We start from the raw sequence: 57671 nt of genomic DNA, 5'->3' as shown, positions 1-57671 counted from the left end.
TGGAATTGGAACAGGCTGCACTTATGGTGGGACGTGGTGAAACGCCGCCACAACTTCCTGAGCAAGGTGCCTCTGAAATTCGCTCAGTCACCAAAGCCTTCAATCAGATGTCACAGGGCATTAAACAGCTAGAAGACGATCGCGCACTGTTAATGGCAGGCGTCAGCCACGACTTACGTACACCATTAACCCGTATTCGTCTGGCTACAGAAATGATGTCACCTGAAGATAGTTATTTAGCGGAATCGATGATCACTGATACCGAAGAGTGTAACGCGATCATTAGTCAGTTTATGGATTATCTAAAATCGACCAAGAAGCAGGAAGAAGAAGATCTTGATCTGAATACCTTGTTGATTGATGTTGCGCATACTGAAGGCAGTTACGGTAAAACAATTGATCAGCAACTCGGTGAGATCCCAGGTTCGGTGTCAGCAAACGCAGTTGCGCTTAAACGTGCGGTAGCCAATCTTGTGGTGAACGCGCAGCGCTATGGTAAGGGTTGGGTGAAGATCTCGAGTGGGGCTTCTGCTGATCGTAAATCGGTATGGTTCTGTGTTGAAGACGATGGGCCGGGTATTGCGCCTGATCAGGTCACTAAGATGTTCCAACCCCTTACGCGTGGTGATTCCGCTCGCGGTAGTGAAGCGGAAGGGACAGGATTAGGACTTGCGATTGTAAAGCGTATTGTTGATCAGCATGATGGTGTTATTTTAGTGCGTAACCGCAGCGAAGGTGGTTTACGCGTTGAAGTGACGTTACCACTACATAAAATGAAGTAAGTCAGCAAATGAAAAGCCCACATTACCGCGCGGTAATGTGGGCTTTGTTGTATTTGTACTTAACCAATAACTAAGCGTTTGAGTAGTTTTCTCGTTGTCCTAGCCAACGATCAATGATGGCTTTGGCGTTATCGGGGTAACTGTCATGAATATAGCGAGCCAGCTTTTGCACTTGTGGGATCATGTATTGGTCACGGATCAGATCGGCGACCTTAAATTCAGCAATACCGGTTTGTTTGGTACCTAATAATTCACCTGGGCCACGAATTTCTAAATCTCGTTGGGCGATCACAAAACCATCACTACTTTGACGTAATACCCCTAAACGCTTTTGTGCGGTTTTAGACAGGGGGGCGTGATAAAGCAATACACAGTGACTCGCAACTTTTCCTCGACCGACACGTCCACGTAGCTGGTGGAGCTGCGCTAAGCCTAATCGTTCAGGGTTTTCAATCACCATTAAACTGGCATTGGGTACATCCACTCCGACTTCAATCACGGTTGTGGCAACTAACAAATTCAGCTCACCAGCTTTGAAACTTGCCATCACCGCTTGTTTTTCTGCGGCTTTCATTCGTCCGTGTACTAAACCAATTTTTAAATCAGGCAGTAAACCCGTCAGTTCATCGGCAGTATCTGAGGCGGCTTGGGCTTCCAACACTTCTGATTCATCAATCAAGGTACATACCCAATAGGCTTGGCGTCCTTCATTAATGCAAGCTGATCGAATACGCTCGATAATTTCAGGGCGACGGGCATCGGGTAAGGCAACAGTTTGGATCGGTGTTCGGCCGGGGGGCAGTTCATCAATGACCGAGGTATCCATATCGGCATAAGCTGTCATGGCAAGAGTACGTGGAATCGGGGTTGCCGTCATGACTAACTGATGTGGGTAGCGACCCTCATTGGCCCCTTTTTCTCGTAGCTCTAAACGCTGATGGACACCAAATCGGTGTTGTTCATCGATGATAACGAGTGCTAAATTTTCAAATTTAACGTGGTCTTGGAATAAGGCATGCGTGCCGACCACCATCTTCACTTCACCACTCGCAATACGGGCAAGTTCCGTTTCGCGCGCTTTGCCTTTCAACTTACCTGCCATCCAGCCAACCTGAATACCCATAGGATTAAGCCAGTTGGCAAAGTTGATGGCATGTTGCTCTGCCAGTAATTCCGTTGGTGCCATTAAGGCGACTTGAAAGCCATGTTCGATGGCGCGTAGGGCGGCAAGAGCGGCAACTAAGGTTTTACCTGAGCCAACATCCCCTTGAACTAAACGCATCATTGGTTGCGGCTTAATAAGATCGGTTTCAATGTCAGCGACAACACGTTGCTGCGCACCTGTTGGAGTGAACGGCAGACTATCGAGCAGTTGCTGCTTTAATGAATCTTTCGCGGCAAGTGGCCAAGCACTATGTTGTTGTCCTTTGCTGCGCAATGCCAACATCGATAAATTTTGCGCCAACAATTCTTCTAAAATTAACCGGTGTTGAGCAGGATGCTTACCTGCTTCTAATTGATCTAGTGAGATATCAGGTGTTGGACGATGCATCGCACGTAATGCCTGTGCAAGCGTCATTTGACGGTCGTATAAACCTTCCGGCAGTAGTTCTGTCACCGCGGCCTTATCGAGCAAGTTGAGCGCTTGGTCGGTTAGGTTACGCAGGGTCAGTTGACGTAAGCCATCAGTGGTTGGATATACTGGTGTTAAGGTTTCTTCAACACTAAGCTCGGTCGGCTCTGAGAAAATACGGTAATCCGGATGAATGATCTCAAGACCGAATTTACTGCCTTTGATTTCGCCGTAAGCCTTAACTTGTTTACCTTCAGCAAAGCTATTTTTCATTGCTGCATTGAAATTAAAAAAGCGCAGCGTAACAGAGCCTGTGCCGTCTCCAATTTTTACTGCCAGCATTTTACGTTTACCAAAAGTAATACTGGTATGGTGGACTTCACCTTGAACGGTCAAGTGTTGCCCTGGCATGGCTCGATTGATAGGCCAAATACGAGTGCGATCCTCATAGCGCAATGGTAAGTGAAACAGTAAATCTTGGACATTATGGAGCCCAATCTTTTCCAGTTTCTCTGCCATTTTTGCTCCAACGCCAGAGAGTTCAGCTAGCGAAATAGCATTGAGGAGTTGTCCGCTCATTACTCGTTATTCTCCATTGCGGGTTGGCGTTTTTTCATTTTCTTCGCTTGCATGGCTGCCCACCATGCTTCATCAGCAACAATCTGACCTTGATCATCGAGTTGTGGGTAAGGTAAGCCCTTTTGTTGTGCGACTTTAGCAAGAACAGGATGCCCGCGTTCAAATAGGATTCGGTTAACGACATCATCTGGCAGTAAGGTTTTTTCACGCTCATACATACCAGCATTTTGACGTTGGCGTTGTGCTTCGTACAAAATCAACGCGCTTGCGACTGACACATTTAATGACTGCACCATGCCGACCATTGGAATGATGATATCTTGATCGGCCATCGCTAGCGCTTCAGCTGTGATGCCGTTTTTCTCTCCGCCTAAAATAATCGCTGTTGGTTTGGTGTAATCAACATCACGAAAATCAATCGCAGTATCAGATAGGTTGGTAGCCAGTACCTGCATGCCTTGATCTTTTAATGCTTGTACGGCTTCAACCATAGAATCATGGGTATCTAATTCAACCCAGTTACGCGCACCAGCCGAAGTATGGCTTAATACTTTCATCCCTTCTTTGGGCCAAACGGCATGCACTTTATGTACACCGACAGCATCAGCTGTGCGGATTATCGCTGAGACATTATTTGGTTTGTGGACTTCTTCCATACATACCGTCAGATCGGGCTGACGCGTTGCCAATACTTGGTGGATACGTTGAAAACGATCTGGGGTCATGGAGGTTACCTAATGAAAACAAATGAGATAGGTTAATGATAATAAGGCTTTATTGCCAAATACACAAAACGCCCAATAAAGGGCGTTTTTATGATGAAAACTGTGCGTATCTTAACGCTTAGTTTTTCTGGCGCGCGACACGTACGACATTTGGCATAATACGAATTCGACGCATAATGTTGGCTAAATGAATGCGGCTACGTGTGGTTAACTTAACGGTGATGGTGTATAAACGGCCATCTTTTTCTTCCGTCGCTAAGCCTTGAATATTCGAGCCTGTCGCAGCAATAGTGTTAGTGAGATCGGCTAATGCACCTTGGTGGTTTTGCATATCAACTTTCAAGCTGGTAACAAATTCTTGATCGAAGTCTTCACTCCATTCTACCGCCATGTACTTATCCGGCTCTTTACGATAACCACGGACATTGGCACATTCTTCACGGTGGATCACTAAACCTTTCCCTGGACTAACATGGGCAATGATCGGATCGCCATGGATCGGATGACAGCAGTTAGCAAAGGTTAATAAAATGCCATCAGCGCCTTGAATTGGTAAGCGACGATCATTTTCTTTTGGCGTGAGCTCATCGACATTGCCTAACAAACGACGAGCAATGACCACACTCATCACTTCACCTAAGCCGATTTCAGCGAGAAGATCATCCATTGAGCTGAGTTTGAGATCAGACAATACCTTGGTAATATTTTCGTTAGCAATATTATCAATATTAGTGCCACCAAGAGCATGGTTTAGCAAGCGACGACCTAAAGTAATCGACTCGTCACGACGCATGGTTTTCAGCACTTGGCGGATCTTCGTGCGGGCACGGGATGTCACCACGTAGTTAAGCCATGCAGCGTTAGGTCTAGCGCCAGGAGCACTAATGATATCAACGGTTTGACCGTTTTTAAGTGGTTTGCTTAGTGGATAAGGTTGGCGATCAACGCGAGAGCCAACACAAGCATTACCGACATCAGTATGCACGGCGTAAGCAAAATCTACCGCGGTTGCGCCAACAGGTAATTCAACAATACGGCCTTTCGGGGTAAAAACGTAAATCTCATCAGGGAAAAGATCGGATTTTACGTTCTCAATAAATTCAAATGAGCTACCTGCACTTTGTTGAAGTTCAAGTAAGCTTTGCATCCAACGCTGGGCTTTAACTTGCGCTGTAGTACCTGAGCTTTCGCCATCTTTGTAGGTCCAGTGCGCAGCAACGCCTTTGTCTGCCATTTGATCCATGTCTTCGGTACGAATCTGTACTTCAACGGGAACACCATGAGGGCCAACAAGCGAGGTATGCAGCGATTGATAGCCATTGGCTTTCGGGATCGCAATGTAGTCTTTCATGCGGCTAGGACGGGGTTTGTACAGGTTATGTACTTGTCCTAATACGCGGTAGCAGGTATCTAAATCACTCACAAGTACACGGAAAGCATAGATATCCATGATGGAGTGGAAACGCTGCTCTTTGTTCTTCATCTTGTTATAGATAGAGAACAAGTTTTTCTCACGGCCTAATACGGTAGCGTGAATTCCCGCATCACTGAGGCGACCCTCAATTTCAGCGTGAATTTTATTGATCATCTCTTTACGGTTACCACGCGCCGCAGCTACCACTTGCTTTAATACACGGTAGCGATTTGGGTATAACGCTTCAAAGCCAAGCTCTTCAAGTTCAGATTTGATGTTATGGATACCCAGACGGTGGGCTAGAGGAGAGAATATTTCAAGAGTTTCGCGGGCAATACGACGACGTTTATCGGGGCGAAGGGCACCGAGTGTTCGCATATTGTGGGTACGGTCAGCCAGCTTAATCAAAATTACGCGAATATCATGCGCCATTGCCATGATCATTTTGCGGAAGTTTTCAGCTTGTGCTTCTTTTCGATCTCGAAACTTTAATTTATCGAGTTTCGATACGCCATCGACCAATTCTGCGACAGTGTCGCCAAAACGGCTGGCGAGATCTTCTTTAGTGACCTCGGTATCTTCGATAACGTCATGAAGCAATGCCGCCATGAGCGTTTCAATATCGAGACGCATTTCCGCCAAGATGCGAGCAACCGCAACGGGGTGGATAATATAAGGCTCGCCAGTGGAGCGAGTTTGCCCTTCGTGTGCGTCGCGAGCAACGAGAAAAGCCTGCCTAAGAGCCTCTAGCTGAGGCTCTGGCAGGTACTCGATTGCGACTTCTTTCAGGCTATCAAAAAGATACAATTCGCCCGGTTCCCTGATTAACGGTGGTCGCCAGCAATAGCACTAACTGCTGCTAATTCAGCAGCTTCTTGCTCTTGCAGTTCCTGACGCTCACGAGCATCAAGGATATCTTTAGTAATTAGGCCTTCTTCGATTTCACGAAGTGCAATTACTGTGTACTTGTCGTTTTCTTCAGGAACCAATGGATCCTTACCGCCGGTTTGCATTTGACGTGCGCGGCGAGCAGCAATTTGGATCAGATCGAAACGGTTGCCAATTTTATCAACAGCGTCTTGAACGGTTACGCGTGCCATGGAGGACTCCAGTGGTTATTAAATTAGGAATAGAAAATTGTACAAAATAACTTACTGATCTGCTAGTAGTGCAGACAACATGCTCTTATATTTAGCAGCTTGTTTGTCTTGCTTCAATCGTTCAGCACGAATAATTGCTTTAAAGTCGATTAAAGCAACATCAAAATCATCATTTACGATAACATAATCATACTCATCGTAGTGTGAGATTTCTGAACGAGCTTCTTGCATACGACGTTCAATAACAGCTTCGCTATCTTGACCGCGCGCATTTAGACGACGCTCTAATTCCTCTTTTGAAGGAGGAAGGATGAATAAGCTCTTAGCCGCTGGCATTTGTGTGCGAATTTGACGCGCACCTTGCCAGTCGATATCAAGGAATACATCAATTCCTTTATTTAATTGCTCTTCGATCCATGGGCGTGAAGTGCCATAGTAGTTGCCGAATACTTCTGCATGTTCAAGGAATGCACCTTGTTCTACCAAGTCAGTAAATTCTTCTACGCTAACGAAATTGTAATGAACACCGTGTTCTTCACCCGGGCGCATACCACGAGTTGTGTGGGACACGGATACTTTCATGTCATAGGTCGGGTTTGTTTCAAGAAGGGCATTAATCAGACTTGATTTACCAGCACCGCTTGGGGCCGACACGATGTATAGAGTACCTTTGCTCATTGCCTATTTTCACTCAGTGATAGAAGGGCGCGAAGATTATCATGATCTGCGCATAATTGAAATTAGCTAGTTGCTGGAAAATTCATCTTTTTGTGCGATATAGCTTAAGCCTAGTTGGCTTTAATGCGTTTTTCATAATTGCAGCAGCTAATCAACCACAACCAAGGAAGCAATGGCTTCCTTGATTGAGCGATTATCGAGTTATTCGATATTCTGGATTTGTTCGCGCATTTGTTCAATCAAGACTTTAAGTTCAACTGCAGAAGCTGTGACTTCAGTGTTGATTGATTTTGATGCGAGGGTGTTAGATTCACGATTGAACTCTTGCATCATGAAGTCTAAACGACGGCCACATGCGCCACCTTTTGCGATGATTTTTTGGGTTTCTTTCACGTGAGAATCAAGGCGATCAAGCTCTTCTGCGACATCACTCTTTTGCGCGAGCATGATCAGCTCTTGTTCAATGCGGTTCGCATCAAGATCAACTTTTGCCTCTTCAAGGCGAGACATAATGCGCTCACGCTGCCAGTTGATGATTTCTGGCATCATAGTGCGTACCTTGGTTGCTTCAACCGAAATAGCATCCAGACGTTGGTCGATAAGCTGCTTCATGTTATCGCCTTCGCTTGCACGTGCGGCAATGAAGTCATCCATAGCGAGTTCAAAACCCGTCAGTAGATCTTTGTTAATCGCATCTAAGTCTTGCTCTGGCGCTTCCATCACCCCCGGCCAATTAAGGACTTGGAATGGGCCGATATTACCTTCACCCGCGGTTTCTTTTACCCATTTAGCAGCAGTAATAACTTGTTTTGCTAACGCTTCATTGATGGTTAGTGCTGTGTTTGCGGCAATATTGGCTTCAAAACGTAGATTACATTCCACTTTACCGCGAGCAAGACGTTTACGGAAACGCTCACGTAATACTGGCTCTAAGCTACGGAATTGCTCAGGCATACGAATGTAGGTTTCAAGATAACGTTGATTTACTGAGCGGATCTCCCACACAGCAGTGCCCCAATCGCCTTTAATTTCGCGACGGGCATAAGCAGTCATACTATGGATCATGGCTTTTGGCCTTTTAGTTGAGAATGGTGCGACGACTAACTTACCGTTACCCACGATAAGTCTTAATTATTCATAACAGGTGCGTCGTTACCGGGTGTTGAGATTATATGCGATATTGGCCTCAAGGGGCTACTGTTTGTCAGCTTACGTTATCGTTTTCTCGTGCACTGAGATTGAGTTATCGCTATAATCGCCGGTTAATATCATCCAGCCAAAGGGAAATCCCGATGCGTCCAAGCGGAAGAAGTGCGACTCAAGTTCGTCCAATCACTATTACTCGCCAATATACAGCCCATGCTGAAGGTTCAGTACTGGTTGAGTTTGGTAATACCAAGGTTATTTGTACCGCGAGTGTAGAAGAAAATGTTCCGCGCTGGTTAAAAGGCAAAGGCCAAGGTTGGGTGACGGCTGAATATGGCATGTTACCTCGTGCTACGCATACGCGTAACCGTCGAGAAGCTGCGAGTGGCAAGCAAGGTGGACGTACGATGGAAATCCAACGTCTTATTGCACGTAGCTTGCGTGCTGCGGTTGATTTAAAAGTATTAGGCGAGCAGATGATCACCGTTGACTGTGATGTTATTCAGGCTGATGGTGGCACACGTACCGCATCTATTACCGGTGCGATGGTGGCACTGGTTGATGCAATTAATTACATGCTAGAAAAAGGCATGATTAAGAAAAGCCCACTGAAAGGTATGGTCGCTGCGGTATCTGTGGGTATCTATAAAGGCGAACCTATTTGCGATTTGGAATATCTTGAAGATTCAGCGGCTGAAACCGACATGAATGTGGTGATGACAGAAGAAGGCAAGATGATTGAAATCCAAGGTACTGCCGAGGGTGAAGCCTTTAGCCATGAAGAATTACTGGCAATGCTGGCTCTGGCGAAAGACGGTATAACCGATATTATTTCGATGCAGAAGCAAGCGTTAGCAAATTGATATTAAGCGGTTCCTATTGGGAGCCGCTTTTTTTTAGCTAAAACTGAATATCAAGTGGAGTACTTGTTGGTTTTAGTTGTTACCTGATGAGTGTTAGGTAACAGGTACATTGTTAAAACACAGAGAAGTAGTTTAAGGAGACACAATGAAAGCATATCAGCGTCAGTTTATTGAATTTGCCCTAGAGAAAGGTGTATTAAAATTTGGTGAGTTCACATTGAAGTCAGGTCGTAAGAGTCCGTACTTCTTTAATGCTGGCTTATTTAATACCGGTCGTGATTTAGCACGTCTTGGTCGTTTTTATGCTGAAGCTTTGGTTGATGCCAAGATTGAATTTGATGTGTTGTTTGGCCCAGCGTATAAAGGGATCCCGATTGCAACCACAACGGCAGTTGCCCTTGCTGATCACCATGATGTTGATACGCCATATTGCTTTAACCGTAAAGAAGCAAAAAATCATGGTGAAGGTGGCAATTTAGTCGGCAGCGCACTAGACGGTCGTATTATGTTAGTTGATGATGTGATCACGGCAGGTACGGCGATTCGTGAGTCAATGGAAATCATTAAAGCGAATGGCGCAGATTTAGCTGGCGTTTTAGTGGCGATTGATCGTCAAGAAAAAGGCCAAGGTGAATTATCTGCGATTCAAGAAGTTGAACGTGACTTTGGTTGTGCGGTTATTTCAATTGTCTCGCTAGGCGATGTGGTGACCTACCTTTCTGAGCAAGCAGGCATGGAACAACATCTTGAAGCGGTAAAAGCGTACCGTGCCGAGTATGGTGTATAAGTACGGCTTAAGAAAAAAGAGATAATAAAAAAGCGAGGGCTGAGGCTCTCGCTTTTTTGTGTCCGTCAACTAAGTATTAGCCTAATTGCGCACTTAATAGCTCCCAGTATTCATCAAAGTTTGCCGTTGGCTTGTATTTGAAGTTAGAGCGAACATAGCGGTTTAAACTGCCTTCTACTTGACCTAGAAGTTGTGCTGCTAAAACTGACTCATCAACAGGAAAGCCTTTACCCTCACGAATTTTACGCTCTTTTAAGATCTGGCGAAGTTGCGATTCAACACGTTCGAACAGTTGATTAATACGAGATTGAAGACGATCTTGTTCAAACATCAGAGCATGGCCAGTCATGATACGAGTTAAACCTGGGTTACGCTCAGCAAACATGAGGATGAACTGCATCACCATACGTAAACGGTTCAGTGTATCTTTTTCATCATCTAAAATGCGGTTAATACGCGTGGTAATTGAATCTTCAATAAATTCAATTAACCCTTCAAACATACGCGCTTTGCTTGGGAAGTGGCGGTAGAGTGCAGCTTCTGAAACTCCAACATTCGCGGCTAGCATTTTGGTCGTGATGCGTTGACTGCCTTGGTTGGACTCCAGCATATGCGCTAAGCACTGAAGTATTTCCTCGCGGCGATTGTTCTTTTTGGTGCCTGCCATGAATTATCGTTCCTTTACAAAATGAGACTGTCCATGGACAGTATGAAACCCGCCTATCTTAGCGATGCCTTGGCGTTGTGAAAAGTAGCGCAATCGAAATGTACGTATTTTTATTCGCAAAAAAAGCGCAAGCTGAAGAGGTTGCGCTTTGCTTTAATATGTTGCCTTTATTTTATCATCAAAATTGATAATACATGGCTAATTAGATCACGCTTTTTTAACATCAATAGCGATTAGCTACGGCCTGAATGACCAAAACCACCTTCGCCACGATCTGTGCTATTAAAATTTTCAACGATATTAAACTGCGCTTGTACCACAGGTAAGAAAACCAATTGAGCAATACGATCACCTGGTTCAATAGTAAATGTGGTTTCACCTCGGTTCCACACCGACACCATTAATTGACCTTGGTAATCAGAGTCGATAAGGCCAACAAGATTTCCCAAAACAATGCCGTGCTTATGGCCAAGGCCTGAGCGAGGCAGGATGGTTGCCGCAAGATTTGAATCGCCAATATGGATCGCAAGACCTGTTGGTACAAGATGGGTCTCACCCGGTGCGACGGTTAATGCTTCATCTAAACAAGCGCGTAAATCTAAACCAGCAGAACCTTCGGTTGCATACGCTGGGAGTGGGAATTCATTGCCAACTCGTGGGTCAAGAATCTTCAGATCAATACTATTCATATTTTGCTCTATTGTTTCGCTTGTTGGTAAAGGTTAATAATTTCATTGACTAATTGCAGCCCAAGCTCTGATTTGGCAGCAAGAGGTAGTGCTTTATCACCGTTAGACCAGTAAAGGTGTAGCGCGTTGTTATCACTATTAAAGCCTTGGTCTTGTACCGACACATCGTTGGCGCAAATCATATCAAGGTTTTTCTTTGCCAGTTTACCACGTGCATATTGCTCAACATCTTGTGTCTCTGCTGCAAACCCGACCGTAAATGGGCGGTTTTCTGTTAAGGCCGCTACGCTGGCAACAATATCAGGGTTTTTCACTAACTGAATCACCATCTCATCATTGCCGTCTTGTTTTTTCATCTTTTGAGTTGCGAGATGAGCTGGACGGAAATCTGCAACGGCAGCACAAGCAATAAAAATGTGGTGATTAACGGCATGTTCAAGTGCCGCTTGGTGCATCTCTTGGGCACTACTGACATTAATACGCGTTACACCATCAGGTGTGGTTAAATTTACTGGGCCACTGATTAGGGTGACGTTTGCACCACGCTTTGCTGCTGCTTGAGCAATGGCGTAGCCCATTTTTCCTGAGCTGTAGTTACTTAGATAACGTACTGGATCAATAGCTTCTCGTGTAGGACCTGCCGTTACCACAATATTTAGACCACTAAGGTCTTGTGGCTGAAAAAAGTCTTCGCAGCAATGTACCAGTTGCATGGGTTCTAGCATACGACCAGGGCCTACATCACCACAGGCTTGCTCACCACTTGCAGGTCCCCAAATACGGCAGCCGCGACGTTGTAAGGTGGCAATATTCTCTTGTGTTGCGATATTGCGGTACATTTGCTGATTCATCGCAGGGCTAACAGCGATTGGTGCATCGGTTGCGAGACACAGTGTTGTCAGTAAGTCATTGCCCATCCCCGCACTCATTCGAGCAATCAGATCCGCGGTCGCAGGTGCTAAGAGGACTAAATCTGCCCATTTAGCTAATTCAATATGACCCATGGACGCTTCTGCGGAAGGATCTAGCAAGCTATCTGAAATGGGGTGGCCTGACACGGCTTGCATGGTGAGTGGGGTTATAAACTCTTTTGCAGCTGTGGTCATGACAATGCGCACTTGCGCCCCACGTTCAATAAGTCGTCGGGTGAGCTCTGCACATTTGTAAGCAGCGATACCGCCGCTAATGCCGAGAAGAATTTTTTTTCCTGCCAGTGTTTGCATTCGTCTGCCTGTGTCTTGGGCTTATAAATTGGCAACAAGATACCACCAAAGTAATTTTTGATCATCGATTCGGATCAACTCTGAATTGAATGGGAAGTTGTATGCCTCGCATTTTGAGTACTGAATATTTTATTGATTACTTTTTCGCTGTGACTGTTTTCTAAAAAAGCGTCTTGTTAGGTTGTGATAATGGTGTCGGCTGTTTTGCTAGTGGCATATCAATGGGAGGGATTATGTCATTAAAGCAATTACCAGCCGCATCGCGACCGCGAGAAAAATTATTATCTCATGGCTCTGATGCATTAACCGATGCTGAATTATTAGCCATTTTTTTACGCACCGGTACTCAAGGAATGAATGCACTGGAATTAGCGACCCATTTACTGGATGAGTTTGGATCTCTTCGAGCACTGCTTGGTGCTGAAAAACAGATATTTTGTCAGGTTAAAGGTTTGGGACCGGCAAAATTTGCACAATTGCAGGCAGTTTTAGCACTGAATGAGCGGTATCTAGAAGAAACTTTAAAAAAAGATGATGTCCTCACAAGCCCGCAAAATACCCGTCGATATTTAGCGAGAAAATTACGTGATAAACAGCGTGAAGCCTTTTATATCCTGTTTTTAGATAACCAGCACCGAGTGATCACAGGAGAGGTTTTATTTGAAGGAACGATCGATTGTGCGAGCGTTTATCCACGTGAAGTTGTAAAAAGATCACTAGAACTTAATGCAGCAGCGCTCATTTTAGCGCATAATCACCCATCAGGCGTCGCTGAACCTAGTCAGGCTGACCGTCGAATAACGCGCAAAATCAGTGATTCGCTGGCTTTGGTCGATATTCGTGTTCTGGATCATTTTGTTGTTGGTGATGGAGAGATTGTTTCTTTCACCGAGCGTGGTTGGCTATAAAATAGCCGATTTTTCGATAAAAAAGTGAGAAAGGATCTGCTCGGGACTTGAGCAACTGGTTTTGACTTAGTATAATGCGCGACCTTTGATAGCTGTGGTTATCTGTGAAAATTATTTTTACAGTGAATTTCTACAGTAGATATCGAGCTGAAACGATTTGGAGAAGACAGTAATGTCCCGAGTATGCCAAGTAACTGGTAAGCGTCCTGTAACGGGTAACAACCGTTCACACGCACGTAATGCCACCAAGCGTCGTTTTCTGCCGAACCTGCAAACTCATCGTTTCTGGGTAGAAAGCGAAAAACGCTTCGTTAAACTACGCCTTTCTGCGAAAGGCATGCGTATCATCGATAAGAAAGGCATTGATGTCGTTCTTGGTGAAATGCGTGCTCGCGGCGAGAACGTTTAAGAGGATTTAAAGAATGGCTAAAGGCATTCGTGAGAAGATCCGTCTAGTATCATCTGCTGGTACAGGCCACTTCTACACTACCGACAAGAACAAGCGCAACATGCCAGGCAAATTTGAGATCAAGAAATTTGATCCAGTAGTTCGCCAGCACGTGCTTTACAAAGAAGCTAAAATCAAGTAATTGGTTTTATCAATCTTTGATAAAAACCCAGCCTAGCTGGGTTTTTTTATATCTATTACTTTTCTATTTAACACCGCTGACTTCCTTTCTGTTACTTATTTATCTGCCAATGGTGCAATGACCTTACCAGTGTTATCTTTATTCTCATTAAGATAAGACAGGAATGGATGAATGCGCTTAACTCGACGTGGCTGGAATAACATTATCATCATTGGTGTGCTGTGCTTTATCGCGATAATTAAATTGCCCGATTTACTTCGCGAACGATTTACCCCCAAAGAAGCGGTGACAAAAACTGTAACCGAGCAAGTAAATAATATTCCCAATACTGTTTTTGTCCTCTCGCCAGATCTTTTGATTCAGCGGGTTGTTTTTCCACATTTTACGCTTAAGCAAAGTAACGGGCAGTGGCAAAGCTCGTCTAAGTTATCGATTTCAGCCAGTGAGTTAATACAACGTTGGCAACATCTACAAGGCACTGTGGTGGATGAAGCAACAATATCAAAGTTAAGTTTACAGTTACCGCCTCCACAGACGATAGAAGTTTTGGGGGAGCAACAAGTAGAACCGATTCGATTAACGGTTTATGCCTTACCTAAATTTTGGTTGTTCAATAATGGTCAACAATGGGTTGCTGTGTCTGTTGCTGCGGATTATCTGTTTCCGACGTCTGTATCAAATAACCAATAAAAACGAGATTGAGTCATGCCTGAATTACCAGAAGTAGAAGTGAGTCGAATGGGGATATCTCCTCATGTCATCGATCAAACGGTAAAACAAATTATTATCCGTAATCCTCGATTGCGGTGGCCTATTCCTGAAGCGATTAAAGCGATAGAAGGGCAAGTGATTCGTGGGGTGACACGTCGCGCTAAATACTTGTTACTAGAAACGGATGTCGGTTATGCGATTGTGCATCTAGGGATGTCAGGCAGCTTACGCGTTTTACCCGTCGGAACCCCGGTTGAAAAACACGATCACGTTGATTTGGTTCTGACTAGTGGTGAAGTGCTACGCTATAACGATCCTAGGCGCTTTGGCGCGTGGTTATGGGAAGAGAAAGGGGTAACACACCCTGTGCTCGATAAAATGGGTCCAGAGCCGCTGAGCGACGATTTTAACGTAGAATATCTACATGAAAAAGCACAGGGAAAACGGACAGCAATAAAACAATTTATTATGGATAATCATGTGGTTGTTGGTGTGGGTAATATTTATGCCAATGAATCTCTGTTTGCGGCTGGTATTCACCCTAAACGTGCGGCTGGCAAAATCTCACTTGCTCGTATGACGAAGCTGGTGGCAGAGATCAAATCGGTATTAGCCTTTGCCATTCAACAGGGCGGTACGACATTAAAAGATTTTAAAAACGCAGACGGAAAACCGGGATATTTTGCACAGGAGCTGCAGGTGTATGGTAAAGCAGGTAAACCTTGCCCTAAATGCGGTAAGGCTTTAAGTGAAGCCAAAATAGGTCAACGCGCGACAGTGTTCTGCAGTGATTGCCAGAAGTAGGTTCGATAATAATTAACCTAGGTATCATTATTATTGAGTCAGTTGGTTTGGGATTAACCTTTGTTGATTGTTCTAAAATGGTATTATGCCCACAGTATTTAGGTTGAGTAGCGCATAATGAAGCGTTATTGAGGATAGAAAAATGAAATATCTCATCACTGGTGTTGCTGGTTTTATTGGTAGTGCAATCACCGAACGTTTATGTGCTCAAGGCCATCAAGTCATTGGTATCGATAATCTTAATGATTACTACGATGTATCACTTAAACAAGCGCGTTTAGCTCGTATTGCTCATCCAAGTTTTACTTTTATCGAATTAGATTTAGCGGATCGTGAGGGTATTGCTAACTTATTTGCAGAGCAGCAATTTAACCGCGTTATCCACTTAGCGGCACAAGCAGGCGTACGTTACTCGATTGATAATCCATTGGCCTATGCTGATAGTAACTTGGTGGGACATCTCACGATTTTAGAAGGTTGTCGTCATAATAAGGTTGAGCATCTGGTTTATGCGTCTTCAAGCTCAGTGTATGGCTTAAATCATAAGACACCGTTTAATACGGCAGATAGCGTTGACCATCCCATTTCACTTTATGCTGCAACTAAAAAATCTAATGAGTTGATGGCACATACCTATTCGCATCTTTACGGTGTTCCAACGACGGGCTTACGCTTCTTTACTGTTTATGGCCCATGGGGGCGTCCAGATATGGCATTGTTTAAATTCACCAATGCGATAATGGAAGGTAAAGAGATCGATGTGTATAACCATGGCGATATGCGCCGCGATTTCACTTATATCGATGATATCGTTGAAGGTGTGATGCGTATTCAGGATGTGATCCCACAGCCCAATGCTGATTGGACAGTAGAAACTGGCTCACCAGCAACCAGCTCTGCCCCATACCGCGTGTATAACATCGGTCACGGCAGCCCTGTAAAACTGATGGATTATATTGAAGCGTTGGAAGAGGCATTGGGCATTGAAGCGAAGAAAAACTTCATGGACATGCAACCGGGTGATGTTTACATGACGTACGCAGATACAGACGATTTATTTAAAGCGACGGGCTATAAGCCTGAAGTGAAAGTCAAAGAAGGTGTAAAAGCCTTTGTTGATTGGTATCGCGAGTTTTACAAAAAATAAGGAAAGGCGCATAAAGCGCCTTTTTTAATGTCTATTTTACAAACTTTTCTAATAATGCTTCAGTAATGAGTGGATCAACAAACTGACTGACATCCCCTTTGTGTAATGCGACTTCTTTAACAATGGTTGAAGAAATGAAGGAATTTTCTTCTGCTGGGGTTAAGAAGACAGTTTCTAGTTCTGGCATCAAACGACGATTCATATTGGCGAGCTGAAATTCATACTCGAAATCGGATACTGCACGCAGACCACGGACTAGAATGGTGGCGTTGCGCTCTTTAGCAAAATCAACCAACAGCCCTGAAAAACCAACAATATCTACATTATCTAGGTGTTTGGTAATTTTACTTGCTAGTTCTACGCGTTCATTAAGATCAAACAGTGGCTTTTTACTTGGGTTAAAAGCAACGCCAACAATCACATGATCAAACATTGCAGCTGCACGCTCAATTAAGTCTAAATGACCGTTGGTAATAGGATCGAAAGTGCCAGGATAAATTACTCGAGTTGTCATAATTGTCGTTACTTCTTGTGCTTTAGGTGAAGACCTAAGTATTTATTTAGGACGTATTGGGCGTTTATGCAAGCAATAATAAACCCATGCTTACCGTCTAGAAAACCAGCTTTAAGAATGTAAGTTCGAATAAAGCTAAACATAGAGTGGATAACAGCAGAGGCAATAGATGATTTTTTGCCTTTTAAAAACTTTTCTTCAGCCCAAAGCTCTGCATACTTTTGTTGTTTGCGCTGAAACTCAAAGAAATCTTCAAAAGTGTAATGTTCTAAATTACCCGTTAGTTTTTCGACTTTGCCATTAGCAGGGATCACAAGAGACTCATGTACTTTGACGTCATTATATTGGGTTTCATTGCGACGATGTAAACGCGAGATCCAATCTGGATGCCAACCAGAATGATGAATAAATTTACCAAATGCTGTGCTGAGTCTATTAACTTGATAAACCGTATTGATGTGATTGCTTGCGACAGCTTGTTGAATCGATAGACGTAGCTCTGGCGTTACTCGTTCGTCAGCATCAAGCCATAAAATATAATCGCTCTCAACATATTGTTGAGCACGTTGACGTTGCATACCAAAACCAGGCCAATCATGACTGACAAAAAATTTGTCAGTATATTGGCGTGCAATGGCTTCTGTTGTATCGCTACTGCCAGAATCAAGGATCACGATCTCATCAACCCAATCTTTTACTGAGTTTAAACATGCCGCCAGATGCTTGGCTTCATTTTTTACAATCAGTGCAACAGCAAGGCTTGGTTGGGTGTTTTGCTGGTTCATTGTTTTCTCACTGTGATTGGGTCAAAGTTAAGGGGTCGATGATGGTATCAAGTTGGGTGATAACATCCTCAACAGAAATTGCAACCATAATATCACTGCCTTTCACTCGTGCTCCCCAAGGAAGTTCTGAGACAGGTTTGCCATAATGCTTTTCTGCAAATTGTTGATACACACTGACGACATATTGTTGGCTAAGATAAGGGCCTGTGCGTGTTGGATTACTATGCCCGTACAAACCGATCACTGGAGTGCCCTGTGTGGTTGCTAAATGGGCTGGACCTGAGTCGGGAGCGATAACAACCGTTGCATATTTTAGTAATGCGGTTAACTGGATCAGGCTTGTTTTACCAATAAGGTTAGTAATAGGGTGATGACAATGTTGTATGATCTTCTCACCTAACGTTTGTTCACGTTGTGTCGGTGAACCACATAGGATGACATTTAATCCTTTGCTAACGGCATGATCTGCAACGGCAGCATAGCGCTCTATAAGCCAGTTACGCTCATCTTTACTAGCAGCCGGTGAGATGATCAATGTTGGTCTGTTGGTATATTGCTGAGCAAAGGCCATATCTTCACTTGATAATGGGATCTGCCAATCTGGAGTTGTAAAAGGTACGCCTATGTAGCGAGCAAACTCAGCAAAGTTATCAAGTACATGAGAAGCATTTGTTTGTGGCAGCTTTCTATTCGTAAAGAGCCATTGTCCCTCTTTGGCTCTTTGGCGTGAAAAGCCAACTTTATAACGTGCTTTAATTCCTAAAGATAATAGGCTTGCGCGTAGCGCTACTTGCATGTCGAGTAAGGCATCAAACTTTTGATCTTTCAAGGTATTCCAAACTTCCTTGATCCCTTGCCAGCCTGCTTTTTTATCAAAAATAACCACCTTGACATTAGGCAGTGTACCCACAAGCTGAGCTTCTGTTTTGCCCACTACCCATGTAATACTGGTTTCTGGCCAATGTTTTTGGATGGCTTGTACTACAGCGATCGCATGACACACATCACCAATAGCGGATAGCCGTAAAATACAGATAGATTGAGGCGCAGTGGTAAACAAAGCCATAGTGGTACCTAATAAAAAGTGGTTAGCGAATTATGCAGTTAGCGCTGGTAATTGTAAAATAAACCAAAATAAACAGGAGAAAGACAACAGTGCAGAAAATTAGCCATGAACAGCAAATGATATGGTTTGATGACAATTATTTAACTGTCGATCCGCATTGTTGCTTTGAGATTGATTTTTGGCGTCAACAAAATGCAATTGTCGGCTCGGCGCAAGGACGGGGCACGACTTGGTTCGTTGCTGGCGATAAAATGGAAATGGCATTGCGTCATTATCGTCGTGGTGGCTTATTTGGTAAGTTGGTGAGTGACAGTTATTGGTTTACTGGTTGGGATAAGACCCGGAGTTATGCTGAATTGATGCTGCTAAAAGTCTTACGAGAAGGTGGGGTAAATGTTCCTCGCCCTGTGGCCGCAAAAGCGGAAAAGAAGGGCTGTGTTTATCGCGCAGATATTTTGGTTGAGAAAATTCCTCATAGCCGTGATCTCGTTGCGCTACTTATCAAGTCATCTTTGCCAAGTTCGGTTTGGCGTCAAATTGGTATTATGATCCGTAAGATGCATGATCTGCAGGTTTGCCACACCGACTTAAATGCCCACAACATCTTGCTTGATATGAAGCAGCAAGTTTGGTTGATTGACTTTGATAAATGCTATCAGCAACAGGGTGAAAGTTGGAAAAAAGATAACTTAGCCCGTTTAGAGCGCTCATTTATCAAAGAAGTGAAGAAGCGTAATATTCAATGGCAAGCTCAAGATTGGCAAGCGTTATGCGATGGCTATCAACAAGGTTAGGGATGAAGTAGCGATGAGTGTGGGCTCTCATCGCTACGAATTTAATGCAGGTAGTTAGTTATATTATCAATGGTGCGTTGCACTGCGCCCTGATTTTGCTCTACCACTTTTTTAGCGTTTTCTCCCATCACATGCTGACGTTCTGGGTTATCAAATAACTCAATCACTTGCTGTGCTAGCTCGGTGCTATCTTGACAGACTTCTATCGCGTTAGCTTGCAGTAGTTGCTCTGTAATATCGATAAAGTTGTAGTAGCTAGGGCCTGTGATAGCAGGTTTTCCTACTGCGGCAGGTTCGAGTAGGTTATGTCCACCGACTTTATCACCGATCAAACTTCCCCCGATAAACGCCACATCACTACTAGCAAGAAGTAATAGCATCTCACCCATGGTATCGGCTAAATACACTTGGGTTTGTGACGTAAATTTAGCGTTATTAGTACGGCGATGAACGGACAATTGAAATTGCTGTTTTGCCAATATTTCAACATCATTGAAGCGTTCAGGGTGACGAGGAACGATGATGAGTAATGCATTTTCGTTGTGCTGCAATATCGTCTTAAAAGCCGTAAATACCTGCTCATCTTCACCTTTGTGAGTACTCGCAGCAATGAACACAGGGCGATCTTGACCCAGTTGTGAACGTAATTGTGCTGCGTGCTCAAGGACCGTTGGCGTAATAGTAAGATCGTATTTAATCGAGCCTGTTACCGTAACCTTCTCTTTGGCCGCTCCAATATCGATAAAGCGTTTTGCATCGTCTTGATGAAGACAAAGAATGCTATCGACATTATTGAGTAGTGGTTGGGTAAAAAACGCTGCCGATTGATAACGTTGAGCAGAGCGTTCTGATAAGCGAGCATTAGCTATTACAATTGGAATCTGCTGTTTTTTAACAGTTGCTAGCGTATTGAGCCAGAGTTCTTTTTCAACAATCAACATTAGTTTAGGTTGCACCGTTTTGAGAAAGCCTCGTACACACCAAGCAAAATCAATCGGCATGTAGCGGTGTTCAACCAAATCACCTAGCTTGGCTATTTGCCCCGCACCTGTGCTGGTTGTTGTTGTTACCACGATAGCTTGCGCTGGATATTGCTCTTTTAGCGCTTTGATTAGCGGCGTGATGGCAATAGATTCTCCAACCGATGCGGCATGGATCCAAATAGGTTTCTTACCATTAACGACAGGCGTAAAACCAAAGTGTTCTTTCCAACGCTCGCCAAAACGAGGTTTCCCCGGCTTTTGTTTGTATAGTCCAAACAGAAGTAACGGGGAAGCCAGAGCAAGCAGTAAGGTATAAACGATTCTCAGTAACATATTCACTTACGCTTATTGCAACTTATTGATCGCATCAACCACTAAATCAGGTGTCAGCTCTGTTAAACACTTCAAATGACCTAATGGACACTCGCGCTTAAAGCATGGGCGACAACTGATATCGGTATTTAATACTTCAACATGCTTAGCTAGCGGTGGGGTATAACCCGGTGATGTTGAGCCGTATAACGCCACGATATTACAGCCAACAGCGGCTGAAATATGCATTAGGCCAGAGTCATTGCTAACGACGGTCTTACAGGCGGCAAGTAAATCAATTGCCTCGATTAAAGACGTATTACCAGCAAGATTTTGGCAATGCGTTTGCATTTCCTGCGGCAGGCTGGCTTTTATTTTATCGGTCACTTCACGATCTTTTGCTGAGCCGAATAACCATACTTGGTTACCTTGCTCTATCAGCGTTGCGGCAGCTTTTGCAAAATGTTGCTCCGGCCAACGTTTTGCTGGACCAAATTCAGCACCTGGACATAAGCCAATCACGGTTCTTTCTCGATTTAAACCGAACTTAGTTATCGCTTCATTTTGAGTTGTGGCGTCGATGGTAAGCTTTGGATGTGGCATATCAGTTAAACAGCCCGAGCCTGTCATTTCCGTTGCCGGATGCGCGAGTGCAATATAGCGTTCAATCATCAAATTGAATGATTTTTTGTTATTGCGCAGATCATTAAGTAAACCGTAACGCATCTCACCTTTCCAGCCGGTACGAACTGGGATCTTGGCAAATAAGGGGATTAATGCTGATTTGGCTGAATTAGGTAAAACATACGCATGATCATAGTTGTCATCGCGAAGAATTTTACCTAATTGATAGCGAGCAAACAGATTGAGATCGCCATGGCCAAGCGGCATTTCAATCGCTTGATTGACCTCAGGCATGCGTTCAAGCACGGGCTTACACCAGCCGGGCGCCATCACATTAATGATAGCGTCAGGGTGAAGCTTTTTAAGCTCGGTATAAAGACATTGCGACATTACCATATCGCCAACCCATGATGGGCCAATAATTAATATTTTCACATTACAACCGTTGGTTTATACGCTTTGAAAGAAGTTCAGCTGCTGCTTTGTTGTTTCTTGGATTGAAAAATGGGCTTTTAATCGTTGTTGTGCATTCTGTCCCATTTCAACGCGTACTGTTTTAGATTCTGCTAATTGTTTAATTTTATCAGCTAATGCTTGAGGATTATTGGTTTCAACCACAAATCCGGTTTTACCTTCTTCTACTAACTCTTTACTGCCGCCAGTAGTTGTGACAACGGAAGGTTTTGCCATTGCCATCGCTTCGATAATTGTTTTGGGTAGACCTTCACCGCTAATAGATGGCTGCACTTGGATATCGGATGTCGCCATGATTTCAGGTACATCAGAGCGATAACCTAAAAAGTGAATACGATCCTGCATGCCACTGTTTGCTGCTAGTTGGTCATTTTCTTCCGTATCCATATCACGACCAACGAGTACCAGATGTAGATTGTCGATATCAGCTAATTGCTTAGCGGCATCAAGCAGAACATGCACGCCTTTGGATTTACGTGCATTGGCGACACAGGTAACAATAATATTATCATCGGTTAAGCCGATTTGCTCACGTGGCAGAGCATCTGCTTGATACCAAGCTAAGTCATGACCTTTATAAATGGTTTGAACTTTTTCAGGTGCTAGCTTAACAACGCTCCGTACAGACTCTGTAACCGCTTCTGCGACGCAAGAAATACCATTCACGCGAGGATGAAGATGGGTTAAATATGATGATGGGTCATGACGGTAAATACCACCAACAGTGCCACGGTAGCTAATAAGTTTTGTATCCGGAAAACCAATACAAGCAAACGCAGCGTTAGGGATAGTTTTAGAGTTAAGCGCATACACCACATCATAATGGTGTTGGCGTAGTTCATGACGAATTGTTTTTATTGTGTTGAAGCAAATTTTACGACTTGGGTAGCAATCGATAACCGTTATTCCAGCTTCACGAAAACGCTCGACATAAGGCGCATCACCTTGGGTGATAATCGTGACTTCGTGACCTTGTTTGACCATCTCGATACACATTTCGGCTTCTGGTCTAACGCTGTTCCAAGCATCCATATAGGAGCTTATTATCATTATTCTCATTATTTTGCTCAGTCGATTTAAATGTTTATCAAAATAAACGAGTAGGTTTATATTCTACAAGCTTTAAAGTCATCATACTCACTAGGAATGCCACAAAAGATAACATCTTCGCGATCGATTAGGTGGTAGTGAATTGATTGATTGTTCTTGATGAGAAAATTGTACATCGGGGCAATATAAAGCTCTCCCTTTTCCCATTCCTCTTGTGGCAAAGCAAGATAGTGCTGATAGGCCGTTTCAAAATCTTGCTGGTGGGCAAAATGATAAAGACCAGTACAGCATAAATCAGAGATTGCTCGTTTCTCTGCTGTTTCGACAACTTCAGTTGAGTGTGTTGAACGAGGCTTGGCAAAAGACCAGTTATCGCCGCTACCTTTAAATACTTCGAGATAGCCTTGACCTAATAAAGATAAATCGGGGTAAATGAAATCAGGTCTGAAGGTATCGATATTAAATATAGTGATTGGCTGGCTTTTATCTTGCTCAATTTGTTGTAAGCCAAGGTAGACGGTCTCCGCTTGCCCTCGGGTTTCTTGTGTCAAAGTCACGATGGAGAAAGATTGTATCCCTAGAGCTTTCGCACGTTGTTCCACAAAAATGGGTGTTTGGTAAACATCACGCACAATAAATAAAAAAGTCTCTGTTGAAAAATAGGCTTTGAAGCTGGTTACAGCATGGTCAAAAAGAGACATACCATGCGCATCTAGCATGTATTTAGGCTGCGTGTATCCAGCCTTAAAAAAGCGAGAGCTTAAGCCTGCCATCGGAATGATTATCATTGGGCATACCTTTTCAATATTTGGTAAAGTCTAAATGCGTTAGCAAAAAGTGCATCTTGGCGCTGCTGATCATCACTATGTAGCGGCAACATTGATAAAAATAATTGGATTTGCATCGCATACAAATTCATAGGGGTAAGATTAAATTTCTTTCCTACAATCTCAATGAATAGTTGTTGTAAATCTTGCTGTCTCTGAGTACTTGGGATGTGCAGAGTAATATCTTTATTCGTTATATCAACGTGATAGTAGCCAGCGATGATCCAATCATAGAGTCCTAGTACCGAGTGGCTTAACTTTGCAATATCGTAACGAGTATCACCATAAATGGTGAGTTCATTATTCGGTGTCAATCCTCGTGGATCGATGGTCTTTATTCGATTGGTTCTAAAATCATATAAAATATTGCTAAAACAAAAGTCGCCATGCATGACTGATGGTTGCGATTTATCTGTTGGTAGCCATTGTGATGAGGTGCTGAGAATATCATTTAATGTGATTTCTTCTCCATCAAACAACCAAGTATCTTCGAGTGATATGTGTCGGGTGGCACAGAACTCAATTAGTCTACTTGCTGTTTTCTCGCCAAAGAGATCATCTAGCGAAGAACAAGTGACGTCATGCGGTGCGGGAAATTCTTGGCACTGAGATATAAAGTTAATACAACTGTTAAAGATGTTGTTCCAAACAATTGTCGGTAATTCAGAAAAAACATACAGCTCATTTAATGCCGTGTGGTGTAAATATTCTAAACGATATTTATAGCGTCCTTGGCTTTCTTGTGATCCCATAAACTGAGGGATAAAGTGGCGCATCTCGAAAGGTAATAGTTCAAACCACTTTGCTTCGGCTTTAATCTTTATATTTTTTGAGCTTGATTTTTCAATCCAGTCTGGAGTGATGAGCAATTCGTTAAAAGCTCTTTGCGTCGTGAACTTTGCTTTTGAGCGGTAATACGTATTAACGTGTCCGAAATCAAGCCAATGATCAGTACTGATTGTTTGTAAGCCAATTTGGTTGTGGTAACGATTGAGAGCCTCAAGAAAGTCCCAATGACTTTGGGTGATAAGTCGAATTAATTGTCGCGGCTGATTGAATTTAAAATAGCCACAAACCATTTGATTACTCGATGTAAAGGTATTTTTTGCTGATAACCATGGAGAGTTCGGGCTATTGTTAATTGTGGCCCAATTATAACCGTCTTCTACCTCAGTGATTGCAACGAGATTATTACCAAGTGGTAATTGAGTAATTAGTGTATCGCCAAATAATACATGTAGAGGACTGTCGAAATTATCTTCGATAAGACTTATGGCAGCAACGAGCGATGCACCGAGCGATAAACCGTCAGGCGTTGATAATATCGTGAAGTTATTTTCTTCTAGCCAAGTCGCATCCGTTGGAGATATTGAATATGATTCAGGAAGTGAAATATATTTCTTTATACCTTGGGGAATAACAGTGTTTTGATGTTGAAATAAACGACGGTTACCAAGCGGAAGAAAACTTGGGGGAAGAGCACCAAACTCAGATTGTAATTCCATATCAACATAGGCCGCTGACATGATTAAGAACATACTTTCTCCTTTGCAATTAATGCATTGATTTCGTCGTGAGAGAGGGCTGCAAATTCAGACGGGCGAATTGCGCGATCATCAATATAAAAGCCGTCATGACCACACCAAGGCTTACCAACAATTATTTCATCATAAGGAACATTGTATCTATCTAGCCATTCGATGATAAGTGGTAAAGTATGGATATTAATTTTACCGATATTCCCATCATGCGTACGCATATTGCGGGCAGTAAAAATAACGATCTCAAAGCCTTTTTCTTTATAAGTGTATAAATTATCGATAATTTCTTTTCGAGGTTTTACATTCCTATAATCAGAGGTATCAGCTTGCGTTAAGGTGCCATCTAAATCAACAACCAGTCTTTTCATTTTAGGTCAATCTTCATGTAGAATGTTTGCCCAATAGTTTATCTGATTAATATAATGAAGTCTTTTTTTGTCATAAATGATGACGAGGTATCCCTATTTTGGACTTGGGTTTAAAAATTAATAACAATTCTATACCGTTTGAAGAAATTACTGTCGTTGTCCAAGGACCGGTTCAGACATTTGCGGATAGACAACAAGAAGATGGCATAACCCAGCGTTGTTTAAGGTCAGTGCGACAGATGCTACCTGGCGCTCATATCATACTGTCGACATGGAAAGATCAAGATTTAGCGGGCTTAGATTATGATCAATTAGTCATAAGTGAAGATCCTGGCCCCAATACTCGATATTACAAGAAAAATGGAACTCCACAGTATTATAACAATAACCGTCAAATAGTATCGACGCTAGCTGGATTAAAGCAAGTACAAACCAAATATGTGGTAAAGCTGAGAAGTGATAATTACCTCGAATCGAATGATTTTATAAATATTCAACAGCAATATAAAAGTCGTTGCGATGCGTTTAAGTTTTTAAAAGAGCGGGTTGTTGTGCCAAATATTTTTACACGTAAATATGCGAAGGGGCATCGAGTCGCTTTTCATGTTAGTGATTTCTTTTATTTTGGTTTAACCGAAGATGTTTTGGCGCTGTGGCAGTTTGAATTAATTCCTGAATTTACCTTAACTAAGCCGGGGATGTTAAATGATGGCTATCCAGACTACCCTGTTGATTGTACACAATTACTTTTTCTTAATGCCTTAAAACAGTTTGATCCAACTATTCACTTAAATGGACTGCTAGATAATAACAAACATACCATTTATCAATCAGAGTTATGCATGGCGAATAATTTAGTTGTTGCTTCTGCAGAAGATATTGGTTTAGGACTATGTAAGAAATTTAAAGAAAAGGTGAGAGTTTCTAAGCCGAAAGGGAAGTGTGCTCATTATCAATATAGAGAGTGGCAGGAGCTCTATAAAAAATATTGTGATGCTAGATTTGACGTAAACTACCCTTTAAAAGAAAAGCTTGGTCTATTTTTTGAACGTTGTTTATACGTCTTTCCTGTGTATTTTGAAACGAAGATTAATTTATGTAGGCGTACTAAATTTTTTTAAAAAATAATAAGTTAAAGTAAGTGTTCGGTTGAATTAACTGATGTGTTTGGTGTTGATAATATTGTCGCATTAATAGAATGAAGATATCGAATATCATCATTGTATTTATGAAAAATGTTTAGTAAAGGTTATCAGATGAATTTGATTAAGCGACTAAAAGCAAAGTGGCGCACCGTTCGAAATACACAAAAAGCGATAAAACTTAAAGCGGCTTGTGCGCTTTATGATCATCGGGACTGTTCCGATGTTTTTTGCGCAGAAGATGTGAAGCATATAGTTATATTTCGTTGGGATGATAAGCTTGGTGATTGTATTATGGCAGGCATTCTTATCAATAACCTGCGTTTACATCGCCCAGACATAAAAATTACCGTTATATGTCGTCAAACAACTAAGTTATGGTTAAATAAAGTTTCTTTTATCGATGAATATATTTTATTAGGCAAGCATAATTTACGTAAAACATTACAGCCTTATAAAAATAAATATGACGTATTTGTTGATGTTTCAAATGGTTTTTCTTACAAAGAGATATTTATTGCGAAATACATAAATGCTAAACATTATTTAGGATTCAGTGCGGATAGATTTAATATCATTGATGTTTCTATTGACAGTAATCAAACGCATTTTTATCAACGATATATTAATGCGACAAAAATTTTAACGAATAAAGATTGTTTGACTTCTGAAAAACCTCCTGTACCAAACTATAATAAAGAGCTTGAATTTCTCGACTCATTAATAATAGATAAAGATTATAAAAATATAGTTGGTATTAACTTTTTTGGTTCAGGAAAATATAGACGATTTAGCTTTGAAAAAGCAGCATCTTTGATGAAATATTGGTTGGAGAAGCATCCTGAAGACTTGTTGGTTTTATTACCAACGCCAGGTGAAGAGAAGTTTTTAACGAAGCTGAACAGCCAATTTTCTTCGTCTAATTTGCTCTTACCGACAGATAAAGCGAGCCTTGAAATGTCTTTAGCTATTATCGATAAGGCTGATTTTACATTTACTCCTGATACCGCAGTAGTACACATGGCTTCGGCATTAGATAAACCTGTAATTGGTATATATCGTGAAAATAGAATGAATTACGAAGAGTGGAAACCATTAGGTAGACATTCTCAGACCATCTTTAATCGAGAGCCTATTTGCGATAATGATAGTGTATATGTATATGAGTTCGGATATGAACAACTAGAAGAAGCCAGAGCAAATATATTGAAGGCAATACAATGAGAATTGGATTTTTTTTACGAGATCTGAAGGTTGAAGGGGTTCAGGTTGTTACTGTTCGTTTAGCAGAAACATTAACAAAACTTGGACATCAATGTGAGTTTATTACTCTGACTTCTGAAACAGATTTAGCTGTATCAGAAAATATAAAACATCATGTTTTATCCATTACCGAAAAAGTTAAATATAAAAAAGCGAATATTCAAGCTGAAAAATTTTTACAATGGTTAAAAAAAGAAGAAAAAGAAAAAAATTTTGATGTTATTTTTTCTGAACATGGTGAGACAAATGATATTATCTCTTATATTAATGACCCTCGACTAATTTATTGTGTTCATAACTCAGATGAATATACTTATAATAATAAAAATATATATGAACGTTGGAAATATAAAAAGAAAATAACTAAAAAGATTTCAGGTAAGCATGTTGTTTGTGTATCTGATGGAATAAAAGAGTTTTTAATAGAAAAGTCAAAAAATAGTTATAAGTCAATATCTAGGATTTATAATCCATTTTCATTAGAAGAAATAAAAAAACTATCTTTACAAAATACTATTTATGAATTGCCAGAAAATTTTATTGTTTTTGTTGGGCGATTAGAGAAGCAGAAAAATCTAAATTTATTGCTTGAAACTCTTGTTAAGATGAAAAGTAAGATCAACCTTGTCATCATAGGTGAAGGCAGTTTAGAACAGGATATAAGAAATAAGGCAAAGATATTAGGAGTAGAAGATCAAGTCTTTATTTATCCTTTCTGTTTAAACCCTTATTCAATTATGCGCCAAGCTAAAATGTTAATATTGACGTCAAGTCATGAAGGGTTCGGTAACGTACTTGTTGAATCATTAATTTGTGGTACTCCAGCGATCAGTGTCAATTGTCCAAGTGGGCCTTCTGAAATCCTTTCAGGGGATTTATTGAAGTATTTGGTTGATTCATTCGAACCAGATGTTATTGCTAAAAAAATAGATGAAATATTAATAGATGTAGATAATGAGATACTATTATCGAGCTATGATAAATTTTCTGCTGAAAATATTGCTCAAGAATATATTGATTTTATATATAAAGTAAAAAAAGAGGGGCTATAAGGCCCCTTTTTCTTATTTTATTTTATTTTTACCATACATCATTGCTAGTAGAGTAAGAAAAAGAATAAAGAGTTGCTTGTTAACTAAAGGTGGATCAGTTAAGCCTGCTATCATAAATATTGATGTCAAAGAATAAAAACTTATTTTGGTAAAGTCATCTTCTTTATTAAGTGTAAATAAAGGGATTAACAAAGATAACAATAGAAAAAATAAACTCTGAACTCCCCATTTTACAGCTATATCTATATACTGATTATGGAAGTGTGAATAATGGTCATATCTTTTATTCTTATATATTAAGTTGTCTTTTTCTAGTGTTCTTATTTGATTGTGGAAATTATTTCCTGTTCCCGAGAATGGAGAATTATTAATAATTATTAAACCAGCTTTCCATAGGCTTAATCTTATCCCAATTGATGTACTATCATTGCCTTTTTCTACTAGTGAAAATTCATAAGCAGTTTTATCATATAGACGATCTTTTAAAACAGGAAAACTGATAGCTACCATAAAAATAGAAATAATAATAAATAAAAGTATGCTTTTTTTCTTGTTTTCACTTCTTTTTATAATAAAGTAGATTGCTGATAAAACTAATGTAATGATAAGCGCTAAAATAGTGCCTCTTGTTTCTGTTAGCATTACAGCAATAAAACTTAATATTACTGATAGTAAACAAATTATCTTATATTTAGTATCACGTGTACAAAAAAAACAAACTAGAGATAAAGCTGATAATACACATAGGTAAGTTGAAAATGGGATTGGATTTATATCTAAAGATCCCCTTTCAATATTTAAAACAAAAATATTATAACTTACAAAAGATAATGAAATTATACTTCCTATAAGACTATAAATACAGATTCGCTTTGGTGATATTAAGTCATATGGGATAAAAAGTGTTAATACTAATACAGTCGCAATAGATCGGAATATTATAGGTGTTTCGAAGTGGAAAATCTCACCTAAGGTAGAGTATATAAATAATACTGCCAGTATAAGAAGGTATTTATTTTTAAAATTTCTTTTTAATACCTCAAATTTATAAGTAATTAATGTTAATAGTAGAGATAAAAGTGTAAGTGTAACTAATATTTTATCACCATTATGTATTGTAAATAGACCAGTTAGAATCCACAGCACTGGTAAAGTGATAATAAAGGCATTGATATTTTTTAACATATTGTATTTATTCATATGGATTCTCATCATTATTTGGACGTGTCTTTAATAAACGCAGAATCCACATGTATTGTTCTGGACGCTCACTCACGTATTGTTCGATACATTCGTTCATCATGCGGGCATCTTGCTCTTCAGTTTCACTAGGGAAAGGCAGAGCAGGGTAGAAATCTAATTCATATTTACCTGATTCACTGTTGTACATCGCAAAAAGCGGTACGATCTTTGCGCGACTTAATTTAGACAGTCGGCCAAGACCTGACATTGTTGCTTTGGTGGTAGCAAAGAAATCGACAAATACGCTGTGCTCAGGGCCAAGATCTTCATCGGGTAAGTAGTAACCTAAGTATCCTTCGCGAATCGATTTAATAAACGGTTTAATACCACCACTGCGTTCATAAACACGGCCGCCGTATTGCACACGTTGACGATGCATCAACCAGTCTGAGACTGGGTTTTTCTGCTTTTTCGCCATTGCAGAAACAGGTAAACCGCGTGATGCAAGCAGTACCGCAGGAATATCAATCGCCCAAGTGTGAGGGACTAACAAAATCACGCTTTGCTGCTGATCGGTGAGAGTGGTGAGATTCTCCATCCCGCGGATCACGGTATTATCTTCTAACCAAAATTTGCTACGTACACTTAACGATGCAAATCCCAGCAAGAATGTACCTGCGGTGGTGATACTTTGCAGTAGAATATCTTCACGTTCAGCATCGTTTTTGTCAGGAAAGCACATCTGTAAGTTTACGCGCGCACGACGGTTTGATTTGCTATTTAACTTGATAGCTTGTTTAGCAAAGGTACTCGCAATTGCGCGGCGTGCTTTATGGGGCAGCAAGCAAAATAGAGAAGCGAGGATAACGGCAAGCCATGTCCCCCAATATTTAGGTGCTAGAAAAGACCATTCAAATTGTGGGTTATAAGCTTGTTTATCGTAATGGTTATCAATCATATCGTTATTATTTGTTTAGGATTGTCATGTATTCTGCAACGCCTTCTGCAACAGATTTAAATGTTTCTGTATAGCCTGCAGCGCGCACTTTAGTCAGATCTGCTTGGGTGTAAGTTTGGTAACGACCTTTTAGGTGCTCAGGGAAGGGAACTGACTCAACTTCACCTTTGCCATGATATTTAACGACAGCATCAGCTACTGCTTGGAAAGATTCAGCATTGCCTGTACCACAGTTAAAAATACCGGATACACTATTTGCTAAGAACCATAGGTTCATTTTGCATACATCGCCAACATAAACAAAATCACGCTTAAAGGTTTCAGAGCCTTCAAACAGTTTTGGGTTGCCACCTGCAGTAATTTGAGTGTTTAGGTGAAAGGCGACAGAAGCCATACTGCCTTTATGTTGCTCACGCGGGCCGTACACATTGAAATAACGGAAGCCAGTGATTTGCGATAGTTTCTCACCATGTGCTTCGGCATCTTGCCAAATACGTCGAACATAGTTATCAAATTGTTGTTTCGAATAACCATAAACGTTCAGTGCACCTTCGTATGGCTTTTCTTCGATGAAATCATGATCGCGACCACCATAGGTTGCTGCAGATGAAGCATAAAGGAACGGGATTTGGCGCTCTAAACAGTAATGTAAAAGCTCTTTTGAGTACTCATAGTTATTGAGCATCATGTATTTACCGTCCCACTCAGTGGTTGCTGAGCAAGCACCTTCATGGAAAATGGCTTCAATATTTCCGAACTCATCTCCCGCCATAATCTGGGTGATGAAGTCTTCTTTGTCCATGTAATCGGCAATGTCTAAATCGACAAGGTTGGCAAATTTAGTCCCGTCTTTGAGGTTATCCACCACTAAAATATCGTTACAACCTTGCTCGTTAAGGGCTTTTACGATGTTGCTGCCGATCATGCCGGCGCCGCCAGTAACAATTATCATGGGAGAAAATCCTTCATTGATGAAATAACAACTTGTAGCTATGGCGCTACAGAGCAAAAAAAACGTTAACTTATGATACATTATATGTAGAAGAAGGGCGAAGGAAGTCAATCAAATGAAAACCCGAGACAGAATTATTCATGCTGCTTTAGCGTTATTTAATGAGCGTGGAGAGCCAAACGTAACGACGAACCATATCGCCGCCGATCTCGCGATCAGTCCGGGTAATCTTTATTATCATTTTAGAAATAAAGAACAGATCATCCACAGTATTTTTGATTTATATGCCACTGACTTACAAGTGAGCTTTCAACCGCGTAGTGAAGCGGAAACGACAGAAAGTCTGTTGAGTTACCTCGATGCCGTATTTTTGCTGATGTGGCGCTATCGTTTTTTCTACGCAAATTTGCCTGATATTTTACGTCGTGATCCTGAATTACAGCTTAAATATCTCGAAGCACAGGCGCAACTTCGCAGTAATATCGCGATATTGATGCAAAGCTTAAAAGAAGGTGGATTGGTTGATATCGATGATGAAGATTTGAAAACCTTGGCTGAGACGTTGCTGATGGTAGCATCAAGTTGGATTAGCTATCAAACGACCCAAGTCGCTGGTGCTAAAATAACCCCAACGGTTATCTATAAAGGTGTTATTCAGATACTTAATATTGTAAGGCCGCTGGCAACACCGTTAGGCTGCGAACGTGTAGAAGCATTGAAACAGTATTACGAGCAACAGGAACAGCAAGCAAAGCGTTAAAAATCCGTTGCGAAAGAAGCGATATTCAAAAAGGTTGGGATAATAACTATCACCAACCTTTTTATTTTTAGTATTAGAGTTGAGCTTAATCAAGCCAAGGTTTAGGATCTATTGGCTGGCCTTTACGGCGGATCTCAAAGTAGAGTCCGGGTTGGGTTTGGCCACCACTGTCACCGACTAAGGCTATTGGCTCTCCAGCTTGGACCGTATCACCGACTTTCTTCAGTAGTGTTTGGTTATAGCCATAGAAACTCATGTCACCTTTACCGTGATCAATACCAATCATCAAACCATAGCCACGTAGCCAGTCTGCAAAAATAATGCGACCAGAATAAATAGCTTTTACTTGGCTCCCCATTGGCGTGCTAAATACCATGCCTTTCCAGCGTAATTGCCCTTGCTGGTGCGAGCCGTAATTATGCAAAATAGTCCCTTTTACTGGCCAGTATAGTTTGCCTTTATGGCGAGCAAGGCCGTCCATCGGCACACGTGCCTGTTGGTTTGCATATTGTCTGTCAATCTCACGTGCTTCAGCTTCAGCTGCAGCACGCGCTTTGGCTTCTTTTGCCGCTTTTATGCGTGCTTGAGCAGCCGCTTTTTCACGGGCAATTCTTGCCGCTTCTTCACGGGCTCTTCTTTCCGCTTCCGCTTTCGCTTTGGCAATGGCAGCGAGCATTTGTCTTTCGTTGGCTTGTAGTTCAGCTAAATCTTCACTGCTGCTATCGATTTGACTTTTAATGCTAGATAGCGTTTTTTGACGTGATTGCTGCTGTTGATCGAGTGTTTGTTTTTGCTGTTTAAGAGTGTTGAGTGCTTGTTGCTGCTCTGTTTTTTGCTCGTTGAGCTGGTGCACTTTCATTTGAATTTCAGTTTGCGTGGCATCAAGGGCATCGATGGCATTAACACGGGCTTTACTGATGTACTCAGCATAGGTTGTCATTCGATCAAGGCGTGTTGAATCCTCACCGCTTAATAAACTGGCGATATCACTGTCTTGGCCTTGGCGAAATTGGGCATTTAAGAGTGAAGCAACAACGGCTTTCTGTTGTTTCTGTTTTTGTTCTAGTGCTGTTTGTTCCGTATTTAACTTATCAATAGCGCGTTTAATGGTTGCTAATTGATTGTTTGTCGCATGAATATCATTCGCAGCTTTGGCAATGTTCAGTTCGTGTTGTTTTAGATCTTGTTGCAAGCTGTTGTATTTCTTTTGCTTGCTTGCCAGTTGATTTTTTTGACGTGAGATTTCCTGTTTTACGCCATCGAGCTGGTTTTGACTGGACGCTGCACATGGAACGGCAAATGTCATGCATAAAAGAACGCCAGTGCATAATGCACTGGCGCGGATTTTTTTGTTTAGATGTTTTCTAATCATATCTCGCATGGAGATAATTATTTCAGATTGTATAGCACCTGACCAGACATCTCTGCAGGGATTTCCATATCTGTTAGTGAAAGCATCGTTGGCGCAAGATCTGACAGCTTACCACCTGACTTAAGTTCTAAGTCTTTGCTACCTACGTAGATAAGTGGCACTGGTAGATTAGTGTGTGCTGTGTGGATACCACCGGTTGATGGGTCAACCATCATCTCGGCATTACCGTGGTCGGCAGTGATCAGTAACTGACCGTCCATTTCTTTAATCGCTGCAACGACTTTACCTAGGCAAGTATCTAGTGCTTCACACGCTTTCACTGCAGCGTCGTAAACACCAGTATGGCCAACCATATCACCGTTAGGGTAGTTACAGATGATCATATCGAACTCACCACCTTTGATTGCGGCAACAAGCTTATCAGTTAGCTCTGGTGCACTCATTTCAGGTTGAAGATCGTAAGTGGCTACTTTTGGTGAAGCAACAAGTTGACGTGATTCACCATCAAACTCATCTTCTTTACCGCCATTGAAGAAGAAGGTTACGTGCGCGTATTTTTCTGTTTCAGAAATACGTAGCTGTTTTTTGCCTTTCTTCGATAGCCATTCGCCTAATGTATTGTCTAGGCTTGCTGGTTTGAATGCTGTTGTTAGTTCAATATCTGCAGCATATTGCGTTAGCATTACAAAGTCAGATAATTGTGGGAATTGTGCACGCGCAAAATCGGTAAAACCTGGCTCAAATGCACGTGTGATTTCACGCGCACGGTCAGCACGGTAGTTCATGAAAATAACGCTATCGCCATCTGCCACGATTGCAGCTTCTTGACCTTCAGCACGTACTTCAGTTGCTTGTACAAATTCATCATTTTCATCACGCTCGTAAGCCGCAGCTAGACCGTCAACGGCATTAGCGACTGTGAACTCCGCTTTAGCAGCAGTGATAAGATCGTACGCTTTTTCAACGCGATCCCAGTTATTATCGCGATCCATTGCGTAGTAACGACCAATCAGTGATGCGGTACGTCCTTTGCCTAGCTTGGCAAATAGTTCATTAAAACGAACCAGTGAATTCTTCGCGCTACGAGGTGGCGTATCACGGCCATCTAGGAATGCGTGAAGGTAGATTTTCTCTGCGCCACGTTTTGCTGCCATTTCAATTGCAGAAGCAATGTGATCTTCGTGGCTGTGTACGCCACCAGGAGATAGAAGACCTAAGATATGAACCGCTTTACCTGCGTTTACTGCTTTGTCGATAGCCGTTACAAGTGCTTCATTTTCGAAAAACTCACCATCGCTGATCGCTTTAGTAATACGAGTAAGATCTTGGTATACCACACGGCCTGCACCGATATTAGTATGGCCTACTTCAGAGTTACCCATTTGACCGTCAGGTAGACCAACATCAATACCAGAAGCTGAAATTAGTGTGTTAGGGTTTTGAGCAAGCAGCCCATCCATTACTGGTGTTTGAGCGTTAGCAATGGCGTTATCCGCATTGTCTTCGCGGTAGCCCCAACCATCTAAAATAACAAGTGCAAGTGGTTTCTTCGCAGACATGTTCTGTCCCTCTTCGAATAAATGAAAATCTATATCAATTGCCTTAACTGCTTAATATAAAAGCATTTTTAAGGTAATTGTAATATCCATTAATGTGATTTTACTACAGAAAGTATTGAAAGCAGTAGGAGAAGTTCAAACTTACTGTCGAGCGTATTGTGACCTATTCGACAAAATATATGCATTTATTGTCTTGAGTGTAAGCCCTAGATCACAGTTTTTCTCTATTTCATTAATAGGTAAGTGCGAGATTCGCTTTTATACTGGGTGGTGCGCATCACTTATTAATAGCAACAAGTGAGTTAAAGCGCGGAATGAATACCCGTTGCTGTACATGATAGGTAACAACGGTATACTCAAAACCTTTAAAAATCCCGTTAATCTTGGCTGCCATTTAGCCATGAAACAGAGCGAAGCAAATGCAACAATATATTGAATTTTTAACCAGTAACCCTATTTTATCTCTAGTTTGGATCGGTTTAGTTGTGGCTATCATCGGTTCTATGGTCAAAGAGAAAACTGCAACGTATAAAACTATTGGTATTAACGATGCAACAGTTTTAGTCAATCGTGAAGAAGGAGTGTTTGTTGATATTCGCTCTCGTGACGAATACCGTAAGGGTCATATTGCAGGCTCACTTCACGCTTTACCAAGCCAAATTAAAGAACAAAACATTACAGAGCTTGAAAAACATAAAACAGCCCCAATCATTGTGGTATGTAAGACAGGTCAAACCGCTCAAACAACCGCAAATGATTTGAGTAAAGCGGGTTTTACCAATGTTAATGTACTAAAAGACGGTCTGATTGCTTGGAACGAAGCAAACCTGCCGTTAGTAAAAAGCAAAGGTAAAAAATAACGCATTGTTTGATGTGCGGTACGCGTAGTCATACCGCTGTCTATTTATTCAATACAGCCTGTGGTTAGCACTGTGCTGGCGCATTAAGTCTCGTAATAGCGAGCATCAAAAAGGACTCAGGAAATGGCTGAAGCAGCAAATACAGAAGCACAACAAAACTTTCAAATTCAACGTATCTTCCTAAAAGACGTTTCTTTTGAAGCGCCTAATTCACCTGATATGTTCCAAAAAGAATGGAACCCAGATGTGAAATTGGATCTTGATACTCAAAGTCGCGAACTAGCTGAAGGTGTGTATGAAGTTGTACTTCGTCTGACTGTTACAGTTAAGAATGAAGAAGAGAATGCATTCCTTTGTGAAGTTCAGCAGGGTGGTATCTTCTCTGTTGCAGGTATGGAAGCACCACAACTAGCACATTGCCTAGGTGCATTCTGCCCGAACATCCTATTCCCGTACGCACGTGAAACAATTTCAAGCTTAGTCGTTAAGGGTACATTCCCACAATTGAACCTAGCACCAGTAAACTTTGATGCATTGTTCATGAACTACTTACAAAACCAAGCAGAAGCAAACGCTGAAGCTTAATAAGCAAAGTAACAATTATGACTAAGAACGCAAATAATACGATTTCAATGGCAGTATTAGGTGCTGGCTCTTACGGCACAGCACTTGCTATTGCGTTATCCAGAAATGGTGCCAATGTTATTTTATGGGGCCATGACCCAGAACATATTGCACAATTGGAAATTGATCGTGCCAATGAAGCGTTTCTTCCTGGTGTGCACTTTCCTGAATCGTTAATTGTAACGTCAAACTTACAAGATGCTGTTGAAGGTAGCCGCGATTTACTTGTTGTTGTACCAAGTCATGTATTTGGTCAAGTATTATCACAAGTAAAACCTTTCTTACGCTCAGATTCACGTGTCTGTTGGGCGACCAAAGGGTTAGAACCAGAAACTGGACGCCTGTTAAAAGATGTCGCAGTCGATGCTTTAGGTAATGATATTCCACTTGCAGTGTTATCAGGCCCTACCTTTGCCCTAGAACTGGCTACGGGTTTACCGACGGCTATTTCTGTTGCATCACCGGATGCGGAGTTTGTTGCTGATCTTCAAGAAAAGATTCATTGTGATAAAACCTTTAGAGTTTATAGCAATAATGATTTTACGGGGATGCAACTAGGCGGCGCGGTAAAAAATGTGATTGCGATTGGTGCAGGTATGTCTGACGGTATTGGCTTTGGTGCCAATGCACGTACAGCGTTGATCACCCGCGGTCTTGCGGAAATGTGTCGTCTTGGCGCGGCATTAGGTGCACAGCCTGAAACCTTTATGGGGATGGCTGGATTGGGTGACTTAGTACTCACATGTACCGATAACCAATCCCGTAACCGTCGTTTTGGTTTAGCACTAGGTGCAGGTAAAAGTGTAGAGCAAGCACAGCAGGAAATTGGTCAAGTTGTTGAAGGTTATCGTAATACCAAAGAGGTTTGGCAATTAGCTAAACGTTATGGTGTTGAGATGCCGATCTCTGAGCAAATTTATCAAGTACTTTATCAAGGTAAAGATGCTCGTGAGGCTGCTAAAGAATTACTCGCACGCGAGAAAAAATATGAATAACAGTAAGATATAAAGGTAACAACCTTATTATCTTCTGTTTCAACAACGCGAGCCCTGGCTCGCGTTGTTTTTTTTTGCAATCAGGTTAAAGTAATACCTGACTAATTAAGTATAGTTATAAGAAGAATAGATAAGTAAGCAGAGGATGACGTGAAGCAATGTCAACAACACCAGCTTTGGCCAGCGATCAAGCAGGAAGCACGAGAGCAGTCAGAGCATGAACCAATGCTTGCGAGTTTTTATCATGCCACGATTATTAAGCATGATGATCTTGCTGCTGCATTGAGTTATATACTTGCCAATAAATTGGCGACACCATCGATGCCAGCGATGGCTGTTCGTGAGGTCATCGAAGAAGCGTATGCTAGCGATTGTTCGATAGTTGAATCGGCAGCACGTGATATTTGTGCTGTTGTTGAACGTGATCCTGCTATTGAGATGTATTCTATTCCATTACTTTATCTTAAAGGTTGTCACGCTCTTCAAGGATATCGTGTGGCTAACTGGTTGTGGAAACAAGATCGAAAAGCCTTAGCGGTTTATCTACAAAACCAAATCTCGGTAGCTTGCCAAGTCGATGTGCATCCTGCGGCAAAAATCGGTCAAGGGATCATGTTTGATCACGCGACCGGTATTGTGATTGGTGAAACCGCTGTCATTGAAAATGATGTTTCAATTCTTCAGGACGTCACATTAGGTGGTACGGGGAAAGAGAGTGGCGATCGTCACCCGAAGATCCGTGAAGGGGTGATGATAGGTGCTGGCGCTAAAGTGTTAGGCAATATCGAAGTCGGTGAAGGGGCGAAAATAGGCTCTTGTTCGGTAGTGTTAAATTCTGTACCTCCCCATACCACTGTCGCTGGTATTCCTGCCAAAGTGGTTGGGCGACCAAATTCTGATAAACCATCGATGGATATGGATCAGCAATTTAATGGTAACTCGCAAACGTTTATTGAAGGTGATGGTATTTAGCCATCGTTATGTTCAATAAAAGACATATTGAATGTGAAAAAAAGGCGATCATTGATCGCCTTTTTCTGTTTTATACCGCGCCGTTAAAATCCATTTGTCGCCATGCTTCAAACGCAATAATCGCAACTGCATTGGAAAGGTTTAAGCTGCGGCTATCGGGTTGCATTGGAATACGTAAGCGTTGCTCAAGGGGCTGGCTGGCAATAAATTCAGCCGGTAGGCCACGAGTTTCTGGGCCAAAAAGTAACACATCACCTTGCTTAAATTTCGCATTAGTATGGAAATTAGTGGTTTTGGTGGTGCAGGCAAAAATACGACGTCCTTCCATTGCTTGCATGAAAGCAGCAAAATCTTTATGACGATGGACATGCGCTAAATCATGATAATCCAAACCAGCACGGCGTACTTTTTTCTCGTCTAAATCAAATCCTAATGGTTCAATCAGATGCAAGTTAGCACCACAGTTCGCACTGAGGCGAATAATGTTACCCGTATTGGGGGCAATTTCAGGTTCATATAACGCAATATCAAACATAATTTATCGCTTTATTAGCAGCTAAAGATAACACATTGTGACAAGCTCAGTATAAACAAGCAAATGGCCTGAGCATAAAGATTATTTCCACTAAGAGTGTGTCTGTTTTTAGCTTTGTATATTGATCTGGACGATTTTAAGTCAATCAATGATCAATATGGTCATGCCAATGGAGATAGAGTATGAAAGCCTCGTTACTTTAATGACATGCAACGTTTTCGGCTCAAAAGTGTCGCTGGTTTATCAAGAGTATCTCTTTAATGGTGTTAACAGGCCAGAGGCAGAGTAATAGTAATATTCAATCCGCCAAGGGAGCTATTATTCGCTTTAATTGTTCCTCTATGTTGTCGAATCGCACTTTCTGTAATAGCTAAACCAAGCCCAGTGCCTCCGCTGTCACGATCTCGTGCGGTGGAGACGCGGTAAAAGGGCCGGAAGATATCATCTAATTCCGCCTCAGGCACACCGTCACCATTGTCATCAATCGTGATGGTGAGCAGGTGCTGTTGAACCGTAAACTGTATTTCAATGACGTCATTGCCGTATTTAATCGCGTTACGTATTACGTTCTCTAGTGCGCTGATCAATAGGTTAGGATTGCCATTAATCGGCCAATCTTGCAGCGCGTTATAACGTAAAGTTTTATGGCATTGTTCAGCTTCAAAGCGAGCATCTTCAAGCATCTCATACCATAGTGTTTGGCTATCAAGCCTTTCATTTTGTTGATGACTATTGACTTGCATTCTAGATAATTCAAGTAATTCGCCAATCATGGTTTCTAATCGTTCAGCCTCAGTATCAACGCGGGTTAGCTCACGGCTTTCCCCTTGTTTGCGTTGAGCTAATGCGGTAGCCATCCGTAAACGAGTGAGTGGTGAGCGTAACTCATGCGAAATATCTGACAGTAAACGTTGCTGTCCACTGATCATGGTATTTAATGCCCCTACCATTTGGTTAAAGCTTGCGCCAGCTTGTTTAAACTCTCGTGGTCCGGTTTCTAAATTTGGATCGGCGGTAAACTCACCTTGTGCGACACGCTCTGCGGCTTGTTGTAAACGTCTTGCTGGGCGTGTGACTGCCCAAGCGAGCCAGAGCAAAAAGGGGGTGCTGACAAGCATTGTCACGAGTAGGAGCTTAAATGGCTTATCCAAAATTTGAATGATAAACGGGGAAGGGCCACGCCATATTTGACCGCTATACATATAAATATCACCCTTCGGCGTATTGATCGTAAAGGGGCCAGCCATCATCCAGCGACCATATAAACGTTGCTTAGGGGCACTTGGGTTATCAGCAATAGTAATAAAGTTACGCAATGCTTTAGTGTGTTTTTGTGGTGAGATAATGTCGCCATCAAGAGTCGTAAAATAAATCTGGATATCATGATTATTTTTACGTTTTGTTAAGCGTTTGAGTTTTTGTTCTAGCTGCAATCTTTTAACGGTTTCGTTTCGTGGGGTGTTGAGCTTTTGGTTAATATTTTCTGCGGTATATTCTAGGCGTTTAAGGTGAGGCTCTGGGATCGCTTGCCCTGTTCGAGGATCGAGTTGAAATAACAAAACGATTGTCACGACGACAACAAAAAGGGTAAACCAGAAAATGGCAAAAATACGGCCATAAAGGCTAGTGAGCCCCGGAAATTTCATTATGCTTCCTCAACTAATAAGTAACCTTTACCACGTAAGGTTTTAATCCTTGGCTTACCATCTAAGCGCTCTGGCAACTTTTTACGAATATTGGATACATGCATATCAATGGCGCGATCAAAACGAGCTAAACGTTTACCGAGTACATCTAGGCTTAAGGATTCTTTGGCAATAATCTGACCTGGGCGTTGAATAAAATAGCTTAATAAAGCGAGCTCTGTGCCCGTCATTTCGATTGGAATTTCCTGACAAAGCACCTCTTGTCGTCCGGGATAAATCGTAATGTCTTGATAGGTGAGTAGGTCTGATTTTTCAGTGGTTTTTTCATTCGTGGCTTGAGTACGGCGCAATACTGCGCGTATACGCGCTAACAACTCTCGGTCGCTAAAAGGTTTAGGCAGGTAATCATCAGCGCCGAGTTCAAGACCAAGCACACGATCAATTTCATCACCTTTAGCGGTTAACATCATCACAGGTGTTGAATGGGACTCTCGTAAGCGACGTAGCATTTCAGTGCCGTTCATTACTGGCATCATGACATCAAGTAAAATCAGATCGATACTGCTATCTACCTTTTCTAATCCTTGCTGGCCATTATTGGCTTCAATCACATCAAAGCCTTCTAGCTCTAGAATATCTTTTAATAATGCTGTGAGCTCAATGTCGTCATCGACAAGTAAAATTTTCGCCATGGTCAAACCTATGCAAAGATAAAGAGAGTGATGAAGTCTTGAGCCTAGTATCGCTAATGTCAGCGTGAACGCCAAGTTTCGTTATCATTGATTTACGTAGCTTTACGTTTACTCGACAACGCTTTACTTGTGATCCGTTATTATGATTACCAAGCACAATGGCACAGGTTGCCGCACCCAAATAGTTGGAGATACAAGCATGAAAATGTTCAAAAAAACAATGATGATGGCGATTGCAGTACCAATGATATTAGGTTCGATGTCAGTAATGGCTGCTCCGAACTCACATGGTATGAAAGGGCATCATGGTGAGCGTGGCCTGTTTAAACAGCTAGAGTTGACTGATACACAAAAAGCCGAAATGAAAACCTTACGAGAGAAAGATCGTGAAGCGATGAAAGCGGAGCGACAGGCTAATCGCACTGAAATGCAAACAGATCACAAAGCACTCGATAAATTAGTACTGGCAGATAATTTTGATGAGCAAGCGGTACGTCAATTGGTCGATCGTATGTCAGAGAAACAAGCCGAGCACCGTGTTGAGCGATTAAAACAGCGCCATCAAATGTTGAATATTTTGACCCCAGAGCAAAAAGCAAAATATGTGGAATTAAAGCAACAGCATGCCGAAAAGCGATTTATGAAACTTGAGAAAAAAACACACTGAGTGTTTGAGTAATAAAGACAAAAAAAGAAAGCCATAACTTCTGTTGTGGCTTTTTTTTGATTTTTTACTCAGGAGTTAGAGCCCTCATAAAAAAATCACCTCGATGATCGTATTTTCTCGTAGGTTTTGTTATTAATTGTCATCATAAAACGGCTATACTGCGTGATATTGAACACACCATAGGCATATGGATCATCAAGTACACGAAAAATCGGGCTGATTATGTAGCAACGTCAGCTTAAAACGAAAGAGATAAGGCTAATTTTCGTGTAAAAAGAAGCTTGATTGAATCCCGACCTTGCGTGATATGAATCAACTAAATATTTTTGCAAACTTGTAATACTCCCACGTAAGTAGAAAAGTTTCAGTTTTTACACGCACAGCACGGCTGTTGCTGTGATATCGAGCAGGGGAACCTCGGTATAATCGTGTCGGATTTGATTTTCAATTCCCAAAGTCAGAGGGTAACCATGATTAAGAAGATTGGTGTTTTGACCAGTGGTGGTGACGCACCTGGTATGAATGCAGCGGTTCGCGGCGTAGTTCGAGCAGCGTTAACTGAAGGTCTAGAAGTGTACGGTATTTATGATGGCTACCAAGGTCTTTATAACAACTGTATCGAAAAGCTAGATCGTAAAAGTGTATCTGATGTGATCAACAAAGGCGGTACATTCCTAGGCTCTGCGCGTTTTCCTGAATTCCGAGAAGTGGAAGTGCGTGAAAAAGCGATTGAGAACCTAAAACTGCATGGCATTGATGCATTAGTAGTTATTGGTGGTGACGGTTCATACATGGGCGCGAAGAAGTTAACTGAGATGGGTTACCCATGTATCGGTCTTCCTGGCACTATCGATAATGACGTTGCAGGTACTGATTACACTATCGGTTACATGACAGCAATGAATACGGTTATCGATGCAATTGACCGTTTACGTGATACATCATCTTCACACCAACGTATCTCTATTGTAGAAGTGATGGGTCGTCATTGTGGTGACTTAACCCTAATGTCTGCGATTGCTGGTGGTTGTGAGTACATCATCACACCTGAAACTGGTCTAGATAAAGAAAAATTACTAACGCATATCCGTGAAGGTATTGCTAAAGGTAAAAAGCACGCAATTATTGCTATCACAGAGCTAATGACTGATGTGAATGAACTGGCTAAGTTCATTGAAACTGAAACAGGTCGTGAAACTCGTGCAACAGTATTGGGCCACATTCAGCGTGGCGGTCAACCAACAGCGTTTGACCGTGTACTTGCTTCTCGTATGGGTGCATATGCAGTTGATCTTCTTCAAAAAGGAGAAGGTGGTCGTTGTGTAGGTATTCAGTGTGAGCAACTTGTTCACCACGATATCATCGATGCAATTGAAAATATGCGTCGCCCTGTTCGTAACGATCTTTATGAGTTAGCTGAGAAGTTATTTTAAGAGATTTATCGAGCAGTAAGAGAGAAAAAAGGTCGATTATTATCGGCCTTTTTTATTACCTTGAAATCGGTAAAGGACGGTTTTTTGCGATAAAAACAAAAAGGCCACCCGTAGGTGACCTCTTAGGCTAATCAACAAGAATGATTAGTTTTTCGCTTCAGCTGCTGCTTTAGCAATAGCTGCAAAGCTTTCAGCATCAAGTGCTGCGCCACCAACTAGAGCACCGTCGATGTCTGGTTGTGCGAAGTATGCAGCTGCGTTTTCTGGCTTAACAGAACCGCCGTATTGGATAACAACGTTCTTAGCGACTTCTTCACTTTTCTCAGCGATGTGAGCACGGATAGCAGCGTGGATGCGTTGTGCATCGTCAGCAGTTGCTGCTTTACCTGTACCGATAGCCCAGATTGGTTCGTAAGCGATGATTGCGCCGTTCAGTGCTTCAACACCTTGAGTGTTGATAACTGCGTCAAGTTGACGCGCACATACAGCTACTGTTTCGCCAGCTTCGTTTTGTGCTTCTGACTCACCAATACAAAGAACTGGCGTTAGGCCATTTTCTTTTAGGAATGCGAATTTTTGAGCAACAAACTCATCTGATTCGTTGTGGTATTCACGACGCTCAGAGTGACCGATGATGATATGGCTAGCACCGAATTCTTTAAGCATTGCAGGAGAGATATCGCCTGTGAATGCGCCGTTGTTGTGTAGATCAACGTTTTGAGAACCAAGGATGATTTTGCTGTTTGCTTTGCTTAGTAGCTGCTCAGCTAGATCCAAGTACATTACTGGTGGAGCGATGGCTACATCAACACCTTCAACACCGTTAAGTGCTGCATCAAGACCTTTGATAAGGCCAGAGACCATTTCCTTGCTACCGTTTAGCTTCCAGTTACCCATAACCACAGGATGGCGCATAGCTTTTCTCCAAATTTAAATGATGTAATTAACTTAACTTGATGTAGTAAAAATATACCAAGAATGGTTCATTTTTACTGTCCAAAATCATTAATGAGCTCGGTTGTACCTTTTTCAAGGTAAAAAGTGAACTCATAATTTCAAAATATTTCAAAATATAGTTAATTTCTTGCAGGAAACTGCGTTAGAAAGAGTTTTTCTCTGTGTTTTCGGATTGTTTGGGATGAGATGAAATCGGCGTGATCTCAGCATTTTCTTGGTTATAGGGGTGTTGGAGGGTTTCGGCAAAGCGAACTAATTGGCGCTGTAACTCATTTCGTAACAACATGGTGGTGTGAAGTGGGTTTTTTCCACGACTAATAATCAGATCGATATGACTTTGTTGTGCTTTTAGGCGTGGTTGCATGCTGTCATGTGCTTGGTTTATTGCGTCTTCTATTAATTGTTGACGTAGTTGTTCGAATTGTTCTGGATCTTCTTTTGCCATTTTTGCCATATCATCAAAATTGGGTAGCGTATCCATCGTCAACTCCATCCGTACAACTACCTTTAGTATATGAAAAGATAACGGGTATGGCGTCTTAGAGGTGAGATTAGTAGGAGATAAAGTGACAACTTTATGCATATATCTCCTATTTGATACAACTAAGCGGGTGTTAATAACTACCAGTAATGCTCCATAGTTATCTGTCCCGGTTTTCGACGTAAATTTTTAGCAAATCCTCGCGCTTCTAGCACACTTTTAGTCTCTTTTACCATTTCAGGGTTACCACACAACATAATTTGGCTTTGCTCTGGATGTAATGTTAGCCCGACATGGCGCTCTAGTTGTCCATCTGCAAGGGCTTGAGTGATCCTTCCTGTCAGGCAAAGAGGAGACGGTTCTCGGCTGACAAAAGGCTGGACGATAAGTTGATCGCCATATTGCTGCTTTAATTGTGTGATTTCTGCTTGATAACTTAAATCTGCGGCAAAACGAACCGCATGAACTAAGATGATTTTTCTAAACCGATGCCAGACATCGCCTTGCTGCAAAATAGACAGGTAAGGACCGATAGCCGTCCCTGTTGCAAGTAGCCAAAGGTGATCGCCTTGTGGAACCTCATCAAGAGTAAAAAAGCCATTGGCGCGTGCAGAGATCAAGACTGTATCGCCTTCTTCTAGTTGGTGGAGTCGTGGTGACAATAACCCGTCTTGAACCCTTGTGGCGTAAATATCGATGGTTGGCTGCTGGGGAGGGTTAACAAAAGAATAGGCGCGTTGGACCATTTGGCCATCAATCTCTAAGCCGAGCTTGGTAAATTGCCCTGCTTTAAAAGGCTCGATGTTTGCCGCTAATGACAAACTGAATAAATTATTATTCCAGTGGCGGTTTGCAATAACTTGAGCAGGAATCCAATCAGCCATTATGGCCTCCTAATTCTATGATGTTATTCGATAAGTGCAGCGCCTTTGACCTGAAATGATATGTTCTTCACGTTCAATACGGATGTTTTCTCCAAGAAGGCGTTTAAATACCGTAAGTTCCGAGAGACATAGTGCAGGACAATGTTGTGCTGCTCGACAAATAGGGCAGTGATTTTCAACTAAGGTATAACCATCGTGCGTTGTTATAAGCTCTGCCATATACCCATCTTGTGTACGTAATTGAGCGAGGTGTTCGAGCTTTTCTTTGAGTGTTTCGCACGTTTGTAATGTTTGTTGATACTGTTCGTAAGTCTGCTGTTCGCGTTTTGCGATGACTTGCTCAAGCCCTGATGTTCCGAACAGATCTTCAACTGACTCTAACATGTGTACGGCTAAATCATGATGACGATCAGTAAAACGACGATGTCCTTGCTCTGTTAATTGCCAATGACGGGTAGGACGTCCGACTTTGACTTTGACATCGTTAAAATCAACCAGCCCTTCATCTTCTAAGCTTTGTAAGTGTTGACGAATTCCCATGGTAGTAACGGAGAACTTTTCAGCCAATACTTTTGCCGTGACAGGACCTTCATTTTTTAAGTGATAGAGGATTTTCTCGATGGTTTTCATAGCTACCTATATATTCATTTCTCTAGGTATTATGGGATCAGCTCATTAAATAAAGCAATCTCTTTACCATTCTAACGGGTTGCGTTGATTTTGCTTCTTAGGAGTGAGAGGTGGGGAAAAAAGCGTACCGAAGTACGCTTTATTACATGTGAATATCGTAATTAGATGATGTGCGATTTTACAATGTCATCTTTACGATCAAGGTAATGGGTCGACTTAATACGACGAATAGTACGGCATTGACCACGGATCAATAAGGTTTCCGTTGTCGCTATATTACCTTGACGATGAATGCCTTCTAGTAAGTCACCTTTGGTTATACCTGTTCCTGCAAAAATCACGTTATCGCTTTTTGCCATATCTTCAATACGCAATAATGTGTTGGTTTTAATACCCATTTCGTGGCAACGACGAATTTCAATTTCACCGAGTTCGCGGTTTTCTACGGTATCCCCTTTGACCTCATGACGAGGAAGTAAACGCGCCTGCATGTCACCGCCTAATGCACGGATCGCGGCGGCGGAAACAACACCTTCTGGCGCACCACCGATACAGTACATCACGTCGACTTCACTATCTGGCATGCAAGTTAGAATAGACGCCGCCACATCGCCATCAGGCACGGCAAAGACACGAATACCGATTGCTTGCATTTGCTTAATCGTTTCATCGTGGCGAGGCTTGGCAAGGGTGATCACCACTAAATCTTGCAATGATTTACCCAGAGCATTAGCAATAGCCGTCAAGTTATCAACAAGTGGCTTCTCAAGATCAATCACGCCTTTTGCTGCAGGGCCAACCACCAGTTTTTCCATGTACATATCAGGCGCCTTTAGAAAGCTTCCTTTTTCACCCGCGGCTAATACAGCGAGGGCATTATTTTGTCCCATCGCTGTCATGCGTGTTCCTTCAATGGGATCGACTGCAATATCAACAGCATCGCCACCGCAACCCACCTTTTCACCGATGTAGAGCATTGGCGCTTCATCAATTTCGCCTTCACCAATTACGATTTCGCCATTGATTTCAGTTTGATTAAGTAGAATACGCATCACTTCTACCGCAGCATTATCAGCAGCATTTTTATCGCCACGACCAAGCCATTTATGGCCTGCTAGTGCCGCCCCTTCTGTAACCCGTGAGAATGCCATTGCTAAATCGCGTTTCATGATAACTCCAGATATATAAAATCGATTAGATAAATAAACTGAGTCGATTTTAACATAAGGGATGGTGAAACGATTGCGCAAAATAAAGGGCAGTATTGCAATGTTCATAACCCGTATTAATCGCTGTGTATAAATTCTGGTTTTGATGACAAGCCACTATTATATCCTGCATGTGGTCATGCTAATGATTAGCGTTATTTTTAGTGACAGAATATCAATGAATGAATCGTGACAAAAAAGCAATATTGGTGGTATTGGGTCTAAACACTGTGTACAAATTAGGATATAAATAAGAAAGCGTAAGTTAGGTGACAGTTAAGCTTATTCGTTGATGTTTTTTTGACAGGGAAGAGAGCAAATAAAGCTGAGATTCGATTAAAAATGAACTTCGCGCTGTATTTGGTTGTCTCAGTGGGCGAATATTTGATCCACTTTGCAAAAATTATATCAGACTTGTGTGATTTTCATCCGTTTGCCCAAAAGCATTAGAATTGTGGATGTCAGATAGTCGCTGCCTCGTTAGAATAGAGGTGAATGTGAATTTAACTCGCGCGTAGGTGATTGGCTTAATGACTAAGCCAACATACGGGCTAAGATCAGGTAAACAATATGTCTCTAGAAATGTTAGAACAACTAGAAGCCAAAGTTCAGATGGCAATTGATACAATTTCTATTCTACAAATGGAAATTGATGAATTAAAAGAGCAAAACTCTCAACTTTCGATGGAAGCGCAAGAACTACGCTCTGGTCGTGAAAGTCTAAATGAAGAAAATGAAAAACTACGTCAAGATCATAATGCATGGCAGGAGCGCGTACGCAACCTACTAGGCAAAATGGAACACGTAGAATAATACTGATTTCAGTTTATCTGTTTCGGTTTTCGGCTTGGTATGTTGTTTTCAGGAACGACAGCATACCGGGCCGTAATTTTATTGATTGCTCGCAGTATGTCTAATCGATATCAAGAGGCTCAGGCGATAAAATAACCCCTGTATTATCAGCATAGATATGATCTTCTGGTAAGAAGGTCACGCCACCAAAGTTCACAGCAACATCCACTTCACCAATATCACGCTGATCTGCACCAACAGGGATAGAGGCTAAGGCTTGGATACCCAAATCTAACTCATCAAGCTCATCAACATGGCGAACACAGCCATAAATAATCAGCCCTTCCCATTGATTTTCTTGCGCTAAATGAGCTAAATCGATATCAATTAATGCACGTCGTAGTGAACCACCACCGTCAATTAATAACACTCGCCCTACGCCTGATTGTTCTAAGACTTGGCGAATAACACCGTTATCTTCAAAACATTTTATGGTGGTTATTTGACCGCCAAAAGAGCTGCGTCCACCGTAAGAGCTGAACATAGGCTCAACAACATCAACGTGTTCGAGATAGATATCACACAGTTCAGAGGTATTGTATTCCATAAGTGGACTTCTTATTTAGCGAAAGAAAAGAAAGGAAATCAATAAGGCTTATAACGAGGAGATACTCATCGTAAGCCTTGTTGAAATTATAACCAGTTGATCTGTCATTGCAATTCGCAATTATGACAAGATGATCCCAAGAGCAAACAATAAATTCGTCAGTAAAGCACATTTGACCATGGTTGCCATCATTGGGCGGAGTTCTTCACCATTTTTAGAATGATAAACAGCACGACCATGTTTAAATAGTAGTGGCACACTCAATAAAAATAGCCATCCGAATAGCGATTTTGTTTCAAATAGAGAAAAAAGCGTTAAACATACAACACTGGCTGCTAATAAGAAGAGGTGGTATTTACGACCCCATTCAGGTCCCATTCGTACGACCAAAGTTTGCTTACCATAAGCTCGGTCGTTATCAATATCACGTAGGTTATTAATATTAAGAACGCCCACTGCGAGCAAACCACAGGCCGTTGCCGGTAACATTATCACTGAATCAATGTTGCCAGCTTGTAGGTAGTAAGTGCCTGCAACACCCAACCAGCCAAAAAAGATTAATACTGATAAATCACCTAAGCCACGGTAACCGTAGGGCTTATTACCCACGGTATAGGCAATAGATGCAACAATAGCTAGCGCGCCGAGTAGTATAAAGCCAATGATGTCATGGGGATTATGACAGGCAAAAAATATCAATGATAAGCCACTGATTGCTGTCAGAATAATGTTGATAAACATGGCAGTACGCATGGCTTTCGGGGTTACTAATCCTGATTGAATCGCACGTTGAGGTCCTAAACGATCATCATTATCGGTGCCTTTGACAGCGTCACCGTAATCATTAGCAAGGTTAGAAAGAATTTGCAGCAAAAGGGCGGTTAATAAAGCGAGCGCTGCAATTAAAGCAGAAAAACTTCCATGCCATCCTGCCACTGCACTACCGCATACAATTGATGCGATGGCTAGTGGCAAGGTTTTCGGTCTTGCTGCATCTAACCAAATAGCAAGTGATGAAGATGATTTCATAATCTAGGTACTTAAATAATGAGGGAATAGCTATTATGGCGAAAATTTGGATTGGCGCAAATTTATCCCATTAATAGTTGCTAAAATGAAAAAAACGGTGCGCAAGGCACCGTTATTTCTGAAAGGCAATGTTATTACAGGATAAAGCGGCTTAAATCTTCATCTTGTACGAATTCACCAAGACGCTCGCTAACATATGCGGCATCAATCGTGAATTTCTCACCAGACTTTTCGCTTGCATCATAGGAAATTTCTTCCATTAGACGCTCCATAACGGTATGCAGACGACGAGCACCGATATTCTCAGTACGCTCATTCACTTGCCATGCCGCATCCGCTAGGCTGTCGATACCGTCAGCCGTGAATTCGATTTCAACTGATTCTGTTGCCATTAATGCTTTGTATTGCTCTGTTAGCGATGCATTTGGCTCCGTCAGAATTCGTTTAAAGTCGTGACTTGTCAGCGCTTCAAGCTCAACACGAATAGGTAAACGACCTTGCAATTCAGGGATCAAATCTGATGGCTTAGCCACTTGGAAAGCACCTGATGCAACAAACAGGATGTGGTCTGTTTTAACCATACCGTGTTTGGTTGATACTGTGCTGCCTTCGACTAATGGGAGTAAGTCACGCTGCACACCTTCACGAGAAACATCAGGACCGGAAGACTCGCCACGCTTACAAATTTTATCGATTTCATCGATGAACACGATACCATTGTTTTCAACCGAATGAATGGCTTGTTCTTTAAGCTCTTCTTGGTTGACTAACTTCGCCGCTTCTTCTTCGGTTGCAGCTTTTAGCGCGTCTTTGATTTTCATCTTGCGCTTTTTAGTGGTATTGCCAGCAAGATTTTGGAACATGCCCTGTAGCTGGTTGGTCATTTCTTCCATACCAGGAGGCGCCATGATCTCTACACCCATCTGAGGTGCTGCAATGTCCATTTCAATTTCTTTATCGTCAAGCTTGCCTTCACGTAATTTTTTACGGAAAGATTGACGAGTCGACGACTCTGCAGGGGCTTCTTCATTTTGACCCCAAGCATCACGCGCTGGTGGTAGAAGGGCATCTAAAATACGCTCTTCTGCTAATTCTTCAGCACGGAAACGGACTTTCTCAGTCGCCTGTTGATGTGTCATTTTTACTGCTACATCAGTTAGATCGCGAATGATTGTTTCGACTTCTTTACCAACATAACCCACCTCGGTGAATTTTGTTGCTTCTACTTTAATGAAAGGCGCGTTAGCTAGTTTCGCTAAGCGGCGTGCAATCTCGGTTTTACCCACCCCAGTTGGGCCGATCATTAAAATATTTTTTGGCGTTACTTCAACACGCAACTCTTCAGGAAGTTGCATACGACGCCAGCGGTTACGTAGTGCAATCGCAACTGCTCGTTTCGCTTTGTCTTGACCGATAATATGGCGATTAAGTTCATGAACGATTTCGCGAGGAGTCATTTCAGACATTACAACTTCCTTACTTAGTTTCTAATTCTTCAATGGTGTGATTGTGGTTAGTGAACACACAAATATCACCAGCAATATTCAGGGCTTTCTCTGCAATTTCTCGCGCACCTAAATCGGTATTTTCTAGCAATGCTGTGGCTGCGGCTTGGGCGAAATTACCGCCAGAGCCAATCGCAATTAAGTCGTGCTCTGGTTGCACAACGTCACCATTACCAGTGATGATGAGTGAGCCAGTTTCATCGGCAACGGCCAACAAGGCTTCAAGCTTACGCAGAGCGCGATCAGTACGCCAATCTTTGGCAAGTTCTACGGCCGATTTTAGAAGGTGGCCTTGGTGCATCTCAAGCTTACGCTCAAAACGTTCAAATAGAGTGAATGCATCAGCGGTACCGCCAGCAAAACCTGCCAGTACTTTATTGTTATATAGACGGCGAACTTTACGTGCGTTGCCTTTCATTACTGTGTTACCAAGTGATACTTGGCCGTCACCAGCAATGACGACTTTACCGTTTCGACGTACAGATACAATAGTTGTCACGGGGTTAACCTCTCTGGTTCTGCTCCGGCATAGCCGGTAACGTTAATGTGAAAAGATCTGGGGATGAAAGAAAGGCTTTTCAAGTATGAACTGTCAATTGGTCGCTATTATTACGTTTATCTAACATAAAAAAAGGACGTACATAGGTACGTCCTTCTGATTATTTGGCTAACCTTGGAGAGTTATTGCCAATGCCAAATACCACACGGTGAAACACCGCCATTTTGTAGTTTAGCTTTATCTTTTTCAGCACTGCTTTTTTGTGAGTAAGGGCCTAATACGACACGGTACCAGGTTCCTTTTGCATCACTGCTAATTTTAAGTTGGCTATTCATGCCTTGGAATGCAATTTTTGCTTTACGTTCATCGGCTTGTGATTTATTACGGTAAGCACCACACTGCAATACAAAGCGCACACTTGATGTCGCCTCGGACTGATTTTTGGCTGGACTTGGTTTTATGTCTACAGTAACCACAGGCTTAGCTGTTTGAGCGTTCTCTTTCGGTTTAGGTGTGTCTGTTTTTTTAGCTGCAGTTTCTGTTTCCACTGGCTGCATACGTTGGTTTTTCAAGTCGTCTGGCACGATGACTTTTTTATTTTCTAATTCTTGAATGTAACGCCATTTTTCTTCAGGTTTTGGCGGTAGAACTTCTTTATTAGCGGTTTTTTTTACCTCATTAGTGGGTTGAGGTTTTACACTAATTAAAGGTTCATCTTTATGTGCTGGTTTTTCAGGAACATCAGTACCAGATAAGAAGAATAAACCAGTAATAAGTCCAAATACTAAAACAATAGCGGTGACCGCCCACTTGATTGGAAATCCACTAGAGGCGGGGGCTTTTTTTCGACTCGGACTGCTTTTTTTATTTGCCGGTTTCGGCGAGCGTCCGCGTTTTACATAATCTTTAGTAGCCACGATGATAGACAAATATGTTGAGAGAAGGAAAGAGTTCTATGTTACAAAGTTGGAATGATACTGACTAGTTTTTATCACTATTAATGTGTGGGTTAAGGTCAATAGTATGTAAAAACTGTGAACTTATGATTATTTCATAAGCTCACAGTCTTTTTATGACTATCGAGATGGTGGGGCTGCACTTTCACGGATCACCAGTTTCGCATCAAGTAAGCGAGATCCTGCTTGTACTTCCTTGCCTTTAAGTAGTTCAAGTAACATCAACATTGCTTGACGACCAATCTCATAGCGTGGTTGAGAAACGGTGGTTAATGGTGGATCACAATATTCAGCAAATTGAATATCATCAAAGCCAACAATCGAAATATCTTGAGGAACACGAAGACCAAGACGTTTTGCCTGCTGCATTGCGCCAATCGCCATCACATCAGAATGACAGAACAGTGCGGTTGGTGGCTCAGGTAACGACAACAATGCGGTAACTGCGCGTGCGCCAGCAGCAAAGCTAAAATCACCCTTCACCGTATAGGCTGGGTTTAATGTAATCCCACCACGACGCAGTGCTTGTTGATAGCCCTGATTTCGGAATTGAGATAATGGTGCTTGGTCGGGGCCGGTAATTTGCGCAATACGCTTATGACCCATTTGTGTTAGATAATTAACTGCTTCAAATGCCGCGGTGAGATTATCAATATGGATGGTCGGCAACTCTAACTCGGGTGCGTACTCACAAGCCATCACTAAGGGGGGTAGGTTCTTCTGTTCTGGTTTACTGACATCAAAAGGTAAGTCTGTACCCAGTAATAACATACCATCAGCTTGTTTAGTAAAGACTAAATTAACAAATGAGTTTTCACGCTTTTTCTGTTGACCACTGTCGCCCAGCAATACAAGGTAACCGTACTCCATTGCAGCTTCTTCGATACCACGAATAATCTCTGTGAAGTAAGGATCACAAATATCAGGGACGATAGTTACGATCGTTTTTGACTCATTGCGACGTAAATTACGGGCAAGTGAGTTAGGTGAGTAGCCAGCTTCCATGACAGCCTGCTCAACTTTTTTACGAGTTGAAGCCGATACTTTTTCCGGGTTCATTAGCGCACGGGAAACCGTTGCAGTCGAAACTCCGGCTAGCTGGGCAACATCCTTCATTGTCGCCATATTGCTTTCCTCTTTTATCTAAATCTCTCTTATTATGCGGCTGGTGGCTCGAAGTCAAAAGGACTGAGACGGAAACCAGCGAAGCAGTAAATGACTGATATTAGTCAATACTATTGATATTGTAGAGCGTATACACGGGATTAAACATGCCTCAAATAGCATAAATTACATTCACTATGTGAGTTTTGTCGCATTGTTGGTCTTAAGTTAAATCTTGTGGCTCTACATCAATCGACCAACGTACTTTTTTTGCTAACGGCAGTAATTGAATTGCAGGCTTGGCAATACTGAGTATCTGTTGCAAGGTTTTGCGATTAGGGGTTTGTAAAATTAATTGCCAACGATAACGTCCAGCACGACGGGCAAGAGGAGCGGGGTTTGGCCCTAATACACAGCAATCTTGATCATAAACGGGGCTGGATTCAAAAATGCCACGGATTTGCTGTAATAGTTGGCAAACAGTATCACTGTCATTCGCTTCCGCCCGTATTAAGACAAGGTGAGTATAGGGCGGTAACATAGCTTGCTGGCGTTCAATTAAGGCGGTTTGTGAGAAAACGCCATAGCCTTTATGAAGCAATGATTGTAATAGTTGATGCTCTGGGTGGTGAGTTTGCAATAACACTTCGCCCGGTTTACTCGCCCGTCCTGCACGTCCTGCAACTTGAATAAACAATTGTGCTAAACGCTCGGATGCGCGGAAGTCGTTACTAAACAGTGCGCTATCAACATCAATTAATGCGACTAAAGTGACATTCGGGAAATGGTGGCCTTTTGCTAGCATTTGAGTACCAATTAAAATCTGATACTCATTATTTTTAATTGCTTCGAGATAGTTTTCTAAAGCCCCTTTACGACGCGTGCTATCGCGATCAATGCGCACCGTCTTAAATTCAGGAAATAGGGTGGCGAGTTGATTTTCTAATTGCTCTGTACCGACACCGACGGGCAATAATTGCGTCGAACCACATTGCTCACATTGCGGCATGATAGGACGCTGAGTTGCACAATGGTGACAACGCAGTTCTCCAGATTGCTGGTGTAAGGTGTAATAAGCATCACAACGATGACATTCGGCGATCCAACCACATTCATGGCACATCATCGCAGGTGAAAAACCACGACGATTAAGAAATAACATCACCTGATTACCCGCATTTAAGTGTTTACGCATTTCAGCGATAAGTGGTGCAGATAATCCAGAATCAAGATATAGACCTTTAACATCAATCACGCCATGACGCGCCAATTGGGCGTTACCCGCACGTTTAGTTAAGGTTAAATGATGATACTTACCTGTTTTCGCATTATGTAAGGTTTCTAATGCTGGTGTCGCAGAGCCTAAAATAATCGGGATGTTTTCTTTATTGGCGCGCATAACGGCAAGATCGCGAGCATGATAACGTAAGCTATCTTGTTGTTTATAAGACGCGTCATGTTCTTCATCGACAATGATGATGCCAAGGTTTGCAAAGGGGGTGAATAATGCAGAACGCGTCCCAATGATAATCCCTGCTTGATTATCTCGACCTGCAAGCCATGCCGCCATACGCTCGCTGTCGTTTAGCCCTGAGTGAACCGTTTCTAAAGGCACATTAAAACGACGGCGAAAGCGGTTAATCGTTTGAGGGGTTAAGCCAATCTCAGGGACTAAGATGAGTGCTTGTTTACCTGCGGCAAGCACTGGCTCTAGCAGATTAAGATATACCTCTGTTTTGCCTGAGCCTGTTACCCCTTCTAAAAGATAACAGCCAAACTCAGGGTTACTATTCACGGTCGCAATTGCTAACGCTTGTTCTTCATTTAAACGTGGTTTTTCTTCAGTAACAGAAAACTGTTTCTGCCAGTTTTGGCTTTTGGGTTGTTGCTGTTGTTCAATGATCCAGCCTTTATTCGCTAACGTTTTTAAGGTCGTAGAGCTCACTTCTTCGCTCAATAGTGCATCATGACTGACAGCTCCGTTTTGTAGTAGACGCAGTATTTGGGCTTGTTTGGGCGCGCGGGTTAGGCCATTTAGCGGTTGTGATTTTCCCGCTTCAGTTAATGCCCAAAATTTCAGGGTGGTTTGTGAGGCTTCACGTCCTTTTCGCAATAAAGCCGGCATTGCATTAGCCAGTGTATCGCCGAGAGGATATTGATAATATTGACTAGCCCATTTGAGCAAATCAAATAATGGCGGCATCCACAGTGGTGCTTTATCAATGACTTTTTGAATCGCTTTTAGTTGTTCGATTGGAAACTCAGAGCTATCTGTCAGTGCGGTAACGATACCGATTAATCGTTGACGCCCGAAAGGAACCTGAACACGCCCGCCGACAATAGGTAGGTCGTTGGGTTTGATTAAATAATCAAAGGTTTTATCTAAGGGAATAGGGAGAGCGACTCGAGCGATATTCGGGATCATAATTTACTGCAGTCATTGAGCTTGTGTTGAATAATACCAGACCAAGTGAAACTCGATAAGTGCTGTTAAGTCTGATAGGTGAAGAACGCGGTGTGGTACAAAGAAATTACGCGTGAAAAATCGGCATCTGTATTGATCTCCGCCGGATGATTGATTACTATACTCCGCCTGATTTGTCACATAATGTGGCAAGCTATTTTTTAACG

At 42.0% G+C, this 57671-nt stretch carries 60 protein-coding genes (1 of these 60 only partly in view); 22 read left to right on the top strand and 38 right to left on the bottom strand.

From position 1 onward, the window contains the following. Positions 1 to 782, top strand: partial view of a two-component system sensor histidine kinase EnvZ gene (gene envZ, locus C9J42_RS14440; RefSeq protein ID WP_107302093.1) — the 3' portion only. The gene continues 550 nt to the left of window position 1, outside the view; the window shows 782 of its 1332 coding nt (coding positions 551-1332); its start codon lies off the left edge, out of view; the stop codon is at positions 780 to 782. A gap of 70 nt (positions 783 to 852) precedes the next feature. Here the strand turns inward: envZ and recG are convergent, their stop codons facing one another. The 6 genes from recG to C9J42_RS14410 all read right to left on the bottom strand — a co-directional run bounded on the left by recG (position 853) and on the right by C9J42_RS14410 (position 7916). Next, on the bottom strand, positions 853 to 2934 hold the full coding sequence (gene recG / locus C9J42_RS14435; RefSeq protein WP_107260579.1) for an ATP-dependent DNA helicase RecG: 2082 nt from the start codon (positions 2932 to 2934) through the stop codon (positions 853 to 855). Beyond that, entirely contained in the window at positions 2934 to 3659 is a 726-nt protein-coding gene (gene trmH, locus C9J42_RS14430) for a tRNA (guanosine(18)-2'-O)-methyltransferase TrmH (protein ID WP_107207438.1), read from the bottom strand. The genes recG and trmH overlap by 1 nt, the downstream gene beginning before the upstream one ends. 118 nt (positions 3660 to 3777) lie before the next feature. Beyond that, positions 3778 to 5880, bottom strand: a complete 2103-nt coding sequence (spoT, locus tag C9J42_RS14425) for a bifunctional GTP diphosphokinase/guanosine-3',5'-bis pyrophosphate 3'-pyrophosphohydrolase (RefSeq protein WP_107207439.1) — start codon at positions 5878 to 5880, stop codon at positions 3778 to 3780. Between the two features lie 17 nt (positions 5881 to 5897). Next, entirely contained in the window at positions 5898 to 6173 is a 276-nt protein-coding gene (gene rpoZ / locus C9J42_RS14420; RefSeq protein WP_005371960.1) for a DNA-directed RNA polymerase subunit omega, read from the bottom strand. A gap of 51 nt (positions 6174 to 6224) precedes the next feature. Then, positions 6225 to 6851, bottom strand: coding sequence for a guanylate kinase (gene gmk / locus C9J42_RS14415; RefSeq protein WP_107207440.1), 627 nt, complete (start codon positions 6849 to 6851; stop codon positions 6225 to 6227). 201 nt (positions 6852 to 7052) lie between these two features. Continuing rightward, complete coding sequence (locus C9J42_RS14410) at positions 7053 to 7916, bottom strand: YicC/YloC family endoribonuclease (protein ID WP_107207520.1); 864 nt, start codon at positions 7914 to 7916, stop codon at positions 7053 to 7055. Positions 7917 to 8143: 227 nt separating this feature from the next. Here C9J42_RS14410 and rph point away from each other — a divergent pair, with 227 nt between their 5' ends. Then, positions 8144 to 8860 (top strand): ribonuclease PH, encoded by a 717-nt coding sequence (gene rph, locus C9J42_RS14405; RefSeq protein ID WP_105061152.1) that lies wholly within the window; start codon positions 8144 to 8146, stop codon positions 8858 to 8860. A gap of 145 nt (positions 8861 to 9005) precedes the next feature. Then, entirely contained in the window at positions 9006 to 9647 is a 642-nt protein-coding gene (pyrE, locus tag C9J42_RS14400) for an orotate phosphoribosyltransferase (RefSeq protein ID WP_045083819.1), read from the top strand. A 76-nt stretch (positions 9648 to 9723) separates the two neighbouring features. Here the strand turns inward: pyrE and slmA are convergent, their stop codons facing one another. From slmA to coaBC, 3 genes are all read right to left on the bottom strand, one after another. Then, positions 9724 to 10314 carry a nucleoid occlusion factor SlmA gene (slmA, locus tag C9J42_RS14395; RefSeq protein ID WP_005371955.1) on the bottom strand — a complete coding sequence of 197 codons (591 nt, stop codon included), beginning with the start codon at positions 10312 to 10314 and terminating at the stop codon, positions 9724 to 9726. Positions 10315 to 10547: 233 nt separating this feature from the next. Beyond that, the gene (dut, locus tag C9J42_RS14390) at positions 10548 to 11003 is read right to left on the bottom strand and encodes a dUTP diphosphatase (protein WP_107207441.1); all 456 of its coding nucleotides are present in this window, start codon (positions 11001 to 11003) and stop codon (positions 10548 to 10550) included. Between the two features lie 8 nt (positions 11004 to 11011). After that, a complete protein-coding gene (coaBC, locus tag C9J42_RS14385; protein WP_107207442.1) occupies positions 11012 to 12226 on the bottom strand; it encodes a bifunctional phosphopantothenoylcysteine decarboxylase/phosphopantothenate--cysteine ligase CoaBC in 1215 nt (404 codons plus the stop codon). A 233-nt stretch (positions 12227 to 12459) separates the two neighbouring features. Between coaBC and radC the strand changes: the two genes are divergently transcribed. From radC to C9J42_RS14355, 6 genes are all read left to right on the top strand, one after another. After that, positions 12460 to 13134: a DNA repair protein RadC gene (gene radC / locus C9J42_RS14380; RefSeq protein WP_107207443.1), complete on the top strand. Its 675-nt coding sequence runs from the start codon at positions 12460 to 12462 to the stop codon at positions 13132 to 13134. Between the two features lie 172 nt (positions 13135 to 13306). Then, positions 13307 to 13543 (top strand): 50S ribosomal protein L28, encoded by a 237-nt coding sequence (gene rpmB, locus C9J42_RS14375; protein ID WP_005371944.1) that lies wholly within the window; start codon positions 13307 to 13309, stop codon positions 13541 to 13543. A gap of 13 nt (positions 13544 to 13556) precedes the next feature. After that, complete coding sequence (gene rpmG / locus C9J42_RS14370) at positions 13557 to 13724, top strand: 50S ribosomal protein L33 (protein ID WP_005371942.1); 168 nt, start codon at positions 13557 to 13559, stop codon at positions 13722 to 13724. A 171-nt stretch (positions 13725 to 13895) separates the two neighbouring features. Continuing rightward, positions 13896 to 14414, top strand: coding sequence for a hypothetical protein (locus C9J42_RS14365; RefSeq protein ID WP_107287680.1), 519 nt, complete (start codon positions 13896 to 13898; stop codon positions 14412 to 14414). A 15-nt stretch (positions 14415 to 14429) separates the two neighbouring features. Continuing rightward, entirely contained in the window at positions 14430 to 15239 is an 810-nt protein-coding gene (gene mutM / locus C9J42_RS14360; RefSeq protein ID WP_107287681.1) for a bifunctional DNA-formamidopyrimidine glycosylase/DNA-(apurinic or apyrimidinic site) lyase, read from the top strand. A gap of 142 nt (positions 15240 to 15381) precedes the next feature. Beyond that, positions 15382 to 16386 (top strand): NAD-dependent epimerase, encoded by a 1005-nt coding sequence (locus C9J42_RS14355; protein ID WP_107287682.1) that lies wholly within the window; start codon positions 15382 to 15384, stop codon positions 16384 to 16386. 31 nt (positions 16387 to 16417) lie between these two features. On the opposite strand, the gene coaD is transcribed toward C9J42_RS14355, so the two are convergent. Genes coaD through C9J42_RS14340 form a run of 3 tightly spaced genes read right to left on the bottom strand, consistent with a single transcriptional unit; the run spans position 16418 to position 18751 of the window. Next, positions 16418 to 16900, bottom strand: coding sequence for a pantetheine-phosphate adenylyltransferase (gene coaD / locus C9J42_RS14350; RefSeq protein WP_107302092.1), 483 nt, complete (start codon positions 16898 to 16900; stop codon positions 16418 to 16420). An 8-nt stretch (positions 16901 to 16908) separates the two neighbouring features. Further along, a complete protein-coding gene (locus C9J42_RS14345; RefSeq protein WP_107302091.1) occupies positions 16909 to 17685 on the bottom strand; it encodes a glycosyltransferase family 2 protein in 777 nt (258 codons plus the stop codon). A 7-nt stretch (positions 17686 to 17692) separates the two neighbouring features. Beyond that, positions 17693 to 18751 (bottom strand): glycosyltransferase family 9 protein, encoded by a 1059-nt coding sequence (locus tag C9J42_RS14340; RefSeq protein ID WP_107302090.1) that lies wholly within the window; start codon positions 18749 to 18751, stop codon positions 17693 to 17695. Between the two features lie 89 nt (positions 18752 to 18840). Here C9J42_RS14340 and C9J42_RS14335 point away from each other — a divergent pair, with 89 nt between their 5' ends. After that, positions 18841 to 19545 (top strand): 3-deoxy-D-manno-octulosonic acid kinase, encoded by a 705-nt coding sequence (locus C9J42_RS14335; RefSeq protein ID WP_107260593.1) that lies wholly within the window; start codon positions 18841 to 18843, stop codon positions 19543 to 19545. Between the two features lie 41 nt (positions 19546 to 19586). Here C9J42_RS14335 and waaA read toward each other — a convergent pair whose 3' ends face one another. The 6 genes from waaA to C9J42_RS14305 are packed head-to-tail and all read right to left on the bottom strand — an operon-like array spanning position 19587 to position 25724. Then, positions 19587 to 20861: a lipid IV(A) 3-deoxy-D-manno-octulosonic acid transferase gene (waaA, locus tag C9J42_RS14330; RefSeq protein WP_107302089.1), complete on the bottom strand. Its 1275-nt coding sequence runs from the start codon at positions 20859 to 20861 to the stop codon at positions 19587 to 19589. Between the two features lie 12 nt (positions 20862 to 20873). Further along, entirely contained in the window at positions 20874 to 21899 is a 1026-nt protein-coding gene (gene waaF, locus C9J42_RS14325) for a lipopolysaccharide heptosyltransferase II (RefSeq protein ID WP_107302088.1), read from the bottom strand. 15 nt (positions 21900 to 21914) lie between these two features. Continuing rightward, a complete protein-coding gene (locus tag C9J42_RS14320) occupies positions 21915 to 22997 on the bottom strand; it encodes a glycosyltransferase family 4 protein (protein WP_107302087.1) in 1083 nt (360 codons plus the stop codon). A 47-nt stretch (positions 22998 to 23044) separates the two neighbouring features. Next, positions 23045 to 23776, bottom strand: coding sequence for a glycosyltransferase family 2 protein (locus C9J42_RS14315; protein WP_107292478.1), 732 nt, complete (start codon positions 23774 to 23776; stop codon positions 23045 to 23047). Beyond that, complete coding sequence (locus C9J42_RS14310; protein WP_107292479.1) at positions 23773 to 25353, bottom strand: capsular biosynthesis protein; 1581 nt, start codon at positions 25351 to 25353, stop codon at positions 23773 to 23775. Before C9J42_RS14310 ends, C9J42_RS14315 begins: the two co-directional genes overlap by 4 nt. Continuing rightward, positions 25344 to 25724 carry an HAD-IIIC family phosphatase gene (locus C9J42_RS14305; protein ID WP_107294679.1) on the bottom strand — a complete coding sequence of 127 codons (381 nt, stop codon included), beginning with the start codon at positions 25722 to 25724 and terminating at the stop codon, positions 25344 to 25346. Before C9J42_RS14305 ends, C9J42_RS14310 begins: the two co-directional genes overlap by 10 nt. A 98-nt stretch (positions 25725 to 25822) precedes the next feature. Between C9J42_RS14305 and C9J42_RS14300 the strand changes: the two genes are divergently transcribed. The 3 genes from C9J42_RS14300 to C9J42_RS14290 all read left to right on the top strand — a co-directional run bounded on the left by C9J42_RS14300 (position 25823) and on the right by C9J42_RS14290 (position 29181). After that, entirely contained in the window at positions 25823 to 26845 is a 1023-nt protein-coding gene (locus tag C9J42_RS14300; RefSeq protein WP_233220747.1) for a WavE lipopolysaccharide synthesis family protein, read from the top strand. A 135-nt stretch (positions 26846 to 26980) separates the two neighbouring features. Beyond that, positions 26981 to 28090 (top strand): glycosyltransferase family 9 protein, encoded by a 1110-nt coding sequence (locus tag C9J42_RS14295; protein WP_158259287.1) that lies wholly within the window; start codon positions 26981 to 26983, stop codon positions 28088 to 28090. Next, positions 28087 to 29181 carry a glycosyltransferase gene (locus C9J42_RS14290; RefSeq protein WP_107287690.1) on the top strand — a complete coding sequence of 365 codons (1095 nt, stop codon included), beginning with the start codon at positions 28087 to 28089 and terminating at the stop codon, positions 29179 to 29181. The genes C9J42_RS14295 and C9J42_RS14290 overlap by 4 nt, the downstream gene beginning before the upstream one ends. Positions 29182 to 29193: 12 nt before the next feature. Here the strand turns inward: C9J42_RS14290 and C9J42_RS14285 are convergent, their stop codons facing one another. The 3 genes from C9J42_RS14285 to rfaD are packed head-to-tail and all read right to left on the bottom strand — an operon-like array spanning position 29194 to position 32273. Continuing rightward, positions 29194 to 30381: an O-antigen ligase gene (locus C9J42_RS14285; protein WP_158259288.1), complete on the bottom strand. Its 1188-nt coding sequence runs from the start codon at positions 30379 to 30381 to the stop codon at positions 29194 to 29196. Next, on the bottom strand, positions 30374 to 31321 hold the full coding sequence (gene lpxM / locus C9J42_RS14280) for a lauroyl-Kdo(2)-lipid IV(A) myristoyltransferase (protein WP_107287692.1): 948 nt from the start codon (positions 31319 to 31321) through the stop codon (positions 30374 to 30376). Before lpxM ends, C9J42_RS14285 begins: the two co-directional genes overlap by 8 nt. 7 nt (positions 31322 to 31328) lie before the next feature. Then, positions 31329 to 32273: an ADP-glyceromanno-heptose 6-epimerase gene (gene rfaD / locus C9J42_RS14275; RefSeq protein ID WP_107207461.1), complete on the bottom strand. Its 945-nt coding sequence runs from the start codon at positions 32271 to 32273 to the stop codon at positions 31329 to 31331. 115 nt (positions 32274 to 32388) lie between these two features. Between rfaD and C9J42_RS14270 the strand changes: the two genes are divergently transcribed. Next, a complete protein-coding gene (locus C9J42_RS14270; protein WP_107207462.1) occupies positions 32389 to 33033 on the top strand; it encodes a TetR/AcrR family transcriptional regulator in 645 nt (214 codons plus the stop codon). An 85-nt stretch (positions 33034 to 33118) separates the two neighbouring features. Here C9J42_RS14270 and envC read toward each other — a convergent pair whose 3' ends face one another. Together envC and gpmM are read right to left on the bottom strand one after the other, a co-directional pair. Beyond that, positions 33119 to 34414, bottom strand: a complete 1296-nt coding sequence (gene envC / locus C9J42_RS14265) for a murein hydrolase activator EnvC (RefSeq protein ID WP_107207463.1) — start codon at positions 34412 to 34414, stop codon at positions 33119 to 33121. Positions 34415 to 34422: 8 nt separating this feature from the next. Next, the gene (gene gpmM / locus C9J42_RS14260) at positions 34423 to 35964 is read right to left on the bottom strand and encodes a 2,3-bisphosphoglycerate-independent phosphoglycerate mutase (RefSeq protein WP_107247075.1); all 1542 of its coding nucleotides are present in this window, start codon (positions 35962 to 35964) and stop codon (positions 34423 to 34425) included. Positions 35965 to 36383: 419 nt separating this feature from the next. Here gpmM and C9J42_RS14255 point away from each other — a divergent pair, with 419 nt between their 5' ends. The 4 genes from C9J42_RS14255 (at position 36384) to cysE (ending at position 39415) form a co-directional block, all read left to right on the top strand. Next, positions 36384 to 36824 (top strand): rhodanese-like domain-containing protein, encoded by a 441-nt coding sequence (locus tag C9J42_RS14255; protein WP_005371904.1) that lies wholly within the window; start codon positions 36384 to 36386, stop codon positions 36822 to 36824. A 123-nt stretch (positions 36825 to 36947) separates the two neighbouring features. Next, entirely contained in the window at positions 36948 to 37409 is a 462-nt protein-coding gene (gene secB, locus C9J42_RS14250; RefSeq protein ID WP_045083845.1) for a protein-export chaperone SecB, read from the top strand. Between the two features lie 17 nt (positions 37410 to 37426). Next, positions 37427 to 38443 carry an NAD(P)H-dependent glycerol-3-phosphate dehydrogenase gene (gene gpsA, locus C9J42_RS14245; RefSeq protein WP_107287693.1) on the top strand — a complete coding sequence of 339 codons (1017 nt, stop codon included), beginning with the start codon at positions 37427 to 37429 and terminating at the stop codon, positions 38441 to 38443. 150 nt (positions 38444 to 38593) lie between these two features. After that, positions 38594 to 39415, top strand: coding sequence for a serine O-acetyltransferase (gene cysE, locus C9J42_RS14240; RefSeq protein WP_107207466.1), 822 nt, complete (start codon positions 38594 to 38596; stop codon positions 39413 to 39415). 70 nt (positions 39416 to 39485) lie between these two features. On the opposite strand, the gene C9J42_RS14235 is transcribed toward cysE, so the two are convergent. Beyond that, positions 39486 to 39950 (bottom strand): tRNA (cytidine(34)-2'-O)-methyltransferase, encoded by a 465-nt coding sequence (locus C9J42_RS14235; RefSeq protein ID WP_107247079.1) that lies wholly within the window; start codon positions 39948 to 39950, stop codon positions 39486 to 39488. A gap of 96 nt (positions 39951 to 40046) precedes the next feature. Between C9J42_RS14235 and C9J42_RS21850 the strand changes: the two genes are divergently transcribed. Next, complete coding sequence (locus C9J42_RS21850; protein ID WP_107247081.1) at positions 40047 to 40136, top strand: diguanylate cyclase domain-containing protein; 90 nt, start codon at positions 40047 to 40049, stop codon at positions 40134 to 40136. Between the two features lie 80 nt (positions 40137 to 40216). Here C9J42_RS21850 and cpxA read toward each other — a convergent pair whose 3' ends face one another. Together cpxA and C9J42_RS14220 are read right to left on the bottom strand one after the other, a co-directional pair. Beyond that, positions 40217 to 41596, bottom strand: a complete 1380-nt coding sequence (gene cpxA / locus C9J42_RS14225) for an envelope stress sensor histidine kinase CpxA (RefSeq protein WP_107260623.1) — start codon at positions 41594 to 41596, stop codon at positions 40217 to 40219. After that, positions 41596 to 42288 (bottom strand): response regulator, encoded by a 693-nt coding sequence (locus C9J42_RS14220; protein ID WP_107207470.1) that lies wholly within the window; start codon positions 42286 to 42288, stop codon positions 41596 to 41598. Before C9J42_RS14220 ends, cpxA begins: the two co-directional genes overlap by 1 nt. Before the next feature lie 199 nt (positions 42289 to 42487). Between C9J42_RS14220 and C9J42_RS14215 the strand changes: the two genes are divergently transcribed. Then, complete coding sequence (locus C9J42_RS14215; protein WP_107302086.1) at positions 42488 to 42955, top strand: Spy/CpxP family protein refolding chaperone; 468 nt, start codon at positions 42488 to 42490, stop codon at positions 42953 to 42955. Between the two features lie 470 nt (positions 42956 to 43425). Then, positions 43426 to 44388 carry a 6-phosphofructokinase gene (gene pfkA, locus C9J42_RS14210; RefSeq protein WP_107207471.1) on the top strand — a complete coding sequence of 321 codons (963 nt, stop codon included), beginning with the start codon at positions 43426 to 43428 and terminating at the stop codon, positions 44386 to 44388. Between the two features lie 144 nt (positions 44389 to 44532). On the opposite strand, the gene tpiA is transcribed toward pfkA, so the two are convergent. The 5 genes from tpiA to glpX form a co-directional block, all read right to left on the bottom strand. Further along, entirely contained in the window at positions 44533 to 45303 is a 771-nt protein-coding gene (gene tpiA / locus C9J42_RS14205) for a triose-phosphate isomerase (protein WP_105061127.1), read from the bottom strand. Positions 45304 to 45487: 184 nt separating this feature from the next. Beyond that, positions 45488 to 45928, bottom strand: a complete 441-nt coding sequence (locus C9J42_RS14200; RefSeq protein WP_233217672.1) for a DUF3135 domain-containing protein — start codon at positions 45926 to 45928, stop codon at positions 45488 to 45490. 38 nt (positions 45929 to 45966) lie between these two features. Next, on the bottom strand, positions 45967 to 46710 hold the full coding sequence (locus tag C9J42_RS14195; protein ID WP_107207473.1) for a ferredoxin--NADP reductase: 744 nt from the start codon (positions 46708 to 46710) through the stop codon (positions 45967 to 45969). Positions 46711 to 46725: 15 nt separating this feature from the next. Beyond that, the gene (locus C9J42_RS14190) at positions 46726 to 47340 is read right to left on the bottom strand and encodes a metalloregulator ArsR/SmtB family transcription factor (protein WP_107207474.1); all 615 of its coding nucleotides are present in this window, start codon (positions 47338 to 47340) and stop codon (positions 46726 to 46728) included. A gap of 161 nt (positions 47341 to 47501) precedes the next feature. After that, the gene (glpX, locus tag C9J42_RS14185; RefSeq protein WP_107247089.1) at positions 47502 to 48509 is read right to left on the bottom strand and encodes a class II fructose-bisphosphatase; all 1008 of its coding nucleotides are present in this window, start codon (positions 48507 to 48509) and stop codon (positions 47502 to 47504) included. Positions 48510 to 49118: 609 nt separating this feature from the next. Here glpX and zapB point away from each other — a divergent pair. Then, a complete protein-coding gene (zapB, locus tag C9J42_RS14180; protein ID WP_107207476.1) occupies positions 49119 to 49361 on the top strand; it encodes a cell division protein ZapB in 243 nt (80 codons plus the stop codon). Between the two features lie 100 nt (positions 49362 to 49461). Here zapB and rraA read toward each other — a convergent pair whose 3' ends face one another. The 7 genes from rraA to priA all read right to left on the bottom strand — a co-directional run bounded on the left by rraA (position 49462) and on the right by priA (position 57465). Further along, positions 49462 to 49947 carry a ribonuclease E activity regulator RraA gene (rraA, locus tag C9J42_RS14175; protein ID WP_107207477.1) on the bottom strand — a complete coding sequence of 162 codons (486 nt, stop codon included), beginning with the start codon at positions 49945 to 49947 and terminating at the stop codon, positions 49462 to 49464. 120 nt (positions 49948 to 50067) lie between these two features. After that, positions 50068 to 50976: a 1,4-dihydroxy-2-naphthoate polyprenyltransferase gene (locus C9J42_RS14170; RefSeq protein ID WP_107260625.1), complete on the bottom strand. Its 909-nt coding sequence runs from the start codon at positions 50974 to 50976 to the stop codon at positions 50068 to 50070. Positions 50977 to 51110: 134 nt separating this feature from the next. After that, entirely contained in the window at positions 51111 to 52442 is a 1332-nt protein-coding gene (gene hslU, locus C9J42_RS14165; RefSeq protein ID WP_107207479.1) for an HslU--HslV peptidase ATPase subunit, read from the bottom strand. A gap of 10 nt (positions 52443 to 52452) precedes the next feature. Next, positions 52453 to 52980 carry an ATP-dependent protease subunit HslV gene (hslV, locus tag C9J42_RS14160; protein ID WP_005371875.1) on the bottom strand — a complete coding sequence of 176 codons (528 nt, stop codon included), beginning with the start codon at positions 52978 to 52980 and terminating at the stop codon, positions 52453 to 52455. 182 nt (positions 52981 to 53162) lie between these two features. Further along, positions 53163 to 53897 carry an SPOR domain-containing protein gene (locus C9J42_RS14155; protein WP_107287697.1) on the bottom strand — a complete coding sequence of 245 codons (735 nt, stop codon included), beginning with the start codon at positions 53895 to 53897 and terminating at the stop codon, positions 53163 to 53165. 159 nt (positions 53898 to 54056) lie between these two features. After that, positions 54057 to 55079: a DNA-binding transcriptional regulator CytR gene (cytR, locus tag C9J42_RS14150; RefSeq protein ID WP_289844205.1), complete on the bottom strand. Its 1023-nt coding sequence runs from the start codon at positions 55077 to 55079 to the stop codon at positions 54057 to 54059. 184 nt (positions 55080 to 55263) lie between these two features. Next, complete coding sequence (gene priA, locus C9J42_RS14145) at positions 55264 to 57465, bottom strand: primosomal protein N' (protein ID WP_107287698.1); 2202 nt, start codon at positions 57463 to 57465, stop codon at positions 55264 to 55266. Positions 57466 to 57671 lie beyond the last annotated feature (206 nt).

Origin of the sequence: Photobacterium sp. GB-56, from assembly GCF_003026105.1 — a bacterium.
In the GTDB taxonomy this organism is placed as follows: domain Bacteria; phylum Pseudomonadota; class Gammaproteobacteria; order Enterobacterales; family Vibrionaceae; genus Photobacterium.
This window is presented reverse-complemented; position numbering and strand designations above follow the sequence as displayed.

Excerpts from the sequence above, each read along its gene's own strand:
- lpxM (WP_107287692.1), bottom strand. The coding sequence starts at position 31,321 with ATGATTGATAACCATTACGATAAACAAGCTTATAACCCACAATTTGAA.
- C9J42_RS14170 (WP_107260625.1), bottom strand. The coding sequence starts at position 50,976 with ATGAAATCATCTTCATCACTTGCTATTTGGTTAGATGCAGCAAGACCG.
- C9J42_RS14190 (WP_107207474.1), bottom strand. The coding sequence starts at position 47,340 with ATGAAAACCATCGAGAAAATCCTCTATCACTTAAAAAATGAAGGTCCT.
- rpmB (WP_005371944.1), top strand. The coding sequence starts at position 13,307 with ATGTCCCGAGTATGCCAAGTAACTGGTAAGCGTCCTGTAACGGGTAAC.
- priA (WP_107287698.1), bottom strand. The coding sequence starts at position 57,465 with ATGATCCCGAATATCGCTCGAGTCGCTCTCCCTATTCCCTTAGATAAA.
- cpxA (WP_107260623.1), bottom strand. The coding sequence starts at position 41,596 with ATGAAATTTCCGGGGCTCACTAGCCTTTATGGCCGTATTTTTGCCATT.
- C9J42_RS14410 (WP_107207520.1), bottom strand. The coding sequence starts at position 7,916 with ATGATCCATAGTATGACTGCTTATGCCCGTCGCGAAATTAAAGGCGAT.
- envC (WP_107207463.1), bottom strand. The coding sequence starts at position 34,414 with ATGCGAGATATGATTAGAAAACATCTAAACAAAAAAATCCGCGCCAGT.
- C9J42_RS14255 (WP_005371904.1), top strand. The coding sequence starts at position 36,384 with ATGCAACAATATATTGAATTTTTAACCAGTAACCCTATTTTATCTCTA.
- dut (WP_107207441.1), bottom strand. The coding sequence starts at position 11,003 with ATGAATAGTATTGATCTGAAGATTCTTGACCCACGAGTTGGCAATGAA.
- rpoZ (WP_005371960.1), bottom strand. The coding sequence starts at position 6,173 with ATGGCACGCGTAACCGTTCAAGACGCTGTTGATAAAATTGGCAACCGT.
- C9J42_RS14235 (WP_107247079.1), bottom strand. The coding sequence starts at position 39,950 with ATGTTTGATATTGCGTTATATGAACCTGAAATTGCCCCCAATACGGGT.
- mutM (WP_107287681.1), top strand. The coding sequence starts at position 14,430 with ATGCCTGAATTACCAGAAGTAGAAGTGAGTCGAATGGGGATATCTCCT.
- tpiA (WP_105061127.1), bottom strand. The coding sequence starts at position 45,303 with ATGCGCCATCCTGTGGTTATGGGTAACTGGAAGCTAAACGGTAGCAAG.
- secB (WP_045083845.1), top strand. The coding sequence starts at position 36,948 with ATGGCTGAAGCAGCAAATACAGAAGCACAACAAAACTTTCAAATTCAA.
- rfaD (WP_107207461.1), bottom strand. The coding sequence starts at position 32,273 with ATGATAATTGTTACTGGCGGCGCCGGCATGATCGGCAGCAACATCGTA.
- C9J42_RS14290 (WP_107287690.1), top strand. The coding sequence starts at position 28,087 with ATGAGAATTGGATTTTTTTTACGAGATCTGAAGGTTGAAGGGGTTCAG.
- gmk (WP_107207440.1), bottom strand. The coding sequence starts at position 6,851 with ATGAGCAAAGGTACTCTATACATCGTGTCGGCCCCAAGCGGTGCTGGT.
- C9J42_RS14320 (WP_107302087.1), bottom strand. The coding sequence starts at position 22,997 with ATGAGAATAATGATAATAAGCTCCTATATGGATGCTTGGAACAGCGTT.
- rpmG (WP_005371942.1), top strand. The coding sequence starts at position 13,557 with ATGGCTAAAGGCATTCGTGAGAAGATCCGTCTAGTATCATCTGCTGGT.
- C9J42_RS14295 (WP_158259287.1), top strand. The coding sequence starts at position 26,981 with ATGAATTTGATTAAGCGACTAAAAGCAAAGTGGCGCACCGTTCGAAAT.
- radC (WP_107207443.1), top strand. The coding sequence starts at position 12,460 with ATGTCATTAAAGCAATTACCAGCCGCATCGCGACCGCGAGAAAAATTA.
- waaA (WP_107302089.1), bottom strand. The coding sequence starts at position 20,861 with ATGTTACTGAGAATCGTTTATACCTTACTGCTTGCTCTGGCTTCCCCG.
- C9J42_RS14310 (WP_107292479.1), bottom strand. The coding sequence starts at position 25,353 with ATGTTCTTAATCATGTCAGCGGCCTATGTTGATATGGAATTACAATCT.
- C9J42_RS14315 (WP_107292478.1), bottom strand. The coding sequence starts at position 23,776 with ATGATAATCATTCCGATGGCAGGCTTAAGCTCTCGCTTTTTTAAGGCT.
- glpX (WP_107247089.1), bottom strand. The coding sequence starts at position 48,509 with ATGAAACGCGATTTAGCAATGGCATTCTCACGGGTTACAGAAGGGGCG.
- C9J42_RS14365 (WP_107287680.1), top strand. The coding sequence starts at position 13,896 with ATGCGCTTAACTCGACGTGGCTGGAATAACATTATCATCATTGGTGTG.
- coaBC (WP_107207442.1), bottom strand. The coding sequence starts at position 12,226 with ATGCAAACACTGGCAGGAAAAAAAATTCTTCTCGGCATTAGCGGCGGT.
- C9J42_RS14220 (WP_107207470.1), bottom strand. The coding sequence starts at position 42,288 with ATGGCGAAAATTTTACTTGTCGATGACGACATTGAGCTCACAGCATTA.
- C9J42_RS14340 (WP_107302090.1), bottom strand. The coding sequence starts at position 18,751 with ATGGCTTTGTTTACCACTGCGCCTCAATCTATCTGTATTTTACGGCTA.
- slmA (WP_005371955.1), bottom strand. The coding sequence starts at position 10,314 with ATGGCAGGCACCAAAAAGAACAATCGCCGCGAGGAAATACTTCAGTGC.
- recG (WP_107260579.1), bottom strand. The coding sequence starts at position 2,934 with ATGAGCGGACAACTCCTCAATGCTATTTCGCTAGCTGAACTCTCTGGC.
- C9J42_RS14285 (WP_158259288.1), bottom strand. The coding sequence starts at position 30,381 with ATGAATAAATACAATATGTTAAAAAATATCAATGCCTTTATTATCACT.
- C9J42_RS14195 (WP_107207473.1), bottom strand. The coding sequence starts at position 46,710 with ATGGCTGATTGGATTCCTGCTCAAGTTATTGCAAACCGCCACTGGAAT.
- coaD (WP_107302092.1), bottom strand. The coding sequence starts at position 16,900 with ATGACAACTCGAGTAATTTATCCTGGCACTTTCGATCCTATTACCAAC.
- hslU (WP_107207479.1), bottom strand. The coding sequence starts at position 52,442 with ATGTCTGAAATGACTCCTCGCGAAATCGTTCATGAACTTAATCGCCAT.
- zapB (WP_107207476.1), top strand. The coding sequence starts at position 49,119 with ATGTCTCTAGAAATGTTAGAACAACTAGAAGCCAAAGTTCAGATGGCA.
- C9J42_RS14305 (WP_107294679.1), bottom strand. The coding sequence starts at position 25,724 with ATGAAAAGACTGGTTGTTGATTTAGATGGCACCTTAACGCAAGCTGAT.
- trmH (WP_107207438.1), bottom strand. The coding sequence starts at position 3,659 with ATGACCCCAGATCGTTTTCAACGTATCCACCAAGTATTGGCAACGCGT.
- C9J42_RS14200 (WP_233217672.1), bottom strand. The coding sequence starts at position 45,928 with ATGCATAAAGTTGTCACTTTATCTCCTACTAATCTCACCTCTAAGACG.
- rraA (WP_107207477.1), bottom strand. The coding sequence starts at position 49,947 with ATGGAATACAATACCTCTGAACTGTGTGATATCTATCTCGAACACGTT.
- C9J42_RS14270 (WP_107207462.1), top strand. The coding sequence starts at position 32,389 with ATGAAAACCCGAGACAGAATTATTCATGCTGCTTTAGCGTTATTTAAT.
- pyrE (WP_045083819.1), top strand. The coding sequence starts at position 9,006 with ATGAAAGCATATCAGCGTCAGTTTATTGAATTTGCCCTAGAGAAAGGT.
- C9J42_RS14215 (WP_107302086.1), top strand. The coding sequence starts at position 42,488 with ATGAAAATGTTCAAAAAAACAATGATGATGGCGATTGCAGTACCAATG.
- rph (WP_105061152.1), top strand. The coding sequence starts at position 8,144 with ATGCGTCCAAGCGGAAGAAGTGCGACTCAAGTTCGTCCAATCACTATT.
- gpsA (WP_107287693.1), top strand. The coding sequence starts at position 37,427 with ATGACTAAGAACGCAAATAATACGATTTCAATGGCAGTATTAGGTGCT.
- C9J42_RS14355 (WP_107287682.1), top strand. The coding sequence starts at position 15,382 with ATGAAATATCTCATCACTGGTGTTGCTGGTTTTATTGGTAGTGCAATC.
- C9J42_RS14345 (WP_107302091.1), bottom strand. The coding sequence starts at position 17,685 with ATGAACCAGCAAAACACCCAACCAAGCCTTGCTGTTGCACTGATTGTA.
- gpmM (WP_107247075.1), bottom strand. The coding sequence starts at position 35,964 with ATGTCTGCGAAGAAACCACTTGCACTTGTTATTTTAGATGGTTGGGGC.
- pfkA (WP_107207471.1), top strand. The coding sequence starts at position 43,426 with ATGATTAAGAAGATTGGTGTTTTGACCAGTGGTGGTGACGCACCTGGT.